We start from the raw sequence: 52,212 nt of genomic DNA, 5'->3' as shown, positions 1-52,212 counted from the left end.
AATCTTTGGCGTCATGTGTCCTATTTTATGACACTTTGTGTACTCTGCTTATTTTTTTTTCTGTGCTACCGCTACTTATTGAGCGGATACGAATTTTCGCAGGTAATTGATGTTAATATTAAAGGTACTGCTAATGTAATTCGTCACTTTGTCCCGGCAATGATTGCTCGAAAAAGCGGCATAATTGTCAACTTGAGTTCTGGTTGGGGAAGGTCAACTTCGCCGGAAGTTGCGCCCTATTGCGCTTCTAAGTGGGCGATAGAAGGACTTACGCGATCGCTCGCTCAAGAATTGCCCGGAGGTATGGCGGCGGTTCCTTTGAATCCGGGGATAATTCACACGGATATGCTGGAAATTTCTTTCGGAGAAGATGCGGCAAGTTACACGTCAGTCAAAGCATGGGTGCAAAAAGCAGTTCCTTTTTTGCTGAAGTTGAAACCTTCAGATAATGGAAAGGCGCTGACCGTTCCTGGATAATACAGCAACCATTGCAGATGTTGCGAACATCTCTCTTTTCTTTTCTTCTGCGCTCTCTGCAGTTCATTAAAAAATTCAAAAATGAAATAAAATTGCTATATTCCCACATCACAACTCTTTCCCCAAATAGCTACTGTGAACTTGCCGCTAACCTCCCCGTCGCAAACCGAAACGCGCAAAGCAGACCACCTGCGGATCTGCCTCGAAGAAGACGTACAATTTCGCGAAACTACCAGCGGCCTCGAACGCTACCGTTTTGCTCACTGCTGTTTGCCAGAACTCGATCGCACTGAAATCGATTTAACCTCCACATTTCTCGGCAAAAAACTAGCCGTTCCCCTGCTAATTTCCTCAATGACCGGCGGCACAGAATTAGCTCAGACAATCAATTATCGCCTCGCCGATGTTGCTCAAGAATACAAACTGGCAATGGGAGTCGGTTCCCAGCGAATCATCGTAGAAAAACCTCAACTAGCTCCTACATTTGCCGTCCGTCGCCGCGCTCCAGATATTCTGCTATTTGCCAATATCGGAGCCGTTCAATTAAACTACAGTTACGGTTTGGAAGAGTGCCAAAAAATTGTTGATATTCTCGAAGCAGATGCCCTAATTTTGCATCTAAATCCGCTGCAAGAGTGCGTTCAAACCGAAGGCGATACTAACTTTAAAGGACTCCTAGATAAAATAGCCAAATTGTGCGATAAATTACCAGTACCAGTTATTGCTAAAGAAGTCGGCAACGGTATTTCAGGGAACATGGCAAAAAAATTGCTCGCCGCGGGAGTAGGTGCGATCGACATTGCCGGGGCCGGAGGGACTTCTTGGGCAAAAATAGAAGGAAAGCGAGCTAAAGATAGCAAGCAGCGCAGGTTGGGCACAACATTTGCCGACTGGGGAATACCGACAGCCGAGTGCATTGTCAGCACCCGCGCCGTAGCGCCGGATGTTCCTCTGATTGCCTCTGGAGGCTTGCAGAATGGGTTGGATGCAGCGAAGGCTCTCGCCCTCGGCGCGGATATTGCGGGACTGGCGCGGCCGTTTCTAGAAGCCGCAGCGGAATCGGAATCAGCCGCAGGCGTTCTAGCTGAGGTTTTAATTGCAGAAATCGCCACCGTGATGTTCTGTACGGGCTGCGCTAACTTGGATGAGTTAAAATATTCTGGAGTTTTGGAAAGGTTAAGATAAAAGTGAGTCAGCAGTCAGCAGTCATTAGTCAACAGTCATCAGTCAACAGTCATTAGTCATTAGCTAATAACTAACGACAGCAGATAAGTGCTCAATCCTACTTGCAGGAATGACGAATAATATCGTTTCCGCCGACATCGGAATAATATTTTTCCGAGTGCAGTGCGAGCGGGACACTTGCACGCTCGGTATCATTCAGCTCTAACCTGATTTGATATAACTAATGACTAATGACTGATGACTAATTACCAATAACCAATTATCTAATGAAAGATTTCCTAAAATATACCTGTGCAAGTTTGCTGGGAACCTTCCTCGGATTGTTGCTGCTGGGCAGCATCGGATTGGGGGGACTGGTACTGCTAATTGCTCTGGCGGCATCGTCGTCTAAAGATTCAGGCCCGCAAGTTAAAGATAAGTCTGTATTGGTATTAGACCTTTCTTTAAATATCACCGACAGCAAACCGAGCCGCAGCACTAGCGCGGCGATTGAAGAAGTGCTTTCGGAGGATTCCGGCGATACAGTGACGCTGCGGACTGTTTTAGACGCGATCGAATCTGCGAAGAAAGACCCGAAAATAGTTGGCATTTATCTCGAAGGCAGCTCGGATTCGAGCAGCAGCGGGTTTGCCAATCTCAAAGAAGTTCGATCGGCCTTGCAGCGTTTCCGAGATGCCAAAAAACCCATTTTTGCTTACCAGATGGACTGGAGCGAGCGAGATTATTACCTCGGTTCCGTTGCTAATACAATTGCAATCAATCCTTACGGGGCTTTGGAACTCAACGGTTTTAGCAGTCAGGCAATGTTTTTCACCGGTGCTTTGGAGAAATACGGTTTGGGAGTTCAAGTGACTCGTGTCGGCAAATACAAGTCAGCCGTTGAGCCGTTTTTGCTCACAAAAATGAGTCCCGAAAATCGCCAGCAAACTCAAAAGTTGCTCGGAGATATGTGGGGAGAATACCTGAAAACTGTCGGGCCGAACCGTAAAGTGACCGTTCCCCAACTGCAAGCGGTTGCAGATAAGGGCGGAACTTTGATGGCTGACGAAGCTCTCAAAAGCAAGTTAGTTGATAAAGTTGTATACTTTGACGAAATTGCGAGCGAACTTAAAAAACTGACAGGAACCGATCGCGAACACAAATCTTTCAAGCAAATTAGTTTGAAAAACTACGCCAGAATTGCTGACGATAAAAACTCAACTCGCGCTGACAAGAAAAACCAAATTGCTATACTTTACGCCGAGGGAGAGATTGTAGACGGGGAAGGGGGTCCGACTAAAGTAGGAGGCGATCGCATCGCTCTAGAAATGCGGAAAATTCGAGAAGATGACGACGTAAAAGCAGTAGTTTTGCGAGTCAACAGTCCCGGAGGCAGCGCGACGGCGGCCGAAGTCATCGGGCGCGAAGTTATGCTGACGGGGAAAAAGAAACCAGTTATCGTTTCGATGGGCAATTTAGCAGCTTCCGGCGGCTATTGGATTGCGATGGGTTCCAGCCGCATTTTTGCCGAACCGAATACGATTACTGGTTCTATCGGCGTTTTTGGAATGCTGTTCAACGCCCAAAAGTTGGCTGCTAACAACGGCCTGACTTGGGACGTTGTGAAAACCGGCCGCTTTGCGGATACTAACACGGTTTCCCGCCCGAAAAATCCTCAAGAATTGGCGAATATTCAGAGAATAGTCGATCGCATTTACGATCGATTTATTACTAAAGTCGCCGACTCCCGCAAACTGCCGAAAAACAAGGTACAAGAAATTGCTCAAGGCAGGGTGTGGTCTGGTACGGCCGCGAAACAGTTGGGTTTAGTCGATGAAATTGGCGGCCTTGAAGATGCTGTCAAAGAGGCGGCTAAGCAAGCTAAACTCGGCGACAATTGGCAGTTGGAAGAATATCCAAAACGCCGCAGTTTCGAGGAGCGAATTTTGGAAAGACTTTCAGGCGTTCGCGTTTTGAAACCAGCCGCCAAACTAGACCCACTGACTGCTGAAGTTAAGAAAATGCAGGATGAATTGGCTGCGATCGGGTCGATGAACGACCCGCAGGGGATTTATGTTCGCTTGCCTTTCAATTTGCGGATTGATTAATTAATTGATACCAAATCCGGGATTTTTACCCCTTTATTCTTCAGTCCCCCTCTGCTCGCACTGAGATGTTGCACCATTCTCAATAAGCCTTTTGCGGGCGGGATCTCCTGCCCACCCCACAACAAAACTTCGTCTTCGCTTCACAGGCATCTTGCCTGTTCTTGAGAATGGTGCAAGAGGTGAGATCTGGCGAAAGTTTGACTCTTGAACCGTTTCAAACGCTGAGTGCGATCGCGGTTTTTAACGCGGATTTGGTATGAGTAGGCTGAAGCACCCTACAAACCACTGAAAAACCCGGTTTCTTCTAGAAACCGGGTTTTTGAATACCCTAAAAGTCGATCGACTGGGAATTGGCAATATTTGTTATGCAGCACGCTGAGTTAACAATCCCCAGATGAAAAGTACCACGATCGCACCTACAACTGCAAAAGCTATGCTGGGTAGAGATATTACTCCGAAGGAAGCTCCCCCGCTCGTCCCGAGCAAGACTTGACCTAGATAACCTCCCACTAGCGCACCCACAATTCCTAAGCCTGTTGTGGCCAGAAAACCGCCACCTTGAGTTCCCGGATAAATGGCTTTGGCGATCGCACCGGCAATCAGTCCTAAAACAATCCAAGCAATAATTCCCATTTCCGTTTCTCCTGAATGCTTAACTTTTCTCGTTCTCTGTCTTATGTTCTTAGAATAACAACTGCTCTCCCGTCCTTACCTCTACCGTAGGGAAGAATCGAAAGTGGTAGGATTTCTGAGGAATCGTCCGAGTTTGAGGCTTTTTAATATCTCAAAAGAGTTAACCCACTTTTTCCAGGGAAGAAAGGTACTTATGCTCAAGGCAAAAAGGAAATAGGAGAATTTTTTCTGGGACTTTTTGTGTTTTACTGGTAAAAAAATTACAATAATTTTGTGAAACGAGGAAAGTTTGCGCCCGATGGATCTGACTCTGTGCATGATTGTGAAGAATGAAGAGGCAACACTGTCGCGGACTTTGGACAGCGTTAAGGGTGTTGTGGACGAAATAGTGGTGGTGGATACGGGATCGGGCGATCGCACCCGTGAAGTCGCCCGAGGATATGGCGCGAGGGTTTATGACTTTGAGTGGTGCGACGACTTCGCAGCGGCGCGCAACGAGTGTCTGAAGCACGCCCAGGGCGACTGGATTTTGGTGTTGGATGCCGACGAGGTTTTGGTACCGCAGATTTTACCTCAAATTAAGGAGGGCATTCAGAGCGATCGGCTGCTCTTAATAAATCTCATCCGCCAAGAAATCGGTGCCTCTCAATCTCCCTATTCCCTAGTGTCTCGATTGTTTCGCAATCGCCCCGACATCCGATTTTCTCGCCCTTACCACGCAATGGTAGACGACAGCGTGGCTGAGATTTTGCATAGGGAACCAACATGGAAAATAGCTTCTCTCCCCGATGTGGCGATTTGGCACTCTGGTTATCAAAAAGATGCGATCGCAGCAAAAAGTAAATTCCAAAAAGCTCAAGCAGCAATGGAACGCTACATCGCTTATTATCCAAACGATGCTTATGCTTGTAGCAAATTAGGCGCTTTGTATGTAGAAATAGGGCAAATTGGGCGGGGAATAGATTTATTAACTAGGGGCTTGGCTGCTGCGGCAATTGATGATTCTATTGTTTACGAACTCAACTATCATTTGGGAATTGCTTACCGCCAGCAGCAGCAATTTGTTAAAGCCAAAGAACACTATCAAGCGGCAATTAATACAGATGTGATTCCGGCGCTCAAGTTGGGCGCTTACAATAATTTGGGCAATTTGCTCAAAGATGAAGGAGATTTGAAATCGGCTGAAAAAGCTTACAAAGCAGCTTTAAAAATTGACCCCAGTTTTGCCACAGGTCACTACAATTTAGGACTGACTTTGAAGGCAGCCGGAAATTTAGCAGATGCGATCGCCTATTACCGACAAGCGATTAAAATCGCTCCCGAACACGCCGAAGCTCATCAAAACTTGGCAGTAGCGCTGCTGAAAATTGGCAAAATGCCAGAGAGTTTAGCCGAATTCAAAAGAGCGATCGCCCTTCACCAACAGCGCCGCCCATTTGAAGCAGAACGCCTGCGCCGGGGACTGCAAGAAATGGGTTTAATGTAACTGAAATTATGGCTTTTATGGGCGGGCCGGATGCCCACCCCACAATCAAATTCTCGCATTGTGGAACAGGCCGGAAAGCCTGTTCATTAAAAATATTCCAAGATATGAGATGCCAGCAAAATCAAGCAATTATCTCTACTTTGCCGCTATCCAAATCGTAGCGGCCCCCAACAACTTTAAGCTTGCCCGCTTTGACTGCTTCAGCTAAAATAGGCGACGAGGATTGTAACTTATTTACGTTGATTTTCACATTAGCTCTGACTGCGTTATCCCAGGCATCGCCTTGGACACCTTTTGTGGTATCAACTGCGGGTTTAATCGCCGCCACCAAAGTGCTAATGTGACCCGGCACAGCTTTGCCATCTAAAGCCGCTTTAACAGCACCGCAGCGTTCGTGACCCAGAATTACTAATAGCGGCACGCCTAATTCTACTGCGGCATATTCCATATTGCCGAGAACCACATCGTCGAGAAAATTTCCAGCTACTCGGATATCAAACAAATCCCCCAATCCTTGGTCGAAAATAATTTCGGGCGCAACCCGCGAATCAGAACAAGCCAGGATGGTTGCAAACGGATGTTGACCCTCTGCTACTTCTACAATTCGCGATCGAGCTTGGTCGGGAAATGTCCGTTTTTGCTCAATGTAGCGTTGATTCCCCTCCATCAATTTCTTGAGAGCACCGTCGGGAGTAATATCAGAGATTGCTTCTGCCTTTGCGGGTTGAGCTTGCAAAAGCGCAGGTGCAAAGCTTGCCGTCAGTATCCCTGCACCAGCCTTTAACATTAAATTGCGTCGCGAAATCATATCTCTTCTTCCGCTTTCTGTCATTGCTTGCAACTCGGTTTAATTTTGGGTGTTTTATAGCATAAGATATACCACAAGCTGAACCCTATTTCTTTACTTTTTTTTTACAAGTAGCTACAGCAAAATTTAAACTTAAAAATTCCAAAAATTTGCCCCTTTCTATTTCATATTTTATTTCCTAAAGGCAACTGCGGTCATCCTTCTGCCGGCAGGTGATGCTAAAATGTATCTCAAACCAATACTTCAGACAGTTTTTGATTGCCAACCGTAGAAAAAGGGTTTCAAGGCGATTCGGCAAGTTCGCTACCAACGGAAAATCGCGGGTTTCAGACTACGAACTAAAAACAGTCGGGACTATTGTAAAACTACAATTATTTATCAATGGATCGAAATGTCTTACGTCGCCAGTATCCATATCTATCCGGTCAAGTCCCTTGACGGCATAGCTGTCAGTCAAGCAACTATTCTTGCCAGCGGAGCTCTAGAAGGCGATCGCTCTTTTGCCATCTGCGATGAAGCAGGAGAACTTGTTAACACTAAGCGCAACAGCGGAGTCCATTTTCTGCGCTTATCCTTTGACATCCAAAAGAGAATGGCCGGCCTGAAAATACAAGACACCGAACAAGAAATTTTTTTTCATGTAGATAGAGAACGCCCAGGGATAGAATATTGGTTGAGCAACTACTTCGGTTTCCCCGTCAAGTTAATGGAAAATTTGCTGACAGGCTTTCCCGACGATACCGCTGCGCCCGGGCCAAGCATAATAAGTACCGAAACAATTGCCGAAGTTGCATCTTGGTTTCCGAGAGTTTCCGTTAACGAAATGCGCCATCGCTTGCGAGCTAATATTGAAATAGGAGATGTCCCGGCTTTTTGGGAAGACCAACTTTTCCCAGAAGCCAATAAATTAGTGACGTTGAAAATAGGGACTGTAATATTTGAAGCTATTAATCTCGGTCACCCCTGTATCCGATGTACGCAAAATTATGCCCCGAAAGCAACCGATACAAATTTTCAAAATCTACTAAAAGCCAAGCAGGAGGAAATCATGCCTGACTTGCTAAAGAGAGGGTCTTTAAATCACTTTAATCGACTGATAGTTAGTATGCGAGTCTCGGGTCAAGCAGCCGGAAAAATATTACACATAGGAGACGAAGTTCAAATTAGTAGCGCCAGCAAATCCCTCTTTAATACCATTCCTGATTAGTTGTATGGCACGAGTCCGATCAAGCCGGTGGCAACTCCAAAGTAAGCTGACCCAACACACCCGTTCTAAAATCGTTTAACATTTGCCGCGCCGTTCGTTCGACATCTCCTTTATACTTGTCTTTTGCTACCTCGTGCAAATAATCTTCACCATTACTAGAGGCTGCATCTAATTTATACCTGGATTTGAAACCAGATAGTGATATCAACGTCTCATCAGCCGCCTCCAGCCCTTGGAGCAAATCTACCATCGCTGCCGCTACTACCTGATTGTCGTAAGCTGCCTCGCCAATATCTTCGCAAATAGCTAATTTTATGGCATTTTCTTGATTGTTAATGCGAGTGGGAATCACTCCGGGGGCGTCTAATAATTCAATTTCGTCAGAAATGCGAATCCATCGGAGCGATTTAGTTACTCCAGCTCTGCGGGCACTGTCCACCACTCTCCGCCCTAACAGCCGATTAATTAAAGCAGATTTTCCGACATTTGGAAAGCCCATCACCACTGCGCGGACTGGACGGGGCAGCATACCTCGATCGAACCTTCTTTTATTTAGCTGCACCCCAGCATTCTGCACGGCATCCGCCACAGCGTCTACTCCTTGACCGTGCTCGGCATTAGTAAAATACGCAGTTTCCCCCTGGGCCTCAAACCATGTTTCCCACGCCTCGCGCGCGCGAGGCGCAATCATATCCATGCGGTTGATGACTAATACTCGCGCCTTGCCGCCCACCCAACTCGGCATTTGGGGGTGGTAAGTAGCCAATGGAATGCGGGCATCTCGGACTTCGAGCACCACATCTACCCGCTTTAGCTGTTCTTTTAATGCCCGTTCAGCTTTGGCAATGTGACCGGGATACCAGTGAATTTTCATAATAGGAAGGAAGAAGGAAGAAGGAAGAAGGAAGAAGGAAGAGGGAAGAATCAAGAAATCATCAGGGAACGGATGAGTGTAACGGATTTAAGGGCACGAAGGAAGGAGGGAATCAGGAAAATGGCAGAAGTAAGCTGTTGGGCATCTAACTTACACTACTGGAAATAAGTAATAAGAAAGAGTTTTCTTTCTTCCTTCTTCCTTCTTCCTTCTTCCTTCTTCCTTCCTTCCTTCCTTAAGGCACTATCAAAACTGCACAAGGAGACAGATTGATCACTCGATTGGTAACGCTGTCAGACGCCCCATCATCGGTTAAACCCATCCCCCGACAGCCCATCACAATCAAATCGGCCCCAATTTCGTCAGCCACATCACAAATCGTGAAAGCCGGTTTGCCTTCTCGCTCAATGATTTCAGCTTCGATTCCCTGCTGGGAAAACATCAATTGGGCCTCAGACAGCAGTTTGGCGACTGCTTCCGGGGAACTCATCACCTCTGACGGTGGGGTGGCACCCTCCTCGGCTGGGGGTTCGACTACCGAAAGAATAACTAAACGAGAAGTGTAGGTTTTCACAATATTGACAACCTTTTCCGCGGCTTCGCGGGCTTCTCGGCTTTGATCGACAGGAAATAAGACAGTCTTGAACATAGTGCGCATCTCCCGGACGCGGACTCCGATAAAATGTTTACGTTGAGCCAATCAGTGCCGTTTGTTTCATCTTCCGTTTTTTGTACGGACGCGGTTGAATGCGTCCGAGGCCCCAAGTGCAAGTGACAAGTGCCGCCATTTCAACGGAATTAGACAAAAACACACATATTAGGAGGTTAATCCTGTGACCAAAAAAACTGTAGCAAATTTATCGGCATCGGACTTATCGGGCAAACGGGTATTGGTGCGGGCGGACTTTAACGTGCCGCTCGACAACGGCAATATCACCGATGATACTCGCATCCGGGCTGCTCTGCCGACAATTCAAGATTTAGCGTCCAAGGGTGCTAAGGTCATTTTGTGCAGCCACTTCGGGCGTCCCAAGGGTGTGACGGAGAAGTTGCGCTTGACGCCGGTTGCTAAGCGGCTGTCGGAATTGTTGGGCAAAGAGGTCAAAAAGACTGACGACTGCATCGGCGATGAAGTCGCTGCTACAGTCGAGGCGATGCAAGATGGCGATGTGCTTTTGCTAGAAAATGTGCGCTTCTACCCAGAGGAGGAGGCAAACGACCCAGAATTTGCTAAGAAGTTAGCTTCTGTGGCTGATTTGTATGTCAATGATGCTTTTGGTACGGCTCACCGGGCTCACGCTTCTACTGAGGGCGTTACTAAGTATCTGAGTCCTTCTGTGGCTGGGTTTTTGATGGAGAAGGAACTGCAATATCTCGGCAGTGCGATCGACAATCCCCAGCGTCCTTTGGCTGCTATTATCGGCGGTTCTAAGGTTTCTAGCAAGATTGGAGTCATTGAAAAACTGCTGGAAAAGTGCGACAAACTGCTGTTGGGCGGTGGCATGGTTTTCACGTTCTACAAAGCTCGCGGCTTGAACGTTGGCAAGTCTTTGGTGGAAGATGACAAGCTGGAATTGGCTAAGTCTTTGGAAGAGAAGGCGAAGGAACGGGGAGTTACTTTTCTGTTACCTACTGATGTGGTAGTTGCTGATAAGTTTGATGCGGCGGCTAACACTCAAACTGTTCCTGTAGAAAGCATCCCGGAAGGTTGGATGGGTTTGGATATCGGCCCGGATTCAGTAAAAACTTTCCAAGATGCTTTGGCCGATTGCAAAACGGTAATCTGGAACGGGCCGATGGGCGTGTTTGAGATGGAGAAGTTTGCTGCTGGAACTGAAGGTATTGCTCATTCTTTGGCTGGACTTACTAAAACTGGTACTACCACAATTATTGGTGGTGGTGACTCGGTGGCGGCTGTGGAACAGTTGAATTTAGGCGAACAAATGAGCCACATTTCCACTGGTGGCGGTGCTAGTTTGGAACTGCTCGAAGGTAAGGAATTGCCTGGTGTTGCTGCTTTAGATGAGGCTTAATTAAGTTAAGTAGGGCGGGCAAAGCCCGCCTTGCTGCAAGCAGGTCTAAATCCTTGGCTGCGAATCAGTCTTTTGAGGATTTACCGCAGAGGGCGCAGAGAACGCAGAGCAAAAGAAAAGAGAGAAGCACATGGGTTTAAATTCTACAGTTTGCTAGTATAATTAATCCGAAGTAGCAGTGAGGTTTGTTTGTGAAACTTAAAATCTTGGCAACTGTAACGGCAAGTTTAGCTTTGTTTTGGCTTGCAGCTCCCGTTAAAGCTCAAAATCCAGATCATGTCAGGCAATTGCTGGAAAGTAATGAATGCGAAGGCTGTGACTTGAGAAATGCTGATTTATTCAAGGCTAGCTTGTACAGAGCTAATTTAAGAGGAGCCGATTTAAGCGGAGCAAATCTCTATGAAGCTAATTTGTTAGAAGCGGATTTAAGTGATGCTAATTTGTCTAATGCTAATTTAATCAACGCCGAGATGTACGGTGCTGAATTGAATGGTGCTAATCTGCGAAATGCGGATTTGTCTAATGCTTTTTTGGGGCGAGCGAATCTGACGAGTGCTGATTTGCGCGGTGCTAAACTTTTTAATGCGAATCTGGGTGAAGCTTATCTGTTACAAGCTAATTTATCGAATGCCGATTTGAGGCGATCGCTGCTGTTTAGAGTGAATTTAAACCGTGCAAATTTAAGCGGAGCGGATATGTCTTTCGCGGATGTGCGCGATACTAATTTGCAGAATGCTATTTTGTCAAATACTCGGCTTCCGAGGGCTCAATTGAGCGGTACAAATATCGATGCGGCTAATAATGTGCGCCAGGCTGATTTGGAACGTGCCAACTTGCGGGGTACGAATTTGGGACCGGGGGTTTGCGTGATAACTAATTTTCCTTATTGTGTTTTGAATTTGGAATAATCGGCCCGCTGAGTGCGTCAGCCGCGATTAATGTGGCAGCTACGGGAGTTTTTGACTGGCTGCCGCGCCCTAGGTTTATATCATGTCCGCCTAAATGCTAGTCATTGCAAAGTTTACGACAGCAGAGGCAAGCAATCTTAAGCCCCTGGGATTGCTTCACTTCACTTCGTTCCGTTCTCTTGGGACATACCGTAAGTAATTTACCGGACATGATATCAGAGCTGAGCTAAGTTTGGGGTGGTTTGTATCCGTTTTCTAGGGCAAATCTCACAAGCTGAGCCCGATTTTCTAGCTGTAATTTGCTGAAAATGCTGCCTAAATGAGCTTGCACAGTCCGGGGGCTAATAAACAGCCGATCGCTAATTTGTTTGTTAGTATAACCCTGAATAACTTCCCAAAAAACTCTTTCCTCGGCTGGTGTTAAAGGCAAAGGTGCAGGTGCTGGCAATACTGCTACAACTTTTGGCTCCACCGCCCTAGCGCTAGAAGTTTGAAGGAGTCGCACAATCTCGGCGTGAATGCGGTGAGAGCGCTCTAACTGCGCCTTCACCTTAGCTAAGATTTCTTCAGAATGAAAAGGTTTTACCAGATAATCGTCAGCGCCGATCGAGTGACCTTCAACTTTTGACTCAATCTCGCCTTGACCTGACAAAAATATAAACGGCACCAACTTTCCCAAACGTGTAGTTCGCAAGCGGCGGCAAAACTCAAACCCGTCCATTTCCGGCATCATGACATCTGAAATTACCAAATCTGGGGGGGCATTCTCAAAAATCGAGAGCGCCTCAAGCCCGGAATTAGCGCATTCAACCCGGTATCCCTGGCTTTCGAGGTACATTGCTAAGACTATTTGACAGTCTGCTTCGTCGTCAACTACTAATATTCTTTCCATGAAAGGCTTGCACCAAATCCAGTTGGACAGTTCTTGAAACTGTGGCTCCCAAAGTAGGAACTTCAATTAGTTTACCTGCTGGAACTTGATAAAAGCTCGCGATTTCAAAACGCCACAATTGCTCCAATAGTCGAATTACGGGCGCGATCGCATAAAATGGGAAGAAGTTAAGGAATGTTGGGCTAAAATTTCCTTCTTGAATTCATCTCTCCAAAAAAGCTACAACTTTTTATGATAGAACGTCAACTTTTATGCATAAAATACAAGGTAAAAAAAAGAATTTTTTTGTATTATACAGAAATCTTGGTGATACTTAAACTATTCCTAGACCCGACATTGAAAGGTTTTTAGATTTTTCTGGTTCGGACACAGGTACAAAAGGGACAACGCGAGCAGGTGCTGCTGGGGGCTGCGCGAAAAAACCCGGGTCGGCAACCAACATACTTTCAATTATCGCTGCTGGTTCGGGGCGGCTGAACAGATACCCCTGCATGATATCGCACTGATGTTGTTTCAAAAAATCTAGTTCTGCTTCTGTTTCTACTCCCTCAGCAATTACTGTCATATTCAAACTATGACCCAGTAAAATTACTGCTGTAGTAATAGCAGCATTTTGAGTATCTTCATTGGCATTACGGACGAAAATTCGATCGATCTTTAAACTGTCAAAAGCAAATTGCTTGAGATATCCTAAAGTAGCGTAACCGGTGCCGAAGTCGTCAATAGCAATCCGAATTCCTAGAGCTTTAAGTTGGTTTAAAGTAGCGCCTGCTACTGTCGCATTTTCTACCAAAGCGCTTTCGGTCATTTCTAATTCTAAATTAGCAGGCTCCAAGCCTGTAGTTTCCAATATTTGCACGATTCGCGCCTTGAGTTCCGGGTCTGACAACTGCCGAGCCGACAAATTTACTGATATTGTAAAGGGCGAAAACCCCGCCGCCAACCAACTAGCGGCTTGAGCGCAAGCTGAAAGCAGTACCCACTCGCCAATCTGAATAATTAAACCTGTTTCTTCTGCTAAGGGAATAAATTCGCAGGGAGAAATTATACCTCGATCGGGATTTTGCCAGCGCACTAAAGCTTCGGCGCCGATAACTTTGCCGGTAGCAATATTCACCTGGGGCTGATAGTATACCTGAAACTCACCTTGTGCCAAAGCATGGCGCAGCAAAGCTTCGAGAGCAAACTTTTCAGGAGATAGAGTCGTAACCTTGGTCGAGTCGTTAACTAAATCTTTAAGTCTGGCTTCTGCTTGGTGAAGCGCAACTGTCAGCGGTTGAGTAATTGTTTGCCGTTTCAAGACGCGAGAAGCAATCGCTCCCAACAATTCAGCCTTGGTAAACGGCTTTGTCAGGTAATCGTCTGCCCCCAAATCCATCCCCCGACGAAAATCGGTTTTATCACTTTGAGCCGTGAGGAAAATAAATGGAATTGTTGCAGCTAGCGAGTTTTGCCGCAGAGTCCGCAACACGTCATAACCGTCGAGTTCCGGCATCTGGACATCGCACAAAATTAAATCAGGTATCTCCGAAAGTGCCATCTGCACCCCAGCTCGACCGTTTTCGGCCGCAATGACCCGGTAGCTGTGAGATTCCAGGAGTTGCAGAAGAGTTTCCCGGATTAATTCGTCGTCTTCAATCACCAAAATTTTGAGCATGATAATTAGATAACAGATGGCACTATATATCTGAACCTGACTAACTTTAGCATACTCAAACTAACGAATTAGTAATTCGGCCAATTAGCCAATAAATAATTAGCCAAATGGCTGAATTTTTTCCCTCGGTTCTTAAGTCACAATAAAATAACTGCCCAAATAGGGAATAGTTCGATATCTTTCAATAGCATAAAAATGCTGCGCCCGACTCGTTTGATAAACTTTTCTTATAAACTAACTGTAGTTTCTCATAAAAGAATGCCACCAACACTGTCACTGCGCGGATAGCGGCAATCACTCAGGCAATCACTTATATGATGTCCGGTTAATTGTTCATAATTAGCCCGTGTTTGTAATTAGGACTTTGGTTTCCTCTCGATGGATGAATCAGGACGCTGCCTCCTGACCCCAAAAACGGATACTTGCCAACAGCAACAGCCGTGGAGAGAACAAAATTTTAGACCCTAGTTTAAGCTCCCAGATTTATCTGTGAAGTAAATCTAAAATCTAAAATCTAAAATCTACAATCGACTGACCGAGATCTTAATTATGGTTGTATAACTGGACATCATATTATGCACTGTTTTAATTCACAGGCTTAGTGGAATTCGCGCAATATTTTTCATCTACAATTGCAGAAGTGATACTGACAGCCTGCATAGATGACGGAATGATTAGGTCTTGCGGAACTACCACCGTCTTTTTACAAACAAGCTCGCTACTGCCTACAGAGGCAAAGTTCCAAGCATAAAATTCGGGAGTGCTGACTGTCGCATTGGCTGGATGTAAACCTAGTGCAGTCACCAATACTAATCCTAAAGTTACTAAAGCTACGATCGCGAATCTCAGCATATTCTTTGTTTGAACCGGAAAACTTACCCGATCGGTATTACCTTATTATTGCCTGGGTCGATCGAGAGCGTCAATCGATTTTAGATTTTAGATTTTAGATTTTGGATTAAAGAATTGAAGAAAGCGACCCCAGTGATAAATCCGGGGGCTGGTGATGAGGATTAGGGGTTTTTTTTCGATCCACGGATAAATCCGGGGGCTTGTCACTAAATTGCTGGATTGTCAATAGCAGTTATTCCGCCGTCAGATTCAACTCGTAAGCGATCGGCTCGGATGCCTGAGAAACGACCACGAATTCATAATAACCAGCATCATCGAGCAATCCAGACCAACTAAGCCCATCTGCATCTTGCAGCAAAGCTCGCGCGCCCTTTGTCCGCCCCGGAGTATAAATTGACAGCAGAGTAGATTTGCGCGGTGCTTGCAAATTCACGCGCAAAGTTTGATTTTGAGCGAACCGGGCAATGTAAGCTTTCCCTTCTCCGGGTTTGAGATTGCCTGTGAGGCTTTTGCTGTTCGATAGGCGGTCAAATTCAACGCTTTCGACAGTTGCTCCTGCTTGCAAAGATGCGAGGGCATCGGCGGTAATTGCTTGCCAAATTTGTCCGATCGGCAAACCGATGATATTGCGATCGCGCGGCTGTTGTGGAAACCAATAAAAGAACTTGGCATCAGCCAAATCGTACAAAGCCCGACTGCTCAAATTCAGCTTGTTAACCTCAGTTTTCCAGCGATCGATATCGGCGGTGTCGTAACTGCCCAGCCGCGCTCTAGCGTCGCTGCTGAGATTTTCCAGCTTGTCGAGCAACTCGTCGCCGATTTTCTGCCACCTTTCCCGCCACTGGCGATCGTCATCGCCTTCTTTTAACAGCCGTCCGCCCAATTCCGGGTATTTGGCATAAAAAGTCTCGTCCACAAGGTTGACGTAACCGCTATAGAATCGATCGTCAATTTTGAGCTTTACAAAGCGATCTTGCAAAGCATCTTCTTGCTGCTGCTTCGGGCTCTGACTCTGGGGAATTTTCTGCACTTTTGATTGCAGATTTAACAAATAATTGCCCGCAAACCAGCCAACTCCCCCCATACTTGAGAGCACCGCCACCACGAACAAAACCATTTTCCAAGCAGGCATCTTTTGTTGATTGCCAATAGCACCTCGCACCGGAGTTCCCGGCAGCTTTGGCGCGGGGGCGGGCACGGGTATAGGCGAGTGCTCCGGCGGCTGCGTGGGTCCAAAATCCTGGGCTGGTGGCAAAGGTGGCTGTAAAGGCGGATTGCCGGAGAGAGCGAGCATTACCTCGCGAGCCGAGGAGTAACGCTGGCTCGGCTGTTGAGCAAGCATTTTATCCAGCACCAGGGACAAATTCGGAGACAGAGAACATTCCGCCCGCCAGTTCCAATTGAGCGTCTGGCTGTCGAGCAACTGATGCGGTTCCTTCCCCGTCAGCAACACTAAAACCGTCGCCGCCAGAGCGTACAAATCGCTTTGGGGATAGACGATTCCCATCTGCATTTGTTCGACGGGAGCATAGCCGAGCTTGCCGATGCGAGTCGCGGGGGCGGGAGTGCCGTTAGCCTCAGCGAACAGAGACTCTACGGTGGCGGCAAGTTGTTTTACTCCGCCGAAGTCGATCAGCACCGGCATCCCGTCAGAACTCCGCAGAATCAGGTTGTCCGGGGAGATGTCGCGGTGAATGACTCCCAAAGAGTGAATGTATTCGAGCACGGGCAAAATCTGGAGCAGCAGTTGATTGATTTCTGCCTCTATGAACCGCAAACCCTGACGCTTGCGGGCGTCCAGCAGGAAGCGGTAAGTTTGACCGGGAACGTAGTCTTGGACGAGAAATAGGTAGCCTCGATCGCTGATACTGACGCGGAAGAGTTCGCGGAAGCGCGGGATTTGATTGTGTTGCAGCTTGTAGAGCACTCCTGCTTCCCGCTCGAACAGTTCCTCGGATTTTTGTAAAGCGTAACTTCCGTGTACTTGGGGCGCAAATTCTTTTAAAACGCAGGGTTCGTTAAATCGGTGGGCGTCTTCAGCGAGGTAGGTGCGCCCGAAGCCTCCGTGTCCCAATTCGCGGACGATGCGGTAGTGATTGTTGAGAGTTATGCCGGGGTAGATGGGATTGTTCATTGGAACTTGCTGCGTCGGATTTTCACGCTTGACTGAGACTGAGGATTTTGGGCGATCGCTGAATTAATCTTGACATAGTGTGTCAGTGTTGATTAGTCGATCGGCAGCTTGCCTATCCCCTGTGGTTATTGTTAAAAAAGCGGTTTCGTGGTATTGAAGTTTATCCACTGCGCCATCTTTTCGATTCGATCGACCTCAAAGTGTGTTCAAATTTTTAGTGTCCAGCCCAATGTGCGATCGGGTCGTTAGCGCTACTAATTGAATCTTGAGCGATCGAGGTGCAAAATACCCATTTTAAGGAGCAAATCATGCAGCCAGAACAGCGTCAGCGAGCAATTGGGGCGTTTGAAGAGTTTTTGAGGGCGCCGCTTGAGGAACGATTGCAACACCAGCAGAATCGAGTTGCCGAATGCGGGGCGATCGCGCTTTTTCAAAAAGTCGCGGCCACAGTACCAGCTTACCAGACTTTCCTAGCTGCACTCAACATCGATCCCGCCTCAATTCAAACCTTTGAAGACTTCCAAAAATTGCCGCTAATTACCAAAGAGAATTATTTACGCTGTCACCCGCTACCTCAGTTGTGCTACCAGGGCAAATTAGAAACTTGCGATTTCATTGCTGTTTCCTCTGGTTCGACAGGAAACCCGACATTTTGGCCGCGTTTTATCAGCGACGAGTTGCAAATTGCCGCTCGTTTTGAACAAATATTTCACGACAGTTTTTCCGCTGATACTCGCTCAACTTTAGCTGTGATTTGCTTTGCTTTGGGGACTTGGGTTGGGGGAATGTACACGGCGAATTGCTGCCGCTATCTAGCGAGTAAGGGCTATCCAGTTACAGTTGTGACGCCTGGGAATAATAAGACTGAAATATTCCGAGTTGTGCAGGAACTTGGGGAGCATTTCGAGCAAGTAGTATTGTTGGGATATCCGCCGTTTATCAAAGATGTGATTGATAGCGGAATTGCTGGGGGTGTGGAGTGGCAAAAATATCGAATTAAGATGGTGTTTGCGGGGGAAGTGTTTAGCGAAGAATGGCGGAGTTTGGTGAGCGATCGCACTAATTCTGACAATCTATATTACAACTCTGCGAGCCTTTACGGTACTGCCGATGCGGGCGTTTTGGGCAACGAGACACCGCTGAGTATTTGCATCCGCCGCTTTTTAGCAAACAATCCCGAAGCAGCACGCAATTTATTTGGGGAATCGCGGTTGCCAACGCTGGTACAGTACGATCCGAAAAGCCGCTTTTTTGAAGTGAATAATGACGGCACGCTATTATTTTCTGGCGACAACGGCATCCCGCTAATACGCTATCACATCTCCGATAACGGCGGTTTAATTTGTTACGAAGCAATGCTCAATTTTTTGGCAGAATGGGGATTTAACCCTGTGGCACGTTTGCAGCAAGAAGCAGCTATGAAAGTTTCTGATTTCCCCAGAGGAATTCGCTGCTTGCCATTTGTCTATGTATTTGGGCGATCGCACTTTACCGTTTCCTACTTCGGTGCTAACATTTACCCGGAAAATGTCACCGTAGGTTTAGAAGTTCCCACCATACGGGAATGGGTGACGGGAAAATTTGTGCTGCAAGTCAAGGAAGATGCGGATCAAAATCGGTTTTTATCGGTGGTTGTGGAATTAGCAGCGGGGGTGGAGGACGACGAGGAGATGAAGCAGGCGATCGCATCTTCAATTCTCGCGCAATTGCGGCGGCTAAACAGCGAATTTGCTAATTACGTGCCGCCCGAATATCAGTTACCTGTGGTGACATTAACGGAGACGGGCGATGCGGAGTATTTTCCGATTGGGGTGAAGCACCGATACACGCGGCAATAAGTAGTTTGAATTGATGAGCTATCAGCTTTAAAAAGTCTTGTGTTATTCTATAATTAGGGTGACATTTGATGGTTCAGATTAGAATATGCCAGCAAAAGACATCTACCACAATACTGTCAGAACAGCTCTAGAAAAAGACGGGTGGACGATAACAAACGATCCGCTACCCTTAAAAGTTGGTAAACGTACTCTCAGTGTTGATTTAGGTGCAGAAAAACTATTTGCTGCCGAAAAGCAAGGTCGCAAAATTGCTGTAGAAGTAAAAAGTTTCGTGAGTGCTTCACCAGTTCATGACTTAGAACAAGCTGTTGGACAGTATATTGTTTACGAAGATATTCTACAGCGAGCGGAACCTGAACGGATAATATATCTGGCAATTCGTGCAGAAGTTTATGCAGAAATCTTTTCTGAACCTATCGGGCAGATTTTGTTAGAGAACAAGAGATTTAAACTAATAGTTTTTGATTCATTAAAGGAGACAATTGTCAGATGGATAGACTAGATGAATATCGCCAAATTGTTCGCAATGTTTTAAATAGTTATGCCCAGATTTCTTACGGACACGGAGAAATTAAAAGCAGCGTTATTGTTGACAGCGAACAAAACAATTTTTTACTAATGCACGATGGCTGGCAAGGGCCTAAAAGAATTCACGATTGTATCGTTCATGTGGAAATTATCGACGGCAAAATCTGGATTCAACAAGATGGTATAGAAACGGGAATTACCCCAGAACTTGTAGAATTAGGAGTGCCTAAAGACAAGATAGTTTTAGGGTTTCATCCGTATCACGTTCGGCAACATACGGGATATGCGATCGCCTAAACCAGCTTACAATACAGGAAACAGGTTTTCATATCTCTGCCGAGGACTATTCTGAAACACCCATCGCACTTTTTGCCCAAAAATGCGATCGAACACCGAACAATTAGTCTTTAACTATTAGCAATTACCGCTTTATTGGCCGTCAGCTTCCCTGAGAGCAGCCAAAATTTCCGGTCGTTTCATGCGCGCGTAGCCCCGAATTTTCCGGTCTTTGCCGATCGCCTTCAAGCCCCTCAGCGAAAGAGTTTCGTAGTCTTCCGTTGGGGACGGAAACGGCAACTCCAACTGCAACTGCGGTAGCTGAGGTTTCTGCTGTGCTTTCGACTGCTTCTTGGGCTGTGTTTTTGACGGCGTTTTAGGTTGTGCCTCGGGCTGTATTTCTGAGTGCGTCGCTGCGCCTCCGAGTTGGCGGCGGAGCGTTTCAATTTGATTTTTTAGGTCATTTTCTACGTCTTCAATGGCGTCAGAAACAAACTGATTAATGGTTTGGACTGTGCGTTCTAGTTTTCTTGACAGCAGTTTTTCCAGTTCATCCAACTGTCTCAAAGCAGCTTCAAGATTAACATCAGAAATAACCGCCGATGTTAGCGGACGGTTGCTGCTCGACTGTTCAATTTTTTTAGCCATTTTATCTACCTTTTCATGAAATGCTTTTTCCACTTGTTCGAGCAAATGCTTAATCTGTTCTATTTGGTTACGCTCCAAGTTCTGTTCAGTTAGAGCTTTTACGTGCTTTTTTAGTAGATCTTCATTTTTTTTAACAGATTGTTCTATTTGTTTTGTTAGACTCTCTACCTTTTTTTGAAATGATAGCTCAAATTGTTGCAGTAGAGTCTCAATTTGTGCAGTTTTATGAGTCGGTTGCGGAGCTAAATGTTCCATTTCTGCTTGAGCAACAGCTACCTCCTCGTCGGTCATTTCAAATACCCAAGCCCACATTTGCTCGATGCCGAGTTCTTTTGCAAGAATACACCAATCTGAGCCGCAGACAACTTCATATTCTTCTTCATTGCTGTAAGCTTCAGTGCGGCGCACAATTAAAGGAATCAAGTTGCTGCCTTTCTCGATGAGACTTCTCCTGAGATCTTCGCGGCGTTTGCGGGGAATTTCCCCCCTCTGAGGCTCTGGTACTGCAATTTGGGAAGTGTAAATCTGACTGTGACTAATTGGCTTAATCCGCAAATATTCAACTATTCGGTTTTGATCGGACGATCGATCCATCTTGTTACAAGTCCCCTTTTGTCATTAAAATCTGGTGTTTGGGTATTTATGTATGTTTGCACTTTACAGCCTGCGTTTTAAGGGATGCAGGACTAACCCAAGAACTCTAATTGTAGGGTGCGAGACAAACACCTTACCCAGACCGTGGTAAGTTAAAGGGTTTCTTGGGCTGAGTCTTCCCAGTCTGCGATCGAACTCGGTTATCTGGCGGAGATATCGCGTTGCTGCTGTACCTGTGCGGCTGGCTGTGCGGTGACAGCCCGGGCGATGGCGTCGGGCCCCGCAAGCTACGACAAAAGTTACTGCAATTCCTAAAAAAAGCGACTGTGAAGAGTTTAACTGGCTGTGGGACACCAACGATCGACTGCTTTACTCATCTTTACTTTTTTCGTCGTCAGGGCGATCGGGCTGGCGTTGCGAATTGCGATCGCAATTGCGATTTATACGAAAGCCAGCTTTAATATCCCCTTTATTCTTTAGTCTCAAGCGAGAGCGACGAAAGTTTGTGTAGGATCGGTTTCAACCGCCGAGTCATATCGGGTTTTTCAACTTTTGTCGGGTGGGCTTTGAGCGCCCCAAAAATGCAATTGAGATGGCTGAAAGCTTATAAATATTTTTGCCACTTGTCAATAAGCTTAATCATTGTTTTCTCGCCTAACCCTTTACCTTTCATGCGTTCCAACACATTTTCAAAAGATGCAAACTGCTGCAAATCTCGCTCTTTGATGATTTGTTCTATTGTTTGAGCTTTTATGCCAGCATTTTTCAAATTTGTAGCCAATTTGAATTTATCTTGAGTGTTGAGTGCTTCCAACAGCGGAACAGGCTTGGGGATCAGGCTTTCAACATCTTTAACCCTCTCTATCAGCGCCTGTTTTTCCCGCGTATACTCGGCTTTCAATTCATTAATTCTGTTTTCCAATCGAGTTTCAATATTTGTCAGCCGCTGTTCAAAACTGGAGGACTGTTGGGGAACGTCACTTACACTTTTCGTCTGAGTGATTGCGGTTTTTCTGAGAATTTTAAGTTGTTCCAGTAGAAGCTCTTCATTTTCTTCTTCCAGGATAAATGCTCCGATTGTCTCGCCTTTTTGAGGTTCTATTTCCTTTGCTCTCGCCGCCGCATAGTATTCAAAGTCTCCGTCTACTATTTCGTAAGCATCCATACCGTTTCGGCGGACAATTATCGGATTAATCAATCCTCCTGACTCTAAAATCAGTCTCGCTAATTTCTCCAAGTCAGCCTCGGCAAAATTGGAACGAGGCACTGCGGATGTAATTTTTTTAACTGCAACCAGTGACGGAAATAATTTTTTCATTAGTTTTTACCTGTTTTTTCCAAAACTTCGATTGCTAGCATTTCAAATTCTTGGGAAGCGATGGAATCTGGCTTAAAGTCCAGCACTGAAATCGGATCGGCGATTTCCATATTCCCCACGATTTGAAATTGTTCTGCACACTTTGCCAAATCATCTCTCTCGTAAATTACGCTGTCCATGATTTCAAGGCCGTAGCGTTTGGGAATTGTCTCCCTCCGCTTGGGCAAACTATACTGTACAAATTTAGCATTAGCTGAGATTTTGCAAGCAAGTACGCCTAAAACTTCTAGAGGTTTCTTGCCAATTTGTTTTTTGAATACGTTGACTTTTTTAATAAAATCCTTGACATTAATCAGTCCTTGATTGGCAAAAGGTTTTAAGTCAGAAGGAATAATTAAATAATCCGCCGTAATCAGGGCAACTCGGGCGTAAAAGTTCAACGATGGTGGGGTATCGATCAGTACAATATCATATTTATCCTGTACGTCTGCTAGTTTTTGAATTAAAATCATTCGGCTGTAATCTAGTTGATTAAATTCGGTTTCATATTGCATTAAATCAATGTGGGAAGGAATCACATCAATTTCGGGATGGCAAAAATTAGACTTGCGAGCTACTTGTGCAATAGAGAAAAAGTCTTCTGATTGCAAAACTTGAAGAATATTATTATCTTTCAAATCGTCTTGTTCTTCATCCTCAAATTTAACTAAACCTGTCGCAAAGGTTGTATTTGCCTGACTGTCTAAGTCGATTACCAAGACTCTCTTACCTTTTTTGCTTAGCGCTGCAGCTAAATTGACTACTGTTGTAGTTTTGCCAACGCCGCCTTTATTGTGGTAAACTGCAATGATTTTCATAGTATTTTGCCTTTTTTGGGGAACGGTTAAATCTGATTTAGCTTGAATATTAACGACATTATTTTCAGGTATTTGTTCGGGTTCTGAGATTTGACTTGGCTCAGGTTCTGCGGTGGCGGGATTGTTGGGCTGTACTGGGACTTCGCTAATTAACTCAGGACTAACCAAACTAATTTTACTATCTTCCAGTTGAAGATTATCGGGATTTTTTATAAAATTTAAACTATCTCTGCCAATTAAAGCGATAATTTCATCAATTCTATTTTCAAGGTCTTGTCCAGAACACTTAAAGACTAGCTGAATATCATCGGCAACTCTTTCGTAAATTCTAATTTCTTTACCGTTAGTTATGAGTCCGTAGCGGATGCTCAAACTTGTTAAATAGCGAGTGAGTTTTCGCAGGTGGCGGTCTAAATTTTCCTTGGGATGTTTAGCCTCCATGACTACACTCATCGGTGAGTCTGTCTCGACGACTATGGGGATAACTTGGGTGGCAAATGAGAGGAAGTCTAGACGAATATTCCCAAATGCTATTTCTTGGTGCCAAGTGTCGGGCGTATAGCCTAACTTTGGTAGCAGGTAGCTGACAATGAGTTTGCTTTCTACTTCGCTTTCGTTGCGACAGTTATTGGGATTGAAAGTCATTCGATTTTAGATTTTAGATTTTAGATTTTAGATTGGGAATGACTGATTTAATAATGGTACGGATTGTGATATTGACAGTAGGGCGTGCATTCCGCCCCTGACAAAGGCTACGGATTGCAATATCGAAAAACCCGGTTGTGTTTTACAAACCGGGTTTTTCTGGCATTTATCGCGTTTAAAACTTACTTTGTTTTAGCGTTAAATTCTTGCAATGTCTGATAGCCGCCAGCCGGATCGTATAGGTGACAGTTGTCGGCAATCCGCTTCATTAAAGACCAAGAAAATTCTGTTTCGTAGAGATGATCTTGCCAATTTTCCTTTAAGCTGCTGTGGGCGAGGCGCAAATTGTACCAGGGAATAGCAGTTGAAAGGTGGTGGGGAACGTGCACGTTAATGTCGTGGCACAGAAACTCTACCCAGCGGGGATAATCGCAGTGAACTGTTCCCGATAGTTGCGCTTGGGCTTCGTCCCATTCTTCCGGTTCTTTAAATGAAATGTCTGGTGCTGTGTGGTGGACGATCGTAAAAGTGCTCATCCAGAAATGGTAAACCAGCCAGGGCATCAACCAAAATTTGACAAATCCCCAAATGCCTGTGGTTGCAATTAAAATCGGGAATCCGATCGCAGCACCGATTAAAACCACTAACACAGAAAACCGGACTTGTTCTTGTTTCTGTTGGCCATTGAAGCGCCACCACATAAAGTGCACTTTTGCCCAGTGGGCGATCGAGCCGATCCACCACATCCGACCGAAAATTAAACTATAAGCTATTTGTAAAGCCTTGGGAGCAGCAGCGTAGTCTTCCGCTGTCATGGGTTGCCAAGCATTATCTTCGCCAATTTTGTTGGTGTGCTTGTGGTGATAATTGTGTCCGTGCCGCCATGCGTGAAACGGGAAAATTAACGGCAAAAAGGCGAGATGTCCGACTAAATCGTTAACCCAGCGGCGGTTAGCAAATGACCGGTGACCGCAGTCGTGACCGATCACAAAAAAACCGGTTAATCCGGTTCCTGTGAAAATCCACATCAGGGGTAGTAGAAACCAAGGAGAGACTGCTATGCCCCAATAACCGACAGCAACTAGCAAAACGTTGACAATAACTTTTGTCCAAGCTTTGCGGGGGTTTTTGACGAATACTTCCCGCGGCAGGGTTTTGAGAATATCTTTGAGGCGCAGGTTGGAAGTGTCACTTGCGGATATCAAATTTAGTGGTTTTTCGATCGATGCTGTCATAAACTGATTTCGATTCTCCGTATGCCATGAGCATGGCTTAACAAATTAGCGCAATAAAAAAGCGCAGTAAAATGTCAGCTCGTTGCCAGCTTGTGGCAGACGAGTTGAGCAGTAGGCAAGCGCGTTTTAGCAAATGCTAGCGATCGCTATCCGCAGTTAGGAATTTCTGGCACTTTCGGCAAAAAATACTGCGGGTAGCAAAACCTTTGTTTTTATAACACAGGGGCAGCACAGTTAGCATTAGCGACTTTTGTCTGCTAATTGCTGTTGCTGCCAGAAATGGGGTCTAGAGCCGACAAGCCAGCGATCGAGCGTTGCTGTTTGAGGCTTTGCACTTCCAACAGCAAGGATTCGATTTCCGCTTGCAAGTGCAGGAACTTAACTTGCTGGTCGGCTTGGTAGGGGCACTTCACCGAATCTACTTTGCGGGCAAAAGTGGTCGATAGGGTAGAAGAACTAGCCATTTCGGGATTGCTCGCGGTAACTTGAGGCCGGGAAAGAGTGGATGAATTATTTGACATTAGTAATTGGGTAGACATATCTACACATTCACACCATTAAGTTACTTTAACCTGAACCGATCGTATTAAACATCAAATTAACCGATCGAGCTAAAATTAGTGTAAATTCCTTGGCTATTGCCTAAAACCATTGACATCGTGACCCTGATTCTACCTGCTACTGACTCTGCTGCTAACTCCGCTGCCCGCGCAGCCGAGCCGAAACGCTACGGCTGGCCCGGCTTGATCGAAGCTTATCGCCCCTACCTGCCGGTGACGGAAACCACGCCGGTAGTCACACTCCAAGAAGGCAATACTCCTCTGATTCCAGCACCTGCGATCGCCTCTCTCATCGGTCGAGACGTGCGCGTCTTGGTCAAATACGACGGCCTCAACCCCACTGGTAGTTTCAAAGACCGGGGGATGACAATGGCGATTTCCAAGGCTAAGGAAGCTGGTGCGGAGGCAGTAATTTGTGCCAGTACCGGCAATACTTCGGCCTCCGCGGCCGCCTACGCCCGGCGCGGGGGAATGCGAGCTTTCGTGTTGATTCCCGAAGGTTACGTGGCTTTGGGCAAGCTGGCGCAAGCTTTGCTTTACGGTGCGGAAGTAATTTCGATTGGGGGAAATTTCGATCGGGCTTTAGAAATTGTCCGCGAAATGGCTGTTAACTACCCCGTGACATTGGTCAACTCAGTCAATCCTTACCGTTTGGAAGGCCAGAAAACCGGCGCTTTTGAAGTGGTGGACGTTTTGGGCGATGCCCCCGACTGGCTGTGCATTCCCGTGGGAAATGCCGGAAACATCACAGCATACTGGATGGGTTTTTGTCAATACCACCAAGCCAAAAAATGTTCGCGCCTGCCGCGGATGATGGGATTTCAAGCAGCGGGGGCTGCACCTTTGGTGACGGGACAGCCAGTGGCGAACCCAGAAACCCTGGCGACGGCGATTCGGATCGGCAACCCCGCTAGCTGGAAACAGGCGATCGCAGCTTCCGAAGCCAGCCGCGGCAGTTTTGCAGCAGTCACCGACGCCGAAATTCTCGACGCTTACCGTTTGTTAGCATCGCAGGAAGGGATTTTCTGCGAACCGGCAAGTGCAGCTTCTGTGGCAGGTTTGCTGAAGGTAAAAGACCAAGTTCCGACTGGGGCGACGGTGGTTTGCGTGCTGACTGGTAACGGTTTGAAAGACCCGGATACGGCAATTAATCACAGCAACAATCAGTTTAAAAGCGGCATTGCTCCGACTTTGGATGCAGTAGCTGGGGCGATGGGGTTTTAAGAAGCCATATCAAGTTTTTTATCCCCTCGAACCCTCGGCGGTTGAAACCGCTACTGCCAAAACTTTCGTCCGCCTACGCGGACTAAGAAATAAGACAGGCAAGATGCCTGTTCCACTGTTAGTTAAAATCTCTTATGGGGTGGACTAAAATTACTCAAAGTCCCCCTTTTTAAGGGTGGTTTAGGGGGATATAGGCTCGGCGACAAGCGAGATATACAGAGGGTTTTATATAACAAGCGAGCGAGTAAAACTTTTGAATTCTAATCAAAGGAAGGGTCTGTATACCATTTCTTGACATTCTCGTACCATTGACTCGCCTGCTTGTATTCCTCAACTATCTCAGCCGGAGTATTGTCATCTAATTTCCAAGTAAAAAAATCACTATGCTGAAATTCACAACTAACGTAATAGCCTCGCGGTAAAGTCTTCCAATAAGTTGCTTCCCAGGGTTCGAGGACATTCCATTTTTCGCTTCCTGGGATATGTTTATACATGAAAAGCAAACGATCTAAAGCCAGTAATTGCTCTATAATTTCTCGTTGAGTACCGAGAAATCCTTCTTCATAAGGAAACTGCCCAAGAAAATTTACAATGGAAAATTTATTCCAATCAGGATGAGCCATTGCTTCCCATCTAGCACCACCTTGAGGAGTTAAATAGTAGCTAGCTAGAAGTCTGCCATCTAAGTGATCTTGAATTCCGGCTCTTGTTAAGATAACATCTGAATTTCCATCGGTGTGATAGTCGTCATATTCATCTGCAAACACCGTTGCTTTAATGTCTCCCCTCTGAAACAAGGAATCCGCTGCAAGTGCTGTTTCAGCATGAGATAAGTGCATTGAGTACGCAACATTTCTTAGTCCGTAGTAGCTGAATATTACAGCAAACTCAAGAATCAAGTATTCGACTTTTGGATTCAGAGTTTTTGCTAATGTTGCGTAATAGTTTAGATCTTCATCTCCAAACAAATTTGATGGGTTTGTATCTAATTCTAGCTCCGTATCAGGATGACTTAAGGTTTCCCACAAGGCTCTCCCCTGAGGAGTTAAGTAGTAAAAAGTGGTGAATTTCCCATCCAAGTGTGCCTGAATTTGCGCTCGATCCAAGGTAAGATATTTAATAAATTCTCCATCTTCAGTGCGAAATCCAGCTAAGATGTAGCCTTTCTGAAATAAGCGATCGGCTGCTACTACCACCTCAGCATGAGAGAGTCTGAAATCCGATGCCACATTTTTGAGAGTTTCAGAATGTTCTATAACCGAAGAAAGAATCAGGTACTCTATTCTATGGATAGTCACAATGTGTATTAGCGAATGACCTTCGCTGGTAAAAGATGATTAAAACTTGTATTTAGCCCTACTCAATGCAGGCTTTCAAGAACTCAGTCGATCGCAAAAACAAGCTTTCTCTGTTTTCACTAACGCTCGGCGATCAACCCGATCCGATCGCCTAAAATAACACTTAACACTTTTGCTATTCTACCATGACTAAGCCTACTGCAACCCTGTTAATTGCCTGTCCCGATCGCAAAGGACTCGTCGCCTTACTTGCTAACTTTATCGCATCCCATAATGGCAATATCATCCACGCAGATCACCATACAGATTTTACCGCTGGATTATTTCTGAGTCGGCTAGAATGGCAATTAGATGATTTTGACTTAACCACCGAACAAATAACACCTGCTTTTACTGAAATTGCCAAGGACTTACAAGCCAATTGGCAATTGCATTTCTCCCAGAAAATTCGACGGCTTGCGCTCTGGGTCAGCCGTCAAGATCATTGTTTATTAGACTTGATTTGGCGACAAAAATCTCAAGAAATCAGATGTGAAATTCCCCTGATTATCAGCAACCATCAAAATTTAAAGCCTCTTGCCGCACAATACGGGATCGACTTTGAGTATATTCCCATTACTAAAGACAATAAAGCTATTCAAGAAGCACAACAGTTAGAAATTCTTAAGAAATATAAGATTGATTTAGTAGTTTTGGCGAAATATATGCAAATCTTGAGTCAAGATTTTACGATTGCATTTCCCAATCTGATTAATATTCACCATTCATTTTTACCCGCGTTTGTGGGTGCAAATCCTTACGAAAGGGCTTATGAAAGAGGGGTAAAAATTATCGGTGCAACAGCCCACTATGTTACACCGGATTTAGATGCGGGCCCGATTATCGAACAAGATGTTGTGCGCGTGAGTCACCGCGATGAAGTCTCTGATTTGATTCGCAAAGGTAAAGATTTAGAAAGGGTTGTTTTAGCAAGGGCGGTGCGATATCATTTACAAAATCGTGTTTTAGTTTACGGCAATCGGACTGTGGTTTTTGCTTGAAAATTAGGCATCATATCAATCCTGGTTTGTTACTCCTTCGATCGCTCGGCGAGTGATATCAATTCTAGTGGCACGAGCGAAGTGCAGCGAATCCCAAAGTTTGCTCAACTTGACATTTTTCATGACTTGTGAGGCGGTTAAGATTTTCCGTTGCCGTCTTGTTGCGATCGCCCTTGGGTAAATCTTCGCAAAGAGCGGCCCATACGACGAGGTTTCGGAACTTTACTTTTACCAGCGGGCCATCCTTCGCGCTGCTGGGAGCGATCGCCATCAGTTTCTTCGGTTTGGTCGTGAAACAAAATTTGTCGCGTAGGATAAGGCAAATCGATGCCGTTTTCCACAAGCTTTTTTTTAATAGCACAAATTACCTTGTCGCGCGATCGCATATCGTCAATTCGGCGCGGCGGAGAAATCCACCACCGAACGCGGATCTTGACGGTACTTTCTGCTAGCTCAAGCACCAGCACATCGGGTGCAGGAGTTTTCAACACCTCATTGACGCTGTACAATGCTTCCAGCATTAACTGCTTGGCGCAGTCAATATCGTCGCCGTAACCAATACTAAAATCGTACTCCGTGCGGCGTTTATCGAAAGCGGTATTTACTGTCACCGAATTCGTAAACAATTCGGCATTGGGAATGACAATCCGGCGACCATCATAGGTTAGGATTGTTGTAGCGCGGGTCTCAATATTTTCTACGGTTCCCTCAAAGTTTTTAAACACAATTTGGTCATCGATTCGGAACGGTTCCGTCAACAGAATTAGGATACCGGCTAAGAAGTTTTGCAAGATATCGCGAAAGGCAAAACCAATCGCCACCCCGCTAATTCCCAGCAGTTGAATCAAATCGCCAGCCTTAAATGTGGGAATTACAATCGAAAGCGCAACAAACAGGCCAACTAGAACGATCGTACCCTGCGCCAACCGTCCTAACACCAACCCCAAATTTCGTGCTTGGTGGTGGTTGCGGGTTACCCGCCTGACCGCTCTCTTAATTGCCCCGCCCACACAGAAAAAGATTGCAAAGACAATTAACGCCAGCACAATATTGGGCAACATGATAATCAAGCCGTCGATCATGCTCTCCATCTTTAACCAGACTGCGGATATCTCTGCCTTCATGAAGTTTCCTCACACATCAGTCGTTTTCGATACTACTAAAATTTAGCTCGGTTAAGTTCTATCTAAAGACTGTAGATTAATACGACGCGAGCAATATTTTTTAGCTGTTTTCAAAATTTTGAATGCGGATTATAGGTTGGCGTATAGTACAGTTACATCGATTAGTAAACCATCTGTAGATGGGGAATAATAAAGAAGCCGATGAATTAAGGCTGCTTAATTGCAGGAAAAACAAAAACAAGGAATCGCTGACTAAATCGCACCTGCTAAGGGGATTCGCCCTGCCGACAATTCCTGAATTTTTAGCTCCTAATTCCCAAATGGTGGTAGATCGAGTAACTGATTTTTAGAAGGTGGAAGCTGCGCGGGATTTTTACCTGTTTGGGCTGAAGTTTGGCGTATTTCCAGAGCAGTTTCGCCAGGATTTGCAGTGCGAGTAGGTACTATCTCCAAAGAATATACTGTCTCGGTTTTTGCAGGGGCAGGATTTTGGGCTTTCGTGAGCAAGTCAACGGCATCTCCGAGAGCGCTAGTTAAATTTTTGCTAGTTTCGGCGTGGCGGGCTTCTTCTTGTTTCAGGGCTTGAGTCAGTTGTTTAACTTGTTCGATCGCCCGATCGCGCTCTTCGAGAACTTCTGCTAACTTAGCTTTAAGTTCGCCTACTGTTTGCAGTTGTTCGACTTCCTGCTGTCGGGCAACTCCAGCATCGTCGCCTTCGGGTACAAGGGGCGAAAAATTTTGTAATTGCTCTATTTGTGCTTCCAGAGAAGCGATGCTTTGCTGAGTTAATTTGGCATCATTCCGCCGCTGTTCGGCTTCGGTATTGTAGAGTTGCCGCCACTGAGCCGCACTTTCACCGGCCTCATCGCGATCGCGCGAAACTTCTGTTAACTGCTGTTGCAGCCGCTTAATTTCATCTAACCACTGTCTGACATCCTGAGCCATATTGATTTTAGATTTTAGATTTTAGATTTTAGATTTTAGATTAACAATGGCGCATTGGTAATGGCTTAATTAAGTAACGCTGCTTATTTCCAGTTGCGCGATCGTCCTGCATTCATTTTCCATTTTCTAGTTCCCCGTCTCCTGTGCGCTATGAACATTTTTTACTGGTTGCGCTACCTGATTTTAGCTTTGTTTCAGGTATTTTTGAGGCTGCTTCGATCTCTCAAAAAAAAATTTGGTGGTTTTTGGCTGTTTTGTCGGTGTTTGACTTGGGGCACGCTCAAGGAGGTCGGCGCGAAGGCAGGAGAACAGCGCTTGCCGGGGCTGTCTGCGGAAATGGCCTACAATTCTATGCTGGCGCTGTTTCCGGGGCTGTTGGCTATCTTATCTGCGATCGCTCTGTTTGAACCTTTGCAGTCAACACTTTATCAAATCGCCCGTCTTTTGGGCGAAGTTATACCCGATAACGTTCGGAATTTGATTGGTGGCTTAATCAAAGAAATTCTGTTGACTCGCAGTAAAGGGCTGTTTTCGGTGAGCTTTCTTGGGGCGATTTGGGTATTTTCTGGAGTAATGAGCGCGGCGATGGCTGCACTCGATCGCATCCATCAAATTCCGAGGGATCGAACTCGACCATTTTGGAAAGCAAAACTTATTTCTCTGGCGCTGAGTATCGGCACAATTATACTATTAATTCTGGCATCGGGAGTAGTATTTGTCAGCGACTTAATTGTACAAGCTATTGCCCGCCAGAGTTGCCTGCTGGAGTCCGTCGCCACTTGCGATTTAAAAGATGTTCAAAATTGCTTGCTGCTTGCCGGCAATTGCCCTTTGGAGTCGCAACTGTTAGGTGTTTGGCGGCTGTGGCGGTGGCCGATTTCTTTGGGAATTGTCTCACTGGCTTTTGCCTTTGTTTACCGCTACGGGCCGAGCCGCCGTCAACCAGATATTCCTATTTTGTCTGGAGCTGTTTTTGCTGCTATTTTGTGGGCGCTGTTTTCAGCTTTATTTCGGTTTTATGTTTGGCATTGGGGCAATTTCAGTTGGACTTACGGCACGATCGGAACTTTTATTGTGTTGCTGCTGTGGCTCGATATTTCTTCTTTGGTGATGCTAATCGGCGCTCAGTTGAATGTGACAGTGGGAAAGGCAATGAAACAATCCAAATTAAAATAATTTATTAATTATTAATTGTTAATTGTTATTTGCCGGACGCTGGCTTAACGACGGAGTAAAGTGCTGAGGATACCCGCAACAAAAGACAACAAAATCAGTATCCAGATAACAGCACCGGGAATGAATGTCAAGATGCCAACGCCTCTGAGAATCCAAACTAGGAGGGTGAAGCCCAGGATAGTCAAAAAGATGCGGGTAGATAGTCGCATTTGAAATCTAGGAGAATTAGCCATGTTGAATGTTAAAGTTTTGTCTGGATCAATGATAGCTGTTTTATTGGCGATCGGCAGTTACCTCACCTTAATTTCGGTTCCGGGTTCCGCTATTGCGCCTAGGGCTACCAATGTCTTGGGAGAAGCGGCAAAGGCTGCTCAAAAAACGCCTGCTGCCAGTTTAACAATTTCCGATCGCACAATTGGAGCGGCGAAGGTAGGGATGACTTTCGGACAATTGAAAAAAGCTCTGGGTTCCACGGCGCAGTTTAAGGTAGAGTCTCCTTTTATGGTAGACTTTGATGCTGTGGCAGTCAGCCAGTCGCGAAAAGTGCAATATCGGATTATTTATCCTGCAGGTACAAAGCTAAAAGATACGGATGTCATTGAACTTTTGATGACTGAGAATTCTAATTATAAAACAGTTCAGGGCGTCGGGCCGGGAATGACTCTGAAACAAGCCGAGGCTATTTACGGCAAAGCTACTTTATCTTATAACGTGGATAATGAATCGAGAGAAGGGGTTGTATTTGCCAAGCAACCCACTAGAAACATTATGTTTGTTCCCAAGGCTGAAGGCAAACAATTTGCGGGGGTTTATGGCGCTGGTCAAGGGGGATTTTATCAGACTAATAAATATCAGCCGAATGCTGTGATTCGCTCTGTGATGGTGCGGAAGTAAGTTAGTAGAAACAGCCCAACAGATAACTCGGCAATTGAAATCGCTTGTACAGAAACTATCGTCCTAGTAGAGGGGGACTCAAGAAAGGAAGGACGATCGCCCTTATCAAAAAAAGTGCGATCGCCAATGTTTAGTTAACTGAAACCGCCTCAAAAATTACCATTTATAACGCGCTGGTGACGGGATTGGAAGGGCTGCCCAACGCCGATAAACGGTGAGTTTCCCCGCTTAAATCGAACACAACCTCAAACTTAACGTGAGGTATAGTTTGTCGCAAAAACTGAAAATGCCCGTCTGCATCAGAACGACTGCGGAAGCGGGCAACGATCATCCATTGCTCAGAGGGTAACAGACGGGCGATCGCCCAACAACACAAGCGTTCTTTGTATGTCATAAAAATAACACGGGATGCGGGAAACTCAGAGACTTCAGTCCTTAGAGGGAAGCGACAGGGAGGACTTTAGTTACCGTGTTCTTTCTTAATTAGCCGAACGTATAAAAATAGCTGCTAGTTCATAAAGACGGCAGCTTTTTTTATACGTTCGGGAATTGGATCCTTAAATAATGACTAGAACGGCTATTAAGCAACTTGGTTGCTAACGAAAAACATCCGTTAGTTCAGGTAATAGCAACATAAAGTTTTATTGACACGACTTGACATATTTACTGTATCCCTCTAAACTCAACTAATCAACCAATCTTCAGGAAATCAGAGGTGACTAAAGCCAAAAAAACAATGGGAGTGCAGAAAATATTGCTGTCTCCTGAGAAAGACGTTAAGGTATTGTTGAATTACCTTTGTCAGCAATCTGGCAAGCTGTAAAACAGCGGTGTTTACTTAGCTCGCCAGACCTTTTTTAAAACCGGAAAACTTTTAACCGGAAAATTCGACTTATCCTTTGAACCGTCAGTTTCAAAGTCAATGGTTGCTAAGTCGTTGCCATCAACACCAATGCAGCAGACGTTGATGTCGGTCACGGAAGCTTTTAAAGGTTTTAAAGAGTTAAGAACTTTGTACTTCAAAGGTCAATTGCATTTTAGACCCAAGCCCCCAGGCTACCTAAAAGGGTCTAAATTGTTTAAAGTAGCTTATCCAAATTCTGGAGGATTAAAACCTACACTCATTAACAATCAGTTGAGATTTTCTCTGGGTTTAACAGTTAAGCGATGGTTTGGAATTTCCGAATTCTTTCTACCTATGCCCTCACACCTGGATTTTTCAAAGGTTAAAGAGTTTACAATTGTTCCTAAAAATGGTGCTTTTTACCTTGAGGTGTCTTATGATGTGGAACTGCAACAACACGATTTAGATAACAATCAAGCGTTGTCTATAGATTTAGGAACTGCTGATAATTTAGCAGCTTGCGTTGATACGTTAGGGAATTCCTTCTTGATTGATGCTCGGGCTATGAAAGCGATGAATCAATTATGGAACAAGAAAGTGGCCACTAGAAAAGAAGGAAAACCTTCAGGCTATTGGGACAATTGGTTAGACCGTGTGACCCGGAAACGCAATCACCAAATGCGTGATGGTATTAACAAAGCTGCCAAGTTAATTGTTGAGCACTGTTTGAAACATGGTATCGGCAATTTAGTAATTGGATGGAACCAAGGTTTTAAATCCAATGCCCATATGGGCAAGTTGAACAATCAGAAGTTTGTTCAAATGCCTTTAGGAAAATTGAAAGACCGATTAAATCAACTGTGTAATTTACACGGTATTAGGTTTACTGAAACTGAAGAAGCGTACACCTCTCAATCCAGTTTTCTTGATGGAGACTCCCTGCCCAAGTATGGTGAAAAACCGCCTGAGTGGAAAGCATCTGGAAAACGAATTAAACGTGGCTTGTATCAATCTGGTGACGGAACAGTGATAAATGCAGACCTAAATGGTTCGGCGAATATTCTCAGAAAAGTAGTCAGTAAGTTGGGTGTAAACCTCAACCAACTGAATAGACGGTGTTTGACTACCGTAGCGAGAGTTAGACTTTGGGTATTACCTAAGCCTGCTCTGTCAGTAGAATCTCAGCGTCTTCAGACCTGAGAGTGTCAACAAGCCTTGTCCGAATGGGCCGAAGAGGAAGATAGAACGATCGCAAACCTGCTTTCCCATGTGGCCGCTAAAGCAGTCAGAGAACGCCAAGAACAGAAAAAAGATAAATCAGAAAGCGATCGCCATAATTAAAAAAGAGCAATCCCATCCGCGTCCATCCGCGTCCATCCGCCTACATCTGCGGTTAAAAAAACAACCATCGCCCCTCAAAAAATAAGGTGGGCCGCAGCCCACCCTACTCATATTATTTCGCAGTTACCAACTGTGCCGGCAGCCGCTTAAACGCCAACCTTTCATTCTCGATATCCACAAAAATGGTATCGCCGTCAGCAAAATCTCCCCGCAAAATACCCTTCGCCATTTGCGTTTCCAACTCGCGTTGAATTCCCCGCTTCAGAGGCCGCGCACCGTAAACCGGATCGTAACCAATTTCTGCTAAGAAATCGATCGCAGATTCCGACAGCTTCAGAGACATCTTGCGTTCAGCTAACCGTTTTTCCAAGCGCTTGACTTGCAACAGCACAATCTGCCGCAATTCGCGCTTGCTCAAACCGTGGAAGATAATCATCTCATCAATCCGGTTCAAGAATTCTGGGCGGAAAGTTCCCCGCATCGCTTCCATCACCCGACTGCGCATTAGTTCGTTATCTCCCGCCACATCTAAAATGTATTGAGAGCCGACATTCGATGTCATAATAATCACAGAGTTCTTAAAGTCTACTGTGTGACCTTGAGCGTCGGTAACGCGGCCGTCATCCAAAATTTGCAGCATGATGTTGAAGACATCCGGGTGCGCTTTCTCTATTTCATCGAATAGAATCACGGAGTAAGGACGGCGGCGCACAGCCTCAGTTAATTGTCCGCCTTCATCGTAGCCGACGTATCCCGGAGGCGCACCAATTAACCGCGAAACCGCGTGTTTTTCCATGTATTCCGACATATCAATTCGCACGATCGCTTCTTCGGTGTCGAACAGATAAGCGGCTAATGCTTTCGCCAACTCGGTTTTACCAACACCCGTCGGGCCGAGGAAGATAAAACTCGCAACCGGACGATTGGGATCGGCTAAACCTGCGCGCGATCGCTGAATTGCATCTGCAACCGCCGTCACCGCTTCATCCTGTCCGATTACCCGCTTGTGCAATTCATCTTCCAAGTGCAGAAGTTTCTGCATTTCCGATTCAACTAACTTGCTGATCGGAATTCCCGTCCACTTGGAAATAATCTCGGCAATGTCACCTTCTGTAACTTCTTCCCGCAGCAAACTTTTACCTGTGGTTTGAGTTGCTGACAGTTGAGATTCAGCTTGTTGCAGTTGTTTTTGCAATTCGGTTAACTTGCTATATTTCAACTCAGCAGCGCGGTTCAGGTCATATTTTAATTCAGCTTGCTGAATTTCAATATTCACCTTATCAATCTGTTCTTTAATCTTTTGAATGCTGCCGATGACACCTTTTTCAGATTGCCACTGGGCATTCAAACCGTTTTGGTGTTCCTTGAGGTTGGCTAAGTCTTTTTCCAGTCTTTCCAAGCGTTCCATCGAAGCAGAGTTACTTTCTTTTTGCAGCGACAGTCTTTCCATTTCTAGCTGCAAAATCCTGCGGTCGATTTCGTCTAGTTCTTCCGGCTTGGAGGTAATCTCCATTTTGAGTTTAGCTGCTGCTTCGTCCACTAAGTCAATGGCTTTGTCTGGAAGGAAGCGATCGCTAATATATCGAGTAGATAAAGTAGCCGCCGCCACTAGGGCGCTGTCAGAAATTTTCACACCGTGGTGAACTTCGTACCGTTCTTTCAAGCCCCGCAAAATCGAGACAGTATCTTCAACTGTCGGTTGGTCAACATAAACTTGTTGAAAACGGCGTTCTAGTGCCGCATCTTTTTCGAGGTACTTGCGGTATTCGTCGAGAGTTGTAGCGCCGATACAGCGCAATTCTCCCCTCGCTAACATGGGTTTAAGCAAGTTGCCGGCATCCATCGATCCTTGAGTTGCGCCAGCACCGACAACAGTGTGAATTTCATCGATAAATAAGATGACTTTGCCGTTGCTGTCGGTAACTTCTTTGAGCACTGCTTTCAAGCGTTCTTCAAATTCTCCCCGGAATTTTGCACCTGCAATTAAAGCGCCCATATCTAAGCTAATTAATTGTCGGTCTTTGAGAGATTGTGGCACATCTCCGGTGATAATTCGCTGGGCGAGTCCTTCGGCGATCGCAGTTTTGCCGACTCCCGGTTCCCCAATCAATACCGGGTTATTTTTGGTGCGGCGGCTCAAAATTTGAATGGTGCGGCGGATTTCGTCATCCCGTCCGATTACTGGATCGAGTTTGCCTTGACGCGCGGCTTCAGTCAAGTCTCGGCCGTATTTTTCCAGCGCTTCGTATTTGCCTTCTGGATTTTGATCTGTCACTTTGTTGTTCCCCCGGACTTGGGCAATAATATCTTTGAGCTTGGCTTCATCTAGTTTAAATTCTTGTAGTAGATTTCTGCCGAAGCGATCGTCCTTAACGTAACCTAGTATCAAATGCTCGATCGAAATAAATTCATCGCCGTACTCTTTTCGGTAAGTGTCGGCGCGATCGAGCAAAGTGTCGAGAGAACGACCTAGATAAACGTTGCCGCCGCTTCCAGTGATTTTGGGCTGGCGGCTGATAAACTCATCAGTTCGATCGCGCAATTTTGCTACAGAAACTCCAGCTTTGTTAAACAAGCTGCTAGCGAGTCCCGATTCTTGTTCCAGCAAAGCTTTCATCAAGTGTTCGCTTTCTAGCTGCTGCTGCTGAGCTGCTTTGACGAGTTCGGGAGTGCGGGCGAGGGCTTCCCAGGCTTTTTCAGTAAATTGGTTTGGATTATTTGGTTGCATAAATTTTAATTCCCTGCATTAAAAATGATGGCTGCTGTAGAGGCAATTGCTTGATTCCTCGTACAATTGTCATTGTAGGGAGTTAGTGGCGGGCGATCGGATCGGTGTTCCCCTCTCTGTAGATAGGTATTTCCGTCCTATGTAGCAGTGTCGCGCAGGGAAAAGGAAACTGTCGTGCCTAAAAGTTGCACTTTGATGAATTAGCAAGTTGAGTTTAAGCCGAAAGCGATCGAAGATTTAGAATCTTTGCCAGCGGAAGTACAAATCCGAGTTTTGACTAATATTGAGTTGATGTAAAATAACTTGACGGGGGATATGAAACGCTTAACAAACTATAAGCCATAATATCGGCGGCGGGTAAAAGATTACCCAGTTTTATTTGAAATTGAGGAAGATGTTTTGGTAATCTACCGCGTCAAACATCGAAAAGATGCTTACTCTTAAACACCTGGAAGAAATATCCATGATTCAGTTACATCGTGAGTTTATTACCAATAACGGCAAAAAATAATTTGCAGTGATACGTTACGAAGAATTTGAAGCACTGCAAGCATTAATTGCTGACATAGAAGATTTGATGGACTTGAGGGCGACCAAAGAGGAAGATGCAAATCAGCCTTCTGTGCCCTTAGCAGAGGTGAAGAGAAAGTTAGGATTATAGAGGGTTGTGGTGGCGATTAGTATGCAATTTAACCCTCAATCTAACAGAATCTGTGGCCGAACTTCCATCCATCGATCGCTTAAATCCGTTACAGAAACCGTTGCCGAACTTCCCTCATGCCTGCATAACCACCCGTTCCGGGAGACTGACAATAAAAGTGGAACCTTTACCGTCCTGGCTTTCGACGCTAATTTCGCCGCCGAGAATTTGACACAAACGCTGGCTAATTGTCAGTCCCAAACCCGTCCCTCCGTATTTGCGGGTAGTCGAGGCATCAGCTTGGGTAAAAGGTTTGAATATCTGTTCCAATTGTTCGTCCGTCATCCCGATGCCGGTGTCGCTGACTCGAAACATTAAAACTTGAGAGTTGTAGTTTGAACCTGAGTAAAAATCATTATTTTTATTTTGTTTCGCCGATCTTGATTTTTCAATTATAATTCTTTCGACGCCGATAGTAATGACCCCTTTCTCGGTAAATTTGGCAGCGTTGCTGAGCAAGTTGAGAAGAATTTGCCGCACTTTCGGTTGGTCGGCATACATTGTGCCGAGTTCGCCTTTGGTTTTCAGTGCTAAAGCATTGCCTTTTTTCTCTACTAGCGGTTGAGCCGTAGTCATCACTTCTTCAATCATGGTCGCCACGTCGAAGTTTTCTAAATAAAGGGTGACGTGACCGGCTTCTATTTTGGAAATGTCGAGGATGTCGCTGATCATGTCGAGCAGGTGTTTGCCTGCGGTTTGAATTTTTTCTAAGTCGGGGAGAAAATCTTCGGAACCGGAATCTTGAGCATCTTCTTGCAGCATTTCGCTGTAGTTAATGATGGCATTGAGGGGTGTACGGAGTTCGTGGCTCATGTTGGCGAGAAATGCACTTTTGGAGCGGTTGGCAGCTTCGGCTGCTACTTTTGCTTCGTGCAAGTCTTCTGTATATTCTGCTACCCGCTGTATGAGTTCGTTGAGCGAAATTGCTAGCCTTCCCACTTCGTCGGAAGTAGTGACGGGTACTTGCAAATCAAAGTTTGATTCTTCGGTAACTCGCTGGGCGATGAGGGTGGTGGCTTCTAAGGGGCGGGCGATCGCCGCGCTGGTGTATCGTGCAAGTAAGGCTGCGATACCGGCGGATACTGCTAGAGAGCACACCAGAATCAGAGTTCCAAGTTGTTCTGCTTCCTCGTAGGTTCTAAATGCCTGATCTGCTTTCTCGCGAAAGTTGCCGGCCAGTTTGGCTGAATCCTCGGAAAACACTTTGAGTTTTATAGCAGTTTCGCCAGCCACAAAATTGTTCAAGTTCCGCCCCAAAGCCTGCTGCTGCTTTGGATTTAAACCAGATAATTTCGCAGTTGCCAACAATTTTTGTACTTGTTGAAAGTATGATTCTACGGTTTTGCCGTGGGTTTGAGCGAACTGTTGAAGCAGTTGGTAGTCTTTGGCAATCTCGGGATTCTTCGTCGGTGGAAAGGTTTGCAGTTGTTCGAGGATGCCGCTCATCTGAGCAACGCGAGTCAGGAACTCCGAGCGTTGGCGATCGAAAATTTGCGGTTTTGCCGTCAGACTCGCGAGCTCTTGCTGGTGAATTCTGACTTCCTGCACCGTGTTATTGAGGTTTGTCAGGATTTCCGCTTTATCTCGGTCGATCGCGAGTTTTTCTCTAACTTGCTGTTTGTGATAGGATTCTACTCCCCGTCCGGCCACAGCACCCAAAACGGCAATACCAATGACCAAGGCGTATCCGCAGCCGATTTTCTGCCTGATGCCCAAGCGGCCCAACAGACTTTTTAACCCTAATTGAGGAAGGTTCTGCAGTTGATTTTTCAAGGCTAAGGTTAAAGACATGGGCAATGTACTCGTCACCTTTGAGAGGCACCATCTATATTCTAATTGATGCCTGCGTGAGGGTAAATAAAGTTCTGGTTTCAGGCCCGATTTCGGCAGTTATGGGGTCTTTGCAGGGTTCCACGGCTCGATCGGCTTGACAGTTTGGAGGAGCTATGCCTAACAAATTATAGCCGAAGCAAGAAGGAAGAAACAGTCAAAGGCAAGGTTTCATTAATTAAGAACGTCCTCACCGTCGGGCGCGGTTGCGAGATAAGTGGCGAGTTATAAGTTGCAAGTTATGAGTTAGATTTCTGATTCAAAACTCTACTCTACTCGCAACCCACAACTCTATCGCTGTTCCTCTACTGGCAAAGTCGAAATTGTGCTATATCAGCAGGAATTCTTGAAGCATTAGGTACGTTTGCAGAGGCAGGAACGAAGATTCCCAGGCCGTAACTGCAACCCTCTGCCTTCGTGCATTCGCCCGGTTTAGCACTGATTTGATATTCGCCTTGGGATGGGGGAGTAAAAGAGATTGACGCCAGTTCGCCTGTCTTTTGACTCGCAGCTATTTCCTGACCGCTGGCATCCTTGAGAGATAAGTTTAAATCCTGGCAATTTCCGTCGCAAGTGGCAACAAAAACATACTCCACATTAGGATGCAGCGTCGCTCTAAAAGGAGATGAAACTTGCTTGCGAACTTGACCCAGCAACGGCACAAATACTAATTTTTGACCGTTGCTTTTCCGCTGGTCAACTTCTGTTTTCAAGCGACAAACAACCGTTTTTTGGTCGTCGGTCAGTTCTTGAGCAATAGCATTTCCTACGATTGCAGTACCGAGGAGCAGGGCCATGCCGGAAATAACCAGATGTTTGATATTCATTGATGTCCGGTAAAGTTAATTTTTGGGTGATTGCAATAGACCGCTTTTGTCAGCAGTATATTGATTTATCTGGAGCCTATCACATTTGTTGACTTTTCAAAAAAAAAGCTCCGATCAAAGTGCGATCGAACTCATGTCTGGTTTTAGATGAATCTGGCGTCAGCTATCGCCGAAACTCCACAGATTGCGGGCGGTACGAGCAAAACCTCGTCCTACTTCTATTGTACTAAATTAGGACGCTCCGCATCCGCTGAGCAACCAGTTTCTCAGCGGATGCGGAGCAGCTAAACCTAAGATTTATGGTATAGACCGGGTTTAACAAGACCTGAGTGAGCCCAAGACTGTACATCTCTGATACAGGTTCGCAGGTTCCATGTCAATAACATAATCCTGTCCCTGTCCATATACAAATAGGTTGAAACTTGTGGCTGTACTAGACGAAAAAAACTCCGAAGGCAAGAGTTAGTTCGGACTTTTACCCTCTTCCTTCTTCCGGCTTCCATCGGGCTTCTTCCTTCTTTCCATCATGTATCACTGTTCCGAAATTTCCACGCGGGAACAAACTTAGAATCTCCCCAAACGCCGCGGCGATTTTTCTTAGCTTCGGCCTCCGCTTGTTCCAGAAGACTTGCACTCGGACAGTTTTTCAAGTAAGGACGGTAAACCATTGCTAATCCTTCGCGGATCAAAACTTCTTGGGCAAAGGTGCCGTTTGGCAAGCGAACTTCGCTAACTTTGCGGCCGTAGCGGTCAGTATCGGTGACGGTCAAAACAATGCGACCGCCCCCTTGTTTGACTAGCTGCTGCATTCTTTGGTGCGCTAGGTTTCCCCACTTAAATTGATTTTTTTTTGCTGCTGCTTTGCTATTTTTCTCAGCATTGGTGTGCGCGACTTCCGGTGCATCTACACAGGCAAAACGCACTTTTATATCTTTCCCAGCGGCATCGCTAGCAACAAGGGTGTCGCCGTCGCTGACTCGCTTTACAGGATAGTTGTTGGGCGCTAGCTTTTGCGGACACCCGAATAGTAGCAATAGCAGAGCAACTGCACTTAAGGTTTTTATTTTTGGGAAAATGGCGATTTTAGTTTGGCTCATAGTTCGGTGTGTCTCTTAGTTTACATTTATGTGGTGAATTTAATTAACCGATCGCACTTTCAGTCTTTCCCTAACGCCAAGCGTGAAAAACCATCCGGGCGCACGTACCGCTAGCTTGCGAAATATTAACAGCTTTGATGTCGCGGAATCCTGCACTTTCCAGCATCCCTTTCACCGCCAGAGCATTTGGCCCGAACCAATTCGTCGGGTCATTATTCAGTTCGCCGCCACAGTAAAACGCCGCTGCCGGTCTTTGACAATCAAGCATATCGACGTGAGTTTCTAATATTAACTGCTTGCCGGTGACGCTGAAAACTCGATCGAGAGCCAGCAGGGGATGCCTCATGTGGTAAAGCACTCCCAAGAACAAAACCAAATCAAAAACCCCTACTTTCTCGGGCGAAAGGTCGAGCACGTCTATCTCCATATCTTCAACTTGAGACTTGAGGACTCTGCGCGCCAACTCAAATCCTCCTTTGCCAACATCGGGGGATTGCCAAACAAAGGAATCTGTAGCCAAAACGCGCTTAGCCCCGCGCCTTTCTGCGGCAAAAGAGTAAAATCCATCCCAAGCACCGACATCTAAAACAGTCATTCCTGCTAAACTTTCGGGAAGTCCAATTTTTTCTTCTGTTTGGGGAGAAGAGGTTTTACCGCCACCCGGAGTGATGACTCCGCAACCGAGGTCAATGCAGTGATGCCAAGTGGGAATTTTTGCTACTTCTGCTTTTAGCAGCAATCTTTCGATATCTTGTAAAGAAACAATCTCCGCAGGTGCGGCTTGCGGGCTTGGCAATTGCTGAGTTTTGGCACATAGCTTGTCAAAATCTTGGCGGTAGACGGCTAATTCTTCAACCAAGCTTTCGGATAAAGGAGTGCCGCTGTCTTGCAGTTTTTGAGCTGCTTGAGAAAAGCGCAAGTTTAAATCGGTGGCGCGTTTTTTTAAATCGTTTAACTGCTGCCACAAAGTTTGTGTTTCGGCTGTCATCATCTTGTTTTTTATCCCAAAAGTGCGGTTGCTGCTGTCTATTTAGTTTCCATCCAATTTTGCCCGGCGTGGATGTCAACTATCAGCGGTACGGTAAGTGGCAGAGCATTTTCCATCGCAGTTCTAATTTTCGGCTGCAATTCTTCCCATTCATCGGGAGGTACTTCAAAGATTAATTCGTCGTGAACTTGCAGCAGCAGCCGCGCCTGATAGTTTTGCAAAATTTTGTGTACCTCAATCATGGCAAGTTTAATGATATCAGCACTAGAGCCTTGAATGGGAGCGTTGGCTGCCGCCCGCAAAGATTGGGCATCATCTCTGCTGAGAGATTTAAGTCTATCAGAGTGAATGTCTTGGGGATTGCGGCCTTTTAAGTCGCGGATGCTTTCGCTCTCGAAGTTCAAGTAGCGACGGCGGCCTAGAATTGTGGTGACGTATCCGAGGGCGATCGCCTCTTTTTTTACTTTCTCCAAATATTCAAATACTTTACTGTAACGCTGGTTAAATCGTTCAATAAACTTTTTACCGTCTGCTGAAGTTTTGCCCATCGATCGCCCAAATTTAATCGCCCCCATACCGTAAATTACTCCAAAATTAATCGTCTTGCCAAACCGTCTTTCGTCCGGCGTTACTTCCTCCTTTTCAAACAGCAGTTGAGCAGTCACGGTATGCACATCTCGGTTATTTTGGTAAGCTTCAATTAACACAGGTTCTTGACTCAAGTGAGCCAAAATTCGCAGTTCAATTTGAGAATAGTCAGCCGACACCATCACCCAACCTGCTTCCGGCAAAAAAGCCTTGCGAATTTGTCGCGAAAACTCGGTGCGGATGGGAATATTTTGTAAATTTGGATTGGAAGAAGAAAGCCTTCCCGTACCCGTTGCAGTTTGGTTGAAATCTGTATGCACTCGCCCGGTATCAGCACGAACTAACTGCGGCAAAGCATCGACATAAGTTGATTTCAACTTGGATAATGTTCGGTGTTCTAATAAATCGTCTACAATCGGGTGGTCTCCTTGCAATTTATCCAATACAGCGGCGTCTGTAGAGTATCCCGTCTTAGTTTTGCGAGACTTTTTCTGAAACTCATCCGGGATTTTTTCTAACAATATTTCGCTGAGTTGTTTTGGGGAACCTAAATTAAACTTTCTCCCCGCTGCTTGATAAGTTTTTTCTTCTATTTCTTTTAAGCTCTTTTCTAGCTGTTGCGATAATTCTTGCAGATATGCTGAATCAATGCGAATTCCGCAGTATTCCATTTCTGCTAAAACTGGTTCTAGGGGCTGTTCTACTTCCAGCAGCAACCGATGTAGAGACTTTCCCGGAAAGTTAGCTTCATCAGCTTTATCCAATTCTGCTCTAAGTTTATTTACTAACCCAAATGTGGTGTGAACATCCATGCCGCAGTAGTCGGCTACCGCCGGAATACTGATGTCAGCAATTGTTTTGTTTTTCGGCACTAATTCATTGTAACTTTTGGCGACAATGCCTAAGTATTTCCTTGACAATTCGCTGAGACTGTGGCTAGTTTCTGGGTTGAGTACGTAACTGGCTAGCATGGTGTCGAAGACGACTCCGGCTAGTTTGATTCCCTGACAGCGCAGGATCGATCGATCGAACTTAGCATTTTGCAGCGCCTTGGGATAATTCTCGCTTTCCAAAATCGGACGCAAAGCATTTAAAACTGTGGCTTTGTCTAAGTTTTTGCCCGTTTTATGTCCCGTGGGAATGTAAGCGAGATCCTCTTTGCCGGTTCCCCAACAGCACCCAATTCCGACTAATTCGGCGTCTCGCGGTTCGATCGCGGTGGTTTCGGTATCCCACGCCACGGGTGAGGCTTTGTCGGTGCAGGTTTGCAGCAGTTGGACTAATTCGTTTAACTGTTCGGTTGTTTGAATTATTCTGGGTTGAATTGGCAGTTTATTTTCCTGCTGGGCCGCTTTAGTTTCTGCGGCACTAAAAAACCACAAGTCGTCGTCTTCGTGTTCTGAACTTTCAGATGTTGGAGGTGACTTATCTATTGTGGGGCGGGCATCTTCCCCGCCCAAAGCAACAGGCAAGATGCCTGTTCCACTCTCCATTGAATTGATTGTGGGGTGGGCATCTTCCCCGCCCAAAGCAACAGGCAAGATGCCTGTTCCACTGTCGATTGAATTGATTGTCGGGTGGGCATCTTCCCCGCCCTTTTCCAATGGTTGTTCTACACCGCCGAACCGTTTTTGAATTTGCTTTACTTTCCCTAAAAATGTCTTAAATTCCAATTTTTCCAGCATGGGAATCAAGGCGGATTCATCAAAACCTTTGAGCTGGCAATTTTCTAAATCTACTTCTAAGGGCACGTCTTGGACAATTGTCGCCATGCGTTGAGAATGATAAGCAGCTTCTTTGCCTTCTTCTAGCTTTTTCTTAGTTGCGCCTTTAATTTCATCTATAGCAGCATAAATTCCGTCGAGGGAATTGTAAGCTTCCAGCAGTTGCAGGGCGGTTTTGTCGCCGATGCCTTTGACTCCGGGAATGTTATCGGATTTGTCACCGCAGAGGGCTTTGTAATCTACTACTTGTTCTGGCAAAATGCCGAGTTTGGCTTTGACTTCTTCCGGGCCGTATTCTTGGGATTTGCCTTTTCCCGATCGCCTGAGTTCATCGGTACTCAAATACAATACGCTGATTTGTTTTTCGGTTTCTACTAATTGAAACAAATCTCGATCGCCCGTGAGGATTTTGACCTGATAACCGGCCGCGCTGGCTTTGTTTGCCAAAGTTCCCAAAACATCGTCCGCCTCAAAACCGGGAGCAGTTATGGCAGGTAAATTCAAATAGCTGAGGAGTTCTTGCAGGTTTTTGATATCGGGAATAAAATCTTCGGGAGTTTCGGCACGACCGGCTTTGTAAGTTTCGTCTGCTTCATGGCGAAATGTGGGTGTGGCGAGGTCAAAGGCGATCGCCATGTACTGGGGGTCGTGGGCCGCCATTACTTCCAGCAGCGACTTGAGAAAGCCAAAACAGACGCTGGTGGGAATGCCCGTCGTAGTTCGCAAACCCCCATCTCGGCTTTTGGCAAAGGCGAAGTAGGAGCGAAAGGCCAAGGAGTGGCCGTCAACTAGGATGAAGGTGGGAGCTTGATTTTCCGACACAGACACAGTTACCGATCGCACGAAAGGATTTTCTCATTGTAGCCAGTTGTCAGTCTGCATCGATCGACCGGAAGGATGGCCCGCAGACTTGAGGACGCTTGACACTCGATCGGCGATCGGCTTAATGTGCAGCTTGGCTGAGAATAGTAGAAGATGTGAAGTACGATTCCCTACGGGATAGCTTCGCTTCACGCAAATTTACCAACACCAGCCGATCGAAGCCTATGGCTGACATTAATCGATGCTACGAAATCCTCGAAATTGAGCCGGGAGCTTCCCTAGAAGAAATTAAGCGCGCTTACAGGGATTTAGCGTTTGTGTGGCATCCCGATCGGTTTGCCCACAACGATCGCCTGCAACAAAAAGCTCACCAAAGATTAACAGAAATTAATGAAGCTTACCAGCAGTTGGTGTTGTTTCTGAGTCAGCCTGAATCATCGAGGTCGATCGAAAAACAGTTTCAGCAGCCGCCACCCCCTGCGCCTGAAAAACCGCTGAGAAGGCGTTCTGGAAAATCAGCCGCCAGGCCTGGTTCTGGGCGCAGTCAAACCCGCCCAAAAGCCGCCTCCAAAAAATTTCCAACTCAAAAGAATTCTTCAAGCAAGAAACGATTTACAGCTCAAAATCGCCAAGCGTGGCGGGGAAGAAAGCAAGTTGGACGAAGCGTGGCGAGGAAAGCACGGCCATCTCAAAACTATCCAAAGCTGATGTCGAAAAGAAAAAAAGAATTTTCAACTCAATACTCAAAACCGCGGCCATCTCAAAACTATTCAAGCTTTCCTTGGGGGCCGCTGGCAATCGCCGTGGCGAGTTACGCTTTGACCGGTTGGATTTTGACGGTATCAACCGCCCCGCTGTGGATGTGGGCTTTAATCTGCGGTGCAGATTGGCTGTGGGCGGCGATTTTGGTAGCCGAGGGTTCGGCAACGCCCAGAGTGTGGCTGGCGGCGTTAGTTTTGGCGGGGGCGGTGGGGGGGTCGATCGCCGGTTTTAAGGCGGGAGGAACGGTGACGGGGGCTGCTTGGGGCGCAGTTGGCGCAGGTTTGGGGGCGATCGCCAGTTCCGAGGCAGAGTCTCGGGCTGTGGCTGTAGTTTTAGCCGTAGCGGGAGTGGTGACCGTGGTGGGATTGATGGCTGGAACGGGTTCTGGGGATTGGGTCAAGGCGTTGGTGGCGGCCGTGTGTTGGGCGATTGTCGGCTTGACGTGCGGGCTGGCGGTGGAAGTAGCCGTGAATTCTGGCGGCCCCGTCGGGTTCGGAGGTGCGATCGGGCTGGGGATTGGGGCGTGGGCGGGGGCTTGGGCTGGGGCGGGTTCGGGGGCGATCGCCCAAGCCTCGATCTTTGCCGGGTCTAAGACTGTTTATGGCGCTTGGGCTGCGATCGGGATTATTGCTGGAGTTGTGGCGCGGATGGTAGCTGGAGAAAGGTCGATCCACACTGGTAGCGGGCTTTACACGTTTACCCTGTTGGTGGCTACTTCCGGTTTCGGGCTGTGGCTGGGAAGTTGGTTGGTCGATCGTATGTTTTGAATTAATCATCAGTCATCAGTCATCAGTCATTAGGGAAAATTACCAATTCCCAATTACCAATTAATTACCAATTAATTACCACTAATTACCACCAATTACCACCAATTACCAATTACCAATTACCAATTCTCCATTTCCATCAATAATTAATGTAAAATCTGTGACAGGAATTTCTTTGTCCGCTCGTTAGAAGGATTGTTAAAAAACTTATCGGGAGTAGTATCTTCCACCAGCACACCATCAGCTAGGAAGATAATGCGATCGGCGACTTCACGGGCAAAGCCTACTTCATGGGTAACGCAAACCATCGTCATGCCGCTATCCGCCAGACCTCGCATTACTTGCAACACTTCCTGCACCATTTCTGGGTCAAGGGCTGAAGTCGGCTCATCAAAAAGCATCACTTTAGGACGCATGGCTAGAGCGCGAGCGATCGCCACCCGTTGTTGTTGACCACCCGACAACTGTCCGGGATATTTGTTTGCTTGGTGAGCAATCCCGACTCGCTCCAGCAGTTCCATGCCCAACTTGTCAGCCTCTGGTTTAGACATTCCGCGCAAGTGGAGCGGCGCTAGAGTGACATTGCCCAAAATTGTCAGGTGAGGAAACAGGTTAAATTGCTGAAACACCATCCCCACCTCGCGCCGCACCATTTCAATGTTTTTAGCATCGTGCGAAATCAGCGTCCCATCAATCTCAATGCTGCCTTTTTGGTATGGTTCTAACGCATTGAAGGTACGAATAAAGGTGGATTTGCCAGAGCCCGATGGCCCCATTAACACCACCACCTCGCCTTTATTTACAGTCAAGCTGATTCCTTTGAGTACATGAAACCCATTGCTATAGGTTTTTTCGACATTTTTAGCGATGATGATTGGCTCTAAGCGATTGCTTAACCCGGTGGCTAGATTGGCGCTAGATTGGGAGTCGTACATTTTAATATTTTCCTGGAGATATGTTTGGGAATTCGAGATCGATCGTTGATTCGTTTTGTTGATTTGCCGTTGACCTAAGTTGCTGGAGGAGGGGTCAAGTCTGGCAGCGGCTCGCCAAACCATTTCAACGAAAGTTCATTTAATTTGCCAGACTGCTTCATGTCATCAATAATGTTGTCAAGTTTTGCTACTAGCTTTAGGTCTCCTTTACGAACACCGACATAGCAGGGTGAGTTTTTCATGATGAACTTGTTTTCAATTTTGATATTGGGATTATCGCGAATTACTTTGGCAGCGACGACATTCCCAGTAGCAATCAGTTCTACTTGACCTGATATCAAAGCAGATGCAGTTAAACTGTTGCTAGAAAATCGTTTGACTAGAGGCGCTTGGTCTGGCGATAGCTTGGAAATTTCTAAATCTTCTAAAGAACCTTGAGCAACGCCAAGCGATCGTCCTTTTAGATCGTTGAGTGAGGGCGCTTTGATATCTGGACTGCCATACACCCCTGAAAAAAATGGCGCATAGGGCTTGGAAAAATCAATAATTTTGGCGCGAGCTGGATTTTTGCCCAAACTGGAGATCACGATATCAACGCGATCGGTCTGAAGAAACGGAATGCGATAGTTGCCGATCACAGGCACTAACTCCGATTTGACTCCCAAAGCCTTGGCGATCTCGTTTGCCACATCGATGTCATAGCCTTGCGGCTGCATATCGAAACTCATCGATCCAAACGGCGTAAAGTCATTGGGAACTGCTACTTTGATCGCTCCTGCTGCCATGATTTTGTCTAAAGTTTTATCTGGATCGCCCTTAGGAGGTACAACTGCCGAAGGGTTAAACACAGCCATTGAGGTTATGGACTTAGTTGGGCTTGAGCAAGCAGCAATGCTCACAGTCAGAATCAAACTGGCGAGAAATAACGCGATCGCCCGATGCCATTTGTTGGGAATCAATTCCTTAAATATTTTCATCATCAGCAACACTCCAAATATCCCTCTGGTTGATATTTCTATGATTTGTAGTTGAGTTGCTTCTCCAACCGCTGACTCCAAAGAGATAGCGGATAGCAAAGAATAAAATAAATTAGACCAGCTATCGAAAAGACCAAGAGTGAGTTCAATGTGACATTATTAATCTCAGAAGCGACACGAGATACCTCAGAGAACCCAATTACTGATGCCAGCGAAGTCCCTTTAATTACCTGCACGAGGAAGCCGACAGTCGGTGCGATCGACATTTTAAGCGCTTGGGGCAGAACGATTAACTCTAGCTGTTTAGAATAGCCAAACCCCAACGCTGAGGCAGCTTCCCACTGTCCTGCAGGAACAGCTTCTATCGAGCCGCGCCAGATATCTGCTAGAAATGAACTGGTAAAAGCCGTCAGAGCAATGGTAGCGGCTGCAAGTGGCGATAAATTTATCCCAAAAACCACCGACATACCGAAAAATGCCAGAAAAAGCTGTAAGAGTAATGGTGTTCCTTGAAAGAACTCGATATAGATCAGACTTAAGCCTTTAATCCACTTGTTGGGAGATATCCGCATCAGCATCAATAAAAAACCAACAATTCCGCCTACAACAAAGGCGATGATAGACAAGATAATTGTCCATTTTGCCGCCACCACCAAGTTAATGAATATCTGCGGTACTGTAAATCCATTCATTTTATCTTTCCAATTAACTATCGTCGATACTGTGCAAACTTAAAAAATCGCCGCTCAATGAGATAGGAAATTCCTTTGATCGTCCAAACGATCGCTAAATAAATGAGCGATATGGCAAAGTAAACCTCAAAACTGCGAAAAGTCCGAGAATTGAGAAAATCTCCTGCAAAAGTTAAGTCCTCCGTGGCAATCTGAGACACAACACTCGTAAATAACACTGCCAAAATCACCTGTCCGATCAGGGCCGGATAAATATTCGCCAAGGCAGGCATCAGAATGATGTACCGAAAAACCGATATCTTGTTGAAGCCAAGTGCCATTCCTGCTTCCGTTTGACCTTTGGTAATGCTCTCGACTCCAGACCGCACAATTTCGGTCGAATAAGCACCAAAGTTTAAAGCAAGTGACAAGATTGATGCTTGCTCTGCCGTTAACTTGATGCCCAAATTTGGCATCCCAAAGAAGATGAAAAACAGTTGGATGATATACGGGGTATTCCGAATAACCTCCACGTAGGCTAAAGCGATCGCATTTTGGATTTTGTTGTCAGAGGTTCTACAGACTGCTCCAATAATGCCTATGACTAGACCGAATGCGATCGCGATAACTGATATCCTGAAGGTCGTTAATGCACCTGCAAATAGCAAAGCAAGATTATCCCAGACAATGGAGAAATCAAACTGATAGCTCATAAGTATTTGGGTACTGAAAGAGTATGAAAGTTTAGAGATAAGACGTAAGCAATCACTAAAGACTGCTCGCAGCGAGCAGAGAATCCTATCTATTAATTTCTAGGAACCTAGCCAAAGTAATTGACTCACCTAACGCCGAACGTTTTAACCTCATAGCCGATCGGATCGGAGATAAGGGGCTTTGCTCCTCTCGGGGTTTTGTGCCCGTCTGCCCGAGGGAGAAAGACTTGGGGAGAGGATTTCAGCTATTTAACGTCTCGGTTGAATAATTGCGTACAGTATGCAAGCTTTAATAAATCGCTTCTGTTACGTTCATTACATTCTTAGGTAATCCTATTATTAATGCTCTGATGAGACCCTGTGGCGTTATCGTTATACCATTTTTTTAAAGATGTGATAGAGATAAAGAATGTAAAATCCAAGACCATCCGGTGAGAAAACCAATGACGCGATCGGTGAAAGATG

General features: G+C 45.9%; 48 protein-coding genes and 1 pseudogene. 20 read left to right on the top strand and 29 right to left on the bottom strand.

Going from position 1 to position 52,212, the window contains the following annotated elements; all coding sequences use genetic code 11:
- The 3 genes from E5S67_RS13120 to sppA form a co-directional block, all read left to right on the top strand.
- Positions 1–477, top strand: a 477-nt coding sequence (locus E5S67_RS13120) for an SDR family oxidoreductase (protein WP_246276765.1), incomplete at its 5' end; no start/stop codon positions are given.
- A gap of 135 nt (positions 478–612) precedes the next feature.
- Positions 613–1,662, top strand: a complete 1,050-nt coding sequence (fni, locus tag E5S67_RS13115) for a type 2 isopentenyl-diphosphate Delta-isomerase (RefSeq protein WP_172187820.1) — start codon at positions 613–615, stop codon at positions 1,660–1,662.
- A gap of 266 nt (positions 1,663–1,928) precedes the next feature.
- The gene (sppA, locus tag E5S67_RS13110) at positions 1,929–3,749 is read left to right on the top strand and encodes a signal peptide peptidase SppA (protein ID WP_172187818.1); all 1,821 of its coding nucleotides are present in this window, start codon (positions 1,929–1,931) and stop codon (positions 3,747–3,749) included.
- A 363-nt stretch (positions 3,750–4,112) separates the two neighbouring features.
- Here the strand turns inward: sppA and E5S67_RS13105 are convergent, their stop codons facing one another.
- On the bottom strand, positions 4,113–4,382 hold the full coding sequence (locus E5S67_RS13105) for a GlsB/YeaQ/YmgE family stress response membrane protein (RefSeq protein WP_172187816.1): 270 nt from the start codon (positions 4,380–4,382) through the stop codon (positions 4,113–4,115).
- 298 nt (positions 4,383–4,680) lie between these two features.
- Here E5S67_RS13105 and E5S67_RS13100 point away from each other — a divergent pair, with 298 nt between their 5' ends.
- Positions 4,681–5,868, top strand: a complete 1,188-nt coding sequence (locus E5S67_RS13100) for a glycosyltransferase family 2 protein (RefSeq protein ID WP_172187814.1) — start codon at positions 4,681–4,683, stop codon at positions 5,866–5,868.
- Between the two features lie 121 nt (positions 5,869–5,989).
- Here E5S67_RS13100 and E5S67_RS13095 read toward each other — a convergent pair whose 3' ends face one another.
- Positions 5,990–6,700 (bottom strand): carbonic anhydrase, encoded by a 711-nt coding sequence (locus E5S67_RS13095; RefSeq protein WP_172187812.1) that lies wholly within the window; start codon positions 6,698–6,700, stop codon positions 5,990–5,992.
- A 367-nt stretch (positions 6,701–7,067) separates the two neighbouring features.
- On the opposite strand from E5S67_RS13095, the gene E5S67_RS13090 reads away from it, so the two are divergent.
- Entirely contained in the window at positions 7,068–7,883 is an 816-nt protein-coding gene (locus tag E5S67_RS13090) for an MOSC domain-containing protein (protein ID WP_172187810.1), read from the top strand.
- A gap of 19 nt (positions 7,884–7,902) precedes the next feature.
- Here the strand turns inward: E5S67_RS13090 and ylqF are convergent, their stop codons facing one another.
- Positions 7,903–8,757, bottom strand: coding sequence for a ribosome biogenesis GTPase YlqF (gene ylqF, locus E5S67_RS13085; protein WP_172187808.1), 855 nt, complete (start codon positions 8,755–8,757; stop codon positions 7,903–7,905).
- Between ylqF and E5S67_RS13080 the strand changes: the two genes are divergently transcribed.
- The gene (locus tag E5S67_RS13080) at positions 8,746–8,925 is read left to right on the top strand and encodes a hypothetical protein (RefSeq protein ID WP_172187806.1); all 180 of its coding nucleotides are present in this window, start codon (positions 8,746–8,748) and stop codon (positions 8,923–8,925) included. The two genes, ylqF and E5S67_RS13080, sit on opposite strands and share 12 nt — an antisense overlap.
- A gap of 67 nt (positions 8,926–8,992) precedes the next feature.
- Here the strand turns inward: E5S67_RS13080 and E5S67_RS13075 are convergent, their stop codons facing one another.
- Complete coding sequence (locus E5S67_RS13075) at positions 8,993–9,406, bottom strand: universal stress protein (protein ID WP_172187804.1); 414 nt, start codon at positions 9,404–9,406, stop codon at positions 8,993–8,995.
- A 184-nt stretch (positions 9,407–9,590) separates the two neighbouring features.
- On the opposite strand from E5S67_RS13075, the gene E5S67_RS13070 reads away from it, so the two are divergent.
- The gene (locus tag E5S67_RS13070; protein WP_172187802.1) at positions 9,591–10,790 is read left to right on the top strand and encodes a phosphoglycerate kinase; all 1,200 of its coding nucleotides are present in this window, start codon (positions 9,591–9,593) and stop codon (positions 10,788–10,790) included.
- A gap of 191 nt (positions 10,791–10,981) precedes the next feature.
- Complete coding sequence (locus E5S67_RS13065) at positions 10,982–11,698, top strand: pentapeptide repeat-containing protein (RefSeq protein WP_172187799.1); 717 nt, start codon at positions 10,982–10,984, stop codon at positions 11,696–11,698.
- A gap of 226 nt (positions 11,699–11,924) precedes the next feature.
- Here E5S67_RS13065 and E5S67_RS13060 read toward each other — a convergent pair whose 3' ends face one another.
- The 4 genes from E5S67_RS13060 to E5S67_RS13045 form a co-directional block, all read right to left on the bottom strand.
- Entirely contained in the window at positions 11,925–12,590 is a 666-nt protein-coding gene (locus E5S67_RS13060; protein WP_172187830.1) for a response regulator transcription factor, read from the bottom strand.
- A gap of 313 nt (positions 12,591–12,903) precedes the next feature.
- A complete protein-coding gene (locus tag E5S67_RS13055; protein ID WP_172187797.1) occupies positions 12,904–14,247 on the bottom strand; it encodes an EAL domain-containing response regulator in 1,344 nt (447 codons plus the stop codon).
- Positions 14,248–14,832: 585 nt separating this feature from the next.
- Positions 14,833–15,099, bottom strand: a complete 267-nt coding sequence (locus tag E5S67_RS13050) for a hypothetical protein (RefSeq protein WP_172187795.1) — start codon at positions 15,097–15,099, stop codon at positions 14,833–14,835.
- Between the two features lie 232 nt (positions 15,100–15,331).
- Positions 15,332–17,233, bottom strand: a complete 1,902-nt coding sequence (locus E5S67_RS13045; RefSeq protein ID WP_172187793.1) for a serine/threonine-protein kinase — start codon at positions 17,231–17,233, stop codon at positions 15,332–15,334.
- 308 nt (positions 17,234–17,541) lie between these two features.
- Here E5S67_RS13045 and E5S67_RS13040 point away from each other — a divergent pair, with 308 nt between their 5' ends.
- From E5S67_RS13040 to E5S67_RS13030, 3 genes are all read left to right on the top strand, one after another.
- Entirely contained in the window at positions 17,542–19,071 is a 1,530-nt protein-coding gene (locus E5S67_RS13040; RefSeq protein WP_172187791.1) for a phenylacetate--CoA ligase family protein, read from the top strand.
- 85 nt (positions 19,072–19,156) lie between these two features.
- Positions 19,157–19,573: an element excision factor XisH family protein gene (locus E5S67_RS13035; RefSeq protein WP_172187789.1), complete on the top strand. Its 417-nt coding sequence runs from the start codon at positions 19,157–19,159 to the stop codon at positions 19,571–19,573.
- The gene (locus E5S67_RS13030) at positions 19,561–19,896 is read left to right on the top strand and encodes a XisI protein (protein ID WP_172187787.1); all 336 of its coding nucleotides are present in this window, start codon (positions 19,561–19,563) and stop codon (positions 19,894–19,896) included. The genes E5S67_RS13035 and E5S67_RS13030 overlap by 13 nt, the downstream gene beginning before the upstream one ends.
- 132 nt (positions 19,897–20,028) lie before the next feature.
- On the opposite strand, the gene E5S67_RS13025 is transcribed toward E5S67_RS13030, so the two are convergent.
- Complete coding sequence (locus tag E5S67_RS13025) at positions 20,029–21,117, bottom strand: ParB N-terminal domain-containing protein (RefSeq protein WP_172187785.1); 1,089 nt, start codon at positions 21,115–21,117, stop codon at positions 20,029–20,031.
- Positions 21,118–21,338: 221 nt separating this feature from the next.
- Here E5S67_RS13025 and E5S67_RS13020 point away from each other — a divergent pair, with 221 nt between their 5' ends.
- Positions 21,339–21,578, top strand: coding sequence for a hypothetical protein (locus E5S67_RS13020; protein ID WP_172187783.1), 240 nt, complete (start codon positions 21,339–21,341; stop codon positions 21,576–21,578).
- Between the two features lie 143 nt (positions 21,579–21,721).
- On the opposite strand, the gene E5S67_RS13015 is transcribed toward E5S67_RS13020, so the two are convergent.
- The 4 genes from E5S67_RS13015 to E5S67_RS13000 form a co-directional block, all read right to left on the bottom strand.
- A complete protein-coding gene (locus tag E5S67_RS13015; RefSeq protein ID WP_172187781.1) occupies positions 21,722–22,435 on the bottom strand; it encodes a ParB N-terminal domain-containing protein in 714 nt (237 codons plus the stop codon).
- Complete coding sequence (locus E5S67_RS13010) at positions 22,435–23,937, bottom strand: AAA family ATPase (RefSeq protein ID WP_172187779.1); 1,503 nt, start codon at positions 23,935–23,937, stop codon at positions 22,435–22,437. The genes E5S67_RS13015 and E5S67_RS13010 overlap by 1 nt, the downstream gene beginning before the upstream one ends.
- A 182-nt stretch (positions 23,938–24,119) precedes the next feature.
- Positions 24,120–25,172 carry a fatty acid desaturase gene (locus E5S67_RS13005; protein ID WP_172187777.1) on the bottom strand — a complete coding sequence of 351 codons (1,053 nt, stop codon included), beginning with the start codon at positions 25,170–25,172 and terminating at the stop codon, positions 24,120–24,122.
- Positions 25,173–25,429: 257 nt separating this feature from the next.
- Positions 25,430–25,693: a hypothetical protein gene (locus tag E5S67_RS13000; protein WP_246276764.1), complete on the bottom strand. Its 264-nt coding sequence runs from the start codon at positions 25,691–25,693 to the stop codon at positions 25,430–25,432.
- Positions 25,694–25,831: 138 nt separating this feature from the next.
- Here E5S67_RS13000 and thrC point away from each other — a divergent pair, with 138 nt between their 5' ends.
- Positions 25,832–26,956, top strand: a complete 1,125-nt coding sequence (gene thrC, locus E5S67_RS12995) for a threonine synthase (RefSeq protein WP_339382860.1) — start codon at positions 25,832–25,834, stop codon at positions 26,954–26,956.
- A 260-nt stretch (positions 26,957–27,216) separates the two neighbouring features.
- Here thrC and E5S67_RS12990 read toward each other — a convergent pair whose 3' ends face one another.
- Positions 27,217–28,254 (bottom strand): hypothetical protein, encoded by a 1,038-nt coding sequence (locus tag E5S67_RS12990; protein WP_339382859.1) that lies wholly within the window; start codon positions 28,252–28,254, stop codon positions 27,217–27,219.
- 185 nt (positions 28,255–28,439) lie between these two features.
- Between E5S67_RS12990 and purU the strand changes: the two genes are divergently transcribed.
- Entirely contained in the window at positions 28,440–29,294 is an 855-nt protein-coding gene (gene purU / locus E5S67_RS12985; RefSeq protein WP_172187773.1) for a formyltetrahydrofolate deformylase, read from the top strand.
- A gap of 137 nt (positions 29,295–29,431) precedes the next feature.
- Here purU and E5S67_RS12980 read toward each other — a convergent pair whose 3' ends face one another.
- Together E5S67_RS12980 and E5S67_RS12975 are read right to left on the bottom strand one after the other, a co-directional pair.
- A complete protein-coding gene (locus E5S67_RS12980) occupies positions 29,432–30,418 on the bottom strand; it encodes a mechanosensitive ion channel family protein (RefSeq protein WP_172187770.1) in 987 nt (328 codons plus the stop codon).
- A 309-nt stretch (positions 30,419–30,727) separates the two neighbouring features.
- On the bottom strand, positions 30,728–31,363 hold the full coding sequence (locus E5S67_RS12975) for a hypothetical protein (protein WP_172187768.1): 636 nt from the start codon (positions 31,361–31,363) through the stop codon (positions 30,728–30,730).
- A 150-nt stretch (positions 31,364–31,513) separates the two neighbouring features.
- Here E5S67_RS12975 and E5S67_RS12970 point away from each other — a divergent pair, with 150 nt between their 5' ends.
- Positions 31,514–32,539, top strand: a complete 1,026-nt coding sequence (locus E5S67_RS12970) for a YihY/virulence factor BrkB family protein (protein ID WP_172187766.1) — start codon at positions 31,514–31,516, stop codon at positions 32,537–32,539.
- A gap of 44 nt (positions 32,540–32,583) precedes the next feature.
- Here the strand turns inward: E5S67_RS12970 and E5S67_RS12965 are convergent, their stop codons facing one another.
- Positions 32,584–32,748, bottom strand: coding sequence for a hypothetical protein (locus tag E5S67_RS12965; RefSeq protein ID WP_172187764.1), 165 nt, complete (start codon positions 32,746–32,748; stop codon positions 32,584–32,586).
- A 22-nt stretch (positions 32,749–32,770) separates the two neighbouring features.
- Between E5S67_RS12965 and E5S67_RS12960 the strand changes: the two genes are divergently transcribed.
- Positions 32,771–33,433, top strand: a complete 663-nt coding sequence (locus E5S67_RS12960) for a hypothetical protein (RefSeq protein ID WP_172187762.1) — start codon at positions 32,771–32,773, stop codon at positions 33,431–33,433.
- Between the two features lie 163 nt (positions 33,434–33,596).
- On the opposite strand, the gene E5S67_RS12955 is transcribed toward E5S67_RS12960, so the two are convergent.
- Positions 33,597–33,827, bottom strand: a complete 231-nt coding sequence (locus E5S67_RS12955; RefSeq protein ID WP_172187760.1) for a hypothetical protein — start codon at positions 33,825–33,827, stop codon at positions 33,597–33,599.
- 441 nt (positions 33,828–34,268) lie between these two features.
- Here E5S67_RS12955 and E5S67_RS12950 point away from each other — a divergent pair.
- Positions 34,269–35,477: pseudogene (locus E5S67_RS12950) on the top strand (RNA-guided endonuclease InsQ/TnpB family protein); the annotation flags it as partial.
- A 15-nt stretch (positions 35,478–35,492) separates the two neighbouring features.
- On the top strand, positions 35,493–35,618 hold the full coding sequence (locus E5S67_RS34015) for a ribbon-helix-helix domain-containing protein (RefSeq protein ID WP_172187758.1): 126 nt from the start codon (positions 35,493–35,495) through the stop codon (positions 35,616–35,618).
- 112 nt (positions 35,619–35,730) lie between these two features.
- Here the strand turns inward: E5S67_RS34015 and clpB are convergent, their stop codons facing one another.
- Positions 35,731–38,346, bottom strand: coding sequence for an ATP-dependent chaperone ClpB (gene clpB / locus E5S67_RS12940; protein WP_172187756.1), 2,616 nt, complete (start codon positions 38,344–38,346; stop codon positions 35,731–35,733).
- A gap of 517 nt (positions 38,347–38,863) precedes the next feature.
- Between clpB and E5S67_RS12935 the strand changes: the two genes are divergently transcribed.
- Entirely contained in the window at positions 38,864–39,007 is a 144-nt protein-coding gene (locus E5S67_RS12935; protein ID WP_246276763.1) for a type II toxin-antitoxin system Phd/YefM family antitoxin, read from the top strand.
- Positions 39,008–39,121: 114 nt separating this feature from the next.
- On the opposite strand, the gene E5S67_RS12930 is transcribed toward E5S67_RS12935, so the two are convergent.
- The 6 genes from E5S67_RS12930 to E5S67_RS12905 all read right to left on the bottom strand — a co-directional run bounded on the left by E5S67_RS12930 (position 39,122) and on the right by E5S67_RS12905 (position 47,114).
- Positions 39,122–40,837 carry a sensor histidine kinase gene (locus E5S67_RS12930; RefSeq protein WP_172187754.1) on the bottom strand — a complete coding sequence of 572 codons (1,716 nt, stop codon included), beginning with the start codon at positions 40,835–40,837 and terminating at the stop codon, positions 39,122–39,124.
- A gap of 344 nt (positions 40,838–41,181) precedes the next feature.
- Positions 41,182–41,703 (bottom strand): hypothetical protein, encoded by a 522-nt coding sequence (locus E5S67_RS12925; RefSeq protein WP_172187752.1) that lies wholly within the window; start codon positions 41,701–41,703, stop codon positions 41,182–41,184.
- Between the two features lie 524 nt (positions 41,704–42,227).
- Entirely contained in the window at positions 42,228–42,800 is a 573-nt protein-coding gene (locus E5S67_RS12920; RefSeq protein WP_172187750.1) for a thermonuclease family protein, read from the bottom strand.
- A 70-nt stretch (positions 42,801–42,870) separates the two neighbouring features.
- Positions 42,871–43,791, bottom strand: a complete 921-nt coding sequence (locus tag E5S67_RS12915) for a DUF1698 domain-containing protein (protein WP_216670407.1) — start codon at positions 43,789–43,791, stop codon at positions 42,871–42,873.
- A gap of 35 nt (positions 43,792–43,826) precedes the next feature.
- A complete protein-coding gene (polA, locus tag E5S67_RS12910) occupies positions 43,827–46,943 on the bottom strand; it encodes a DNA polymerase I (protein ID WP_339382857.1) in 3,117 nt (1,038 codons plus the stop codon).
- Positions 46,944–46,955: 12 nt separating this feature from the next.
- Positions 46,956–47,114 carry a hypothetical protein gene (locus E5S67_RS12905; protein ID WP_172187748.1) on the bottom strand — a complete coding sequence of 53 codons (159 nt, stop codon included), beginning with the start codon at positions 47,112–47,114 and terminating at the stop codon, positions 46,956–46,958.
- Between the two features lie 32 nt (positions 47,115–47,146).
- On the opposite strand from E5S67_RS12905, the gene E5S67_RS12900 reads away from it, so the two are divergent.
- Positions 47,147–48,451 carry a J domain-containing protein gene (locus tag E5S67_RS12900; RefSeq protein ID WP_172187746.1) on the top strand — a complete coding sequence of 435 codons (1,305 nt, stop codon included), beginning with the start codon at positions 47,147–47,149 and terminating at the stop codon, positions 48,449–48,451.
- Between the two features lie 146 nt (positions 48,452–48,597).
- On the opposite strand, the gene E5S67_RS12895 is transcribed toward E5S67_RS12900, so the two are convergent.
- The 4 genes from E5S67_RS12895 to E5S67_RS12880 all read right to left on the bottom strand — a co-directional run bounded on the left by E5S67_RS12895 (position 48,598) and on the right by E5S67_RS12880 (position 51,747).
- On the bottom strand, positions 48,598–49,386 hold the full coding sequence (locus tag E5S67_RS12895) for an amino acid ABC transporter ATP-binding protein (RefSeq protein WP_172187744.1): 789 nt from the start codon (positions 49,384–49,386) through the stop codon (positions 48,598–48,600).
- A 74-nt stretch (positions 49,387–49,460) separates the two neighbouring features.
- Positions 49,461–50,462 (bottom strand): transporter substrate-binding domain-containing protein, encoded by a 1,002-nt coding sequence (locus E5S67_RS12890; RefSeq protein ID WP_246276762.1) that lies wholly within the window; start codon positions 50,460–50,462, stop codon positions 49,461–49,463.
- The gene (locus E5S67_RS12885; protein WP_172187740.1) at positions 50,402–51,055 is read right to left on the bottom strand and encodes an amino acid ABC transporter permease; all 654 of its coding nucleotides are present in this window, start codon (positions 51,053–51,055) and stop codon (positions 50,402–50,404) included. The genes E5S67_RS12890 and E5S67_RS12885 overlap by 61 nt, the downstream gene beginning before the upstream one ends.
- Positions 51,056–51,072: 17 nt before the next feature.
- On the bottom strand, positions 51,073–51,747 hold the full coding sequence (locus E5S67_RS12880) for an amino acid ABC transporter permease (protein ID WP_172187737.1): 675 nt from the start codon (positions 51,745–51,747) through the stop codon (positions 51,073–51,075).
- Positions 51,748–52,212 lie beyond the last annotated feature (465 nt).

The organism is Microcoleus asticus IPMA8, assembly GCF_013179805.1.
GTDB classification, from domain to species: Bacteria; Cyanobacteriota; Cyanobacteriia; order Cyanobacteriales; family Microcoleaceae; genus Microcoleus; species Microcoleus asticus.
The sequence above is the reverse complement of the archived record's forward strand: the minus strand, read 5'-3'. Positions and strand labels throughout refer to the sequence as shown.

What these genes read in the sequence shown, in the direction of transcription:
- E5S67_RS12980 (WP_172187770.1), bottom strand. Translation starts at nt 30,418, where the DNA reads ATGAAGGCAGAGATATCCGCAGTCTGGTTAAAGATGGAGAGCATGATC.
- E5S67_RS13100 (WP_172187814.1), top strand. Translation starts at nt 4,681, where the DNA reads ATGGATCTGACTCTGTGCATGATTGTGAAGAATGAAGAGGCAACACTG.
- E5S67_RS12925 (WP_172187752.1), bottom strand. Translation starts at nt 41,703, where the DNA reads ATGAATATCAAACATCTGGTTATTTCCGGCATGGCCCTGCTCCTCGGT.
- E5S67_RS13105 (WP_172187816.1), bottom strand. Translation starts at nt 4,382, where the DNA reads ATGGGAATTATTGCTTGGATTGTTTTAGGACTGATTGCCGGTGCGATC.
- E5S67_RS12960 (WP_172187762.1), top strand. Translation starts at nt 32,771, where the DNA reads ATGTTGAATGTTAAAGTTTTGTCTGGATCAATGATAGCTGTTTTATTG.
- E5S67_RS12900 (WP_172187746.1), top strand. Translation starts at nt 47,147, where the DNA reads ATGGCTGACATTAATCGATGCTACGAAATCCTCGAAATTGAGCCGGGA.
- E5S67_RS12895 (WP_172187744.1), bottom strand. Translation starts at nt 49,386, where the DNA reads ATGTACGACTCCCAATCTAGCGCCAATCTAGCCACCGGGTTAAGCAAT.
- E5S67_RS12920 (WP_172187750.1), bottom strand. Translation starts at nt 42,800, where the DNA reads ATGAGCCAAACTAAAATCGCCATTTTCCCAAAAATAAAAACCTTAAGT.
- E5S67_RS13015 (WP_172187781.1), bottom strand. Translation starts at nt 22,435, where the DNA reads ATGAAAAAATTATTTCCGTCACTGGTTGCAGTTAAAAAAATTACATCC.
- E5S67_RS13000 (WP_246276764.1), bottom strand. Translation starts at nt 25,693, where the DNA reads ATGTCAAATAATTCATCCACTCTTTCCCGGCCTCAAGTTACCGCGAGC.
- E5S67_RS12955 (WP_172187760.1), bottom strand. Translation starts at nt 33,827, where the DNA reads ATGACATACAAAGAACGCTTGTGTTGTTGGGCGATCGCCCGTCTGTTA.
- E5S67_RS12975 (WP_172187768.1), bottom strand. Translation starts at nt 31,363, where the DNA reads ATGGCTCAGGATGTCAGACAGTGGTTAGATGAAATTAAGCGGCTGCAA.
- sppA (WP_172187818.1), top strand. Translation starts at nt 1,929, where the DNA reads ATGAAAGATTTCCTAAAATATACCTGTGCAAGTTTGCTGGGAACCTTC.
- clpB (WP_172187756.1), bottom strand. Translation starts at nt 38,346, where the DNA reads ATGCAACCAAATAATCCAAACCAATTTACTGAAAAAGCCTGGGAAGCC.
- E5S67_RS13010 (WP_172187779.1), bottom strand. Translation starts at nt 23,937, where the DNA reads ATGACTTTCAATCCCAATAACTGTCGCAACGAAAGCGAAGTAGAAAGC.
- E5S67_RS13090 (WP_172187810.1), top strand. Translation starts at nt 7,068, where the DNA reads ATGTCTTACGTCGCCAGTATCCATATCTATCCGGTCAAGTCCCTTGAC.
- E5S67_RS13040 (WP_172187791.1), top strand. Translation starts at nt 17,542, where the DNA reads ATGCAGCCAGAACAGCGTCAGCGAGCAATTGGGGCGTTTGAAGAGTTT.
- E5S67_RS13050 (WP_172187795.1), bottom strand. Translation starts at nt 15,099, where the DNA reads ATGCTGAGATTCGCGATCGTAGCTTTAGTAACTTTAGGATTAGTATTG.
- E5S67_RS12880 (WP_172187737.1), bottom strand. Translation starts at nt 51,747, where the DNA reads ATGAGCTATCAGTTTGATTTCTCCATTGTCTGGGATAATCTTGCTTTG.
- E5S67_RS13055 (WP_172187797.1), bottom strand. Translation starts at nt 14,247, where the DNA reads ATGCTCAAAATTTTGGTGATTGAAGACGACGAATTAATCCGGGAAACT.
- E5S67_RS13025 (WP_172187785.1), bottom strand. Translation starts at nt 21,117, where the DNA reads ATGGATCGATCGTCCGATCAAAACCGAATAGTTGAATATTTGCGGATT.
- E5S67_RS12965 (WP_172187764.1), bottom strand. Translation starts at nt 32,748, where the DNA reads ATGCGACTATCTACCCGCATCTTTTTGACTATCCTGGGCTTCACCCTC.
- ylqF (WP_172187808.1), bottom strand. Translation starts at nt 8,757, where the DNA reads ATGAAAATTCACTGGTATCCCGGTCACATTGCCAAAGCTGAACGGGCA.
- E5S67_RS13030 (WP_172187787.1), top strand. Translation starts at nt 19,561, where the DNA reads ATGGATAGACTAGATGAATATCGCCAAATTGTTCGCAATGTTTTAAAT.
- E5S67_RS12885 (WP_172187740.1), bottom strand. Translation starts at nt 51,055, where the DNA reads ATGAATGGATTTACAGTACCGCAGATATTCATTAACTTGGTGGTGGCG.
- E5S67_RS13060 (WP_172187830.1), bottom strand. Translation starts at nt 12,590, where the DNA reads ATGGAAAGAATATTAGTAGTTGACGACGAAGCAGACTGTCAAATAGTC.
- E5S67_RS13095 (WP_172187812.1), bottom strand. Translation starts at nt 6,700, where the DNA reads ATGACAGAAAGCGGAAGAAGAGATATGATTTCGCGACGCAATTTAATG.
- E5S67_RS13075 (WP_172187804.1), bottom strand. Translation starts at nt 9,406, where the DNA reads ATGTTCAAGACTGTCTTATTTCCTGTCGATCAAAGCCGAGAAGCCCGC.
- E5S67_RS13035 (WP_172187789.1), top strand. Translation starts at nt 19,157, where the DNA reads ATGCCAGCAAAAGACATCTACCACAATACTGTCAGAACAGCTCTAGAA.
- E5S67_RS12970 (WP_172187766.1), top strand. Translation starts at nt 31,514, where the DNA reads ATGAACATTTTTTACTGGTTGCGCTACCTGATTTTAGCTTTGTTTCAG.
- E5S67_RS12930 (WP_172187754.1), bottom strand. Translation starts at nt 40,837, where the DNA reads ATGTCTTTAACCTTAGCCTTGAAAAATCAACTGCAGAACCTTCCTCAA.
- E5S67_RS13005 (WP_172187777.1), bottom strand. Translation starts at nt 25,172, where the DNA reads ATGACAGCATCGATCGAAAAACCACTAAATTTGATATCCGCAAGTGAC.
- purU (WP_172187773.1), top strand. Translation starts at nt 28,440, where the DNA reads ATGACTAAGCCTACTGCAACCCTGTTAATTGCCTGTCCCGATCGCAAA.
- E5S67_RS12915 (WP_216670407.1), bottom strand. Translation starts at nt 43,791, where the DNA reads ATGATGACAGCCGAAACACAAACTTTGTGGCAGCAGTTAAACGATTTA.
- E5S67_RS13045 (WP_172187793.1), bottom strand. Translation starts at nt 17,233, where the DNA reads ATGAACAATCCCATCTACCCCGGCATAACTCTCAACAATCACTACCGC.